Origin of the sequence: Gilliamella sp. BG2 (assembly GCF_046635645.1) — a bacterium.
Lineage (GTDB): Bacteria > Pseudomonadota > Gammaproteobacteria > Enterobacterales > Orbaceae > Gilliamella > Gilliamella bombi.
In genome coordinates this window covers 1-57671 of record NZ_JBIDFF010000014.1, presented here as the reverse complement: position 1 = coordinate 57671, position 57671 = coordinate 1, and the positions used below count along the sequence as shown (strand labels likewise).

Genomic DNA, 57671 nt, shown 5'->3' with positions numbered 1-57671 from the left:
AATAATCTCGGTTCTAATTCAGAAATACTGTAACCACAAATAGGACAAGCAAAATTAGCCGAAAACAAATATTCTTCAGCTTGTGGATCATCCAAATTGGCCACTTTAACAATACCATTAGTGATCGAAAGAACCGTTTCAATCGACTCTGCTAAACGAAGTTTTAAGTCGTCACGAATACGAAAACGATCAACAACAACTTCAATGGTATGTTTTTTTTGCAATTCAAGAATTGGCGGATCAGAAAGATCATATACATCACCATCCACTCGTACCCGAATATAACCACTAGCAGCAAGTTGCTCGAACAGTTTAACAAACTCCCCTTTACGCTCAGTAACCACAGGGGCAAGTAGCATATAACGATTATCAGTCGGTAACGCCATGATGCTATCGACCATCTGTGATATCGTTTGTGCAGCTAACGGTAAATGATGATTTGGACAACGAGGTTCTCCAATTCGAGCAAAAAGCAAACGTAAGTAATCATAAATTTCAGTGATAGTCCCTACTGTCGAACGAGGGTTATGCGAAGTTGATTTTTGCTCGATCGAAATTGCAGGTGATAATCCTTCAATATGATCTACATCAGGTTTTTCCATCAATGATAAAAACTGACGAGCATACGCCGACAACGATTCAACATAGCGTCGTTGCCCTTCGGCATATAAAGTATCAAATGCTAACGAAGATTTACCTGATCCAGAAAGACCTGTAATAACAACTAATTTATCTCTTGGAATGGTTACATTAATGTTTTTTAGATTGTGCGTTCTCGCACCACGAATATCGATATCTTTGATTGACATAGATCTCTTCTTTGTTGTGTTTTTTAAACAAAATGGATAGAAAATTAACTGTATATTATACCAGTAACATTTGATTAAATATACAACTATATAGCTGAATATACTACTTGGCTAATTTTATACTAAAACACAGTGTTACCTGAAACTTTTTGACAAAAAATAAACTAAAATTTTTATTTCTACCGCAGAGAAAAACGGTCATTAATAACCGTCATTTGTTGATTTAACTTAGTATATCAATTTTGGAGTCGCATCAACAGGAATAATTGCGCCGCGATATTGTATAACCGTGCCAGCCACCAAATGCCCCTGTAATGCTGACTGAGAAGGGTTCCTTCCACTTAAACGAGCCCCAAGATAACCAGCACTAAATGAATCACCAGCGGCCGTAGTATCAATCACTTTATCTTTAGTGATTTTATTAGCAGGAACTTCAAAACGACCATCAGCAGAATCAATAATACAGTTATCACTGCCACGTTTAATAACAATTTCAGTTACACCAAATTGTTTTGTACGCTCAATAATTTGCTCATAAGGTAGCTTACCCCATAATAAATCTTCGTCATCTAATGTTAAAAATGCAATATCTGTAAAGCTAAGAATATCAGCATAAACACTACGAGCCAAATCAAGGCTACTCCATAAACATGGACGAAAATTATTATCAAAAATAACTTTACCACCATTAGCTTTAACACGTTTTAAAAGATCTAATAACTTAAGGATACTTTCAGCATCTAAAATAGCAATACTAATACCGCTCAAATATACATAATCATAATGTTCAATTTGCTGAATTATTCTATCTGTTTCAGTTGTTTTCAACCAAAATTTAGCAGCAGCATCATTACGCCAATAATAAAAAGACCGTTCACCATGTTCATCAGTAACAATAGAATAAAGCCCCGGCATTTTATCAGACATTCTTTGTACTAAATCTGTTTGAATGTTTTCTGTTTGCCAACAATCTAACATTTCTTGACTGAAGGGATCGGTACCAAGCCCGGTTACATAATGTATTGAAAAATCATTATCTTTTAGTAAACGAGACAAATAAATCGATGTATTAAGCGTATCACCACCAAAACCACGCGTAGTCGAATCCTGATTCATCGACAATTCAATCATACATTCGCCAATAACAGCTATTTTTGTAGCCATATTATACTTATCATCTTTAACCTTTTTATAAATAATCTAACGCGATTTTTACCACAACTTTGCGAACTGTTTCGATATTATTATCAATTGCACAAAGCGGTTTATGCACTTCATTAGGTAAAAACACGATAAAATCATTTGGGTGTAATATCAACAAGGTCTCTTCTTTTGGTGTTTCGATAAAGGCAATATCATTTTCTACTAATTTATTATCTAACACTTTGGTATACGGAGGTAACGTACTTACTGCCATACCCTCTTGCCCAACTAAAACAATCTGAACGTCAATATATTTTTCATGATATTCTGGATCAGCATCGTGGATATATCGCGATGCACTATCTGACACCATAAAAAACATATTATCACCATCAATATCGTAACGCCCCACAGGCGTGTTATTATTGACATTATCTTTAATATATTCAATTGATTGCTTAATTTTTTCGGGTAAATAAGGAACTAACCCTAAATGATTAATATTACCTAAAATCATACCAAATTATCCTTAAAAATATTGATGAAAATTAATACAAATAACCAAATTAGTTGTAACTAACTTATACTATGATAAATTTAATTAGATTGATAAAGAGTATATACATAAGTCACTTATTTTCGTAGATTATTTGACATATTTCTTCACATTCGTTTGTTTTCATCACGTTGATAATATGTGATAACTGTGATTTAAATATAGGTTGTTGAGTTATTAATTGTTCGGCCTTTTCAATGATTGCGGTCTTTTTCGATTCTGGGATAAATTTTGCGTAATTTTCAGCTGACTGTTCTAATGTGGTGATAATATCCAATTTAGATTGTTCAGTTAAACAGTCTGGTAAAGCAATCCACTTAAATCCACCGTAGTAATATTTTAACATTTCTGATTGCATCATTTTCACACTATACTGTATGACTCCACCTCTTTCATTATCGGGAAGTTCTTTATAAAACTGATTAATATGGGGAGATATTGCCGCAAAATATTTTATATTAAAAGTACTTAATAAAATAATTTCTTGTTGAAATCGTTTTAGGTTATTCGTTAGATCTTGGCTGGTTATTTCGTTTGATTTATTTGATGAAAAGGTTAAATAAATCTCAACTATATGGTTGATATAATTGGTTATATCTAATTTCTCATCTATTTTATCTTTTGAAAAATTCTCAAGAAGTTTGGGATCAGTAAATTGGCTAAGAATTTCTTTACCTTCTTTTGTATATAACCTAGGTAATGTTTTTTGCGCTTCAAATTTTTTGGTTAATTGATAGAGCCTCGTGCGTTCTGAGTGATAATTTAAACCTGTAGCATTCGCAAAGCAACTAGTTAAAATTAATATGACACTTATTATTAACTTCATCATTTGTTATTCCTTATTTTATAATTGTCAAAATTTGGTTACTTAGCCTTGGCAATTTGCGCTTTTAGCATGGCTAGCCTACTTTGCCCTTGTTGCATTTTTTTTTCAGGTGATAATTCGTTACGCTGATCTTGCCACTCTAAGTCGTCTTGTGGCAGTTCTAATAAAAATCGACTCGGTTCAACTTGAAGTGTCTCGCCAAATTGTTTACGTTGCCGGCTAAAAGAGAAAGTCAGTTCTCGTTGCGCCCGAGTAATACCAACATAAGCTAAACGGCGCTCTTCTTCAATGTTATCTTCATCAATGCTAGTTTGATGAGGTAATAAACCTTCGGACATGCCAATCAAGTAGACATAAGGAAACTCTAATCCTTTAGATGCATGTAGTGTCATAAGTTGTACTTGGTCGAGTTCTTCTTCGGACTCGTTACGTTCTAACATATCACGCAAAGTAAATCTCGCGACAGCTTGTTCAAGTGTCATTGCTTCATCAATATCATCACCTTGCAACATATCATTTAACCAACTGACCAATTGTTCTACATTCCGCATACGCATTTGCCCTGATGTTGGGGATGATGAGGTTTCATAAATCCAGCTCTCATAATGAATCCCGTGTAGAAGTTCATAAATAGCTTCCATGGGTTCAGTATGAGATTTTTGAATAAGGGCATCAAACCATTGTATGAATTCTTGTAATGACTCCATACGTTTACCTGAAAGCAATTGGGTCAACCCCATATCATGGCTTGCTTGATATAAACTAACACCTCGATGATTAGCCCATTCGCCAAGTTTTTGAATAGTTGCTGGACCAATTTCTCGTTTTGGTGTGTTGATAATACGAATAAACGCATTATCATCATCTGGATTAGTTAATAATCGCAAATATGCCATTAAATCTTTAATTTCAATTCGAGCAAAAAATGATGTACCGCCAGAGATTCGATACGGTATCCGATATTGCATGAGTATCTTTTCAATTAGTCGTGCCTGATGATTGCCACGATATAAGATAGCGTATTGACCATATTGACTGTTATGCGCAAAACGATGGCCAATAAGGTGATTAATAACTTTTTCGGCTTCATGCTCTTCGCTATCGGCTGAAATAACTTTTAATGTTTCACCATAACCCAGTTCTGAGAAAAGTTTTTTTTCAAAGATATGTGGATTATTTTCGATTAAGATATTCGCCACTTTTAAAATTCGACCCGATGATCGGTAATTTTGTTCTAATTTGATCACTTCTAAATTAGGAAAATCTTGTTTAAGTAATACTAAATTTTGTGGTCGTGCACCACGCCAAGAGTAAATAGACTGATCATCATCACCAACAACAGTAAATTTAGCTCGGTTACCAACTAGTAATTTGATAAATTCGTACTGACTTGTGTTTGTGTCTTGATATTCATCAACCAACAAATAACGAACTTTGTTTTGCCATTTTTCGCGAACTTCTTCGTTGGTTTTTAATAAGAGTGTGGGCAATAATATAAGATCATCAAAATCTAATATACTGCAAGCTTTTAATTGTTTTTCATACAATTGATAACAGTGAGCAAATAGTTTCTCTTTATTCGTCTGCGCTCTTGCCATCGCAATAGTTGAATCAACAAGATCATTTTTCCAATTTGAGATTGTTGAGCGTAATTGATTAATTAGATCCTTATCATCTTCTAACCATTGATGAGTTAGTTCCTTGAGTAGCGCTGTTTGATCATGATCATCAAATAATGAGAAATTAGATTTAATTCCCAGATGAGTATACTCTCGGCGAATAACATCCAATCCTAGCGTATGGAATGTTGATATTTTAAGCCCTCTTGCTTCTTGTTTACTAAGTGCTTGGGCTATACGTTCTTTCATTTCGCGTGCGGCTTTATTCGTAAAGGTAACCGCAACAATATGGCGTGGTAAATATTCTTTAACACGAATTAAATAGGAAATTTTGTTAATGATAACCCGAGTTTTGCCAGAACCTGCCCCAGCTAAAACAAGGCAAGGTCCTGAAACATATTCAACGGCTTTTTGTTGACTTGAATTTAAACGCACAGAATAAAACCATTAGGAAAAATGTGAGCTAGTATATAACGATATACTAGCAACGCGCAATTAGCGTCATTATTGAGCAAATATAATTGCTATTTTTTAAATATTATTTGATGAATGTTAAAGCCTGTTCAACAACCTCGATCCCTGCCCCTTTTTTATGCGTATTTTCGCTAAGATAGCGCCGCCATTGCCTTGCTCCTTTACGTCCATTAAATATACCTAAAGTATGCCGCATAATATGGTTAAGTTGCGCACCTTGCATTAGCTGTTGTTCGATATAAGGGTAAAGTGCTTGAATAGCAGATAGAGGATCAATGACGGGAGCATTTGTGCCAAAAATTTGCGTATCAATTTCAGTAAGTAACACTGGATTTTGATATGCCTCTCGCCCAACCATTACACCATCAACATGCTGTAAATGGCATTTTATTTCATCAATTGTTTTTATGCCACCATTGATGGCTATAGTTAAATTGGGATAATCTTGTTTCAATTTATAAACACGTTCATAGTCAAGTGGCGGAACCTCACGATTTTCCTTTGGGCTTAATCCTGATAACCATGCTTTGCGCGCATGTACAATAAATGTTTTGGTGTAAGGCATTACCTTCTCAATAAATTGACACAAAAAAGTATAGCTATCGCAATCATCAATACCAATTCTTGTTTTTACCGTGACGGGAATATCAACCTGATCTTGCATCTGAGCGATACAATCGGCAACCAAATTTGGATTTCCCATTAAACAAGCACCAAACATACCATTTTGTACGCGATCTGATGGACATCCTACATTTAAGTTGATTTCGTCATAACCACGTTCTTGCGCTAATTTTGCACATTGTGCTAATGCGTTAGGATCGCTACCGCCTAGTTGCAAGCTAAGTGGATGCTCTTCATTGTTGAAAGCTAAATAATCACCTTTTCCAAATAAAATTGCGCCTGTAGTCACCATTTCGGTATATAGCAATGCTTTTTTTGTTAAAATTCGATGAAAATAACGGCAATGTTTATCTGTCCAATCTAACATTGGGGCAATAGAAAAACGATTTAAACTTGAACTATTATGCAAAAAATTACCTCGACATTAATTTAAAAAATGCTATTTTATTCGCCACGTTCAAATAGAGCAATAATATAAGGAATAAAAATGAATACAAATCAAACAAATACAATTTCTTTTCAAATAACTGAATTATTAATAAAACATATGCGTTTTATCGCTACTATGCAACAAGTTTTTGGTGTTATTTTTATAATTGCTGGCGCTTTTACATGTCTAGGAATAATTACTGCTATTGTTGGCATCCCACAAATTTTTGCTGGAGCCAAACTTTTCAAATCGGGAAGTGCATTTAGCTTAGCTGCAAGTCTTCGAAAAGGAGACGATATCGTTGATGCTATAGAAAATATTTATGGCTATTGGAAATATTTTCTAATTACATTTATCGCTTCGATTGTATTTATTGTTTTATACATTGTAATTATTATTTCTATTCTTGTTACATACAGTAATGGTTATTACTAACAATTATTACTTTAATCTAAAGACTACTGATCTTCTAATTTTGGCACCTTTTCAAGTAAGTATCTAGTAGCATTGTTCTAGGCATAACGAGTTGCTATTGTTAATTTTTGGCGAGATTAAAATATGGCAACATCTTTATGCCTTTTGATTGAGAAATCAACAGTCTTAGTATTGTTAACAAAATTAAGGCGCACAATGTGCCTTAATAAATATGTTAACTATAAATATGGCTATTTAACTGTTTTTTCACTACGTGATAAGCCAATAATTCCTGAACGGACGGTTTCGATAATATTGCATGTTTCACGAATTGAGGATAAAAATGAATCTAGTTTTTCACTAGTACCCGATAGTTGTACAATATAATGTGTTGCAGTAACATCTACGATCGATCCTCTAAAAATATCGGCACAACGTTTAACTTCATCACGTGCTTGTGAACCTTTTGCTTCTACTTTTACTAGCATGATTTCACGCTCTACATGCGGGCCTTCGGTTAAATCATGAACACGGTAAACATTAACAAGTTTATGCAATTGCTTTTGGATCTGTTCAATCACATGCTCATCACCCGAGGTCTGAATTGTCATGCGGTGCATGGTTGGATCTTCAGTCTGCGCAGTGGTGATAGTTTCGATATTAAAACCACGTTGCGAAAACAAGCCGATAATTCGTGATAATGCGCCTGGTTCGTTTTCGGTTAAGATTGATAATATATAACGCATTAGGTTCTCTCCGTTTTACTAAGCCACATTTCGTTCATTGCACCACCTCGAACCTGCATTGGATATACATGTTCAGTCGCATCAGTCATAACATCAACAAAAACTAAACGGTTTTTGATTGCCAGTGCTTGTTTCAGTTTAGATTCTAGTTCCTCACGCTTTGTTATTACCATACCAACATGACCATAGGCTTCTGCAATTTTAGCAAAATCAGGTAGAGATTCCATATAAGAACTTGAATGGCGTCCAGAATAAATCATATCTTGCCACTGTTTAACCATGCCTAAGAAGCGGTTGTTCAAATTTAAAACCAGTACTGGTAAGCCATATTGCAATGCGGTTGATAATTCTTGAATATTCATTTGGATACTACCATCGCCTGTTACACATACAACGGTTTTTTTAGGATATGCCAATTTGACTCCCAGCGCTGCTGGCAAACCAAATCCCATCGTGCCTAGCCCACCAGATGTGATAAAGTGACGAGGTTTATCAAATGGGTAATAAAGCGCAGTAAACATTTGATGTTGACCGACATCGGTCGTCACAAATGCATCACCTTTGGTTAATTTATATAACACTTGTATCGCTTCTTGTGGTTTAATGCTTTGCCCTTCATGGTTATAAGCTAAGCAGTTACGTGATCGCCAGTGTTCTATCTGTTTCCACCAATCAATTAATGCGTCAAGATCACGTTCTGTATTTAACTCATCTAACATAGACAGCAACGTTTCAAGAACAACTTTTGCATCACCAACTACAGGAATTGAAGCAGATATAGTTTTTGAAATAGAAGTCGGATCGATATCAACATGAATAATTTTGGCTTTTGGACAATATTTTTCAACATTATTGGTTGTTCGATCATCAAAACGTGCACCGATTGCAAAAATTACATCGGCATTATGCATGGCCATATTAGCTTCATAAACACCGTGCATGCCTATCATGCCAAGATAATGTTTATCGGTTCCCGGAAAAGCACTAATACCCATTAACGTTGAAGCGACAGGTAAGTTTAATTTTTCTGCAAGTGTTTTAATTTCGCCACTAGCATCGGCGGCAATAACCCCGCCACCAATAAATAACACCGGTTTTTTAGCCGATAACAACGTGGTTAATGCTTTTTTGATCTGTTTTTTATGACCTTGAATCGTTGGATTGTAAGATCGCATTAAAACTGATTTTGGATAATGATAATTATATTTGTTAGCTGGATTAACAATATCTTTTGGTAGATCGATAACGACTGGACCTGGCCTACCTGTCGAAGCAATATAAAATGCTTTTTTGATGGTTTCTGGAATATCTTTACTATCTTTGACTAAAAAACTGTGTTTAACAATCGGACGAGAAATTCCGATCATGTCACATTCTTGAAATGCATCATTACCAATTAGGTTACTGGCAACTTGTCCAGACAATATAACCAGTGGAACCGAATCCATGTAAGCTGTTGCAATACCAGTAATAGTGTTTGTTGCCCCAGGGCCTGATGTAACTAAAACAACGCCAACATTCCCTGTTGCTCTAGCATAACCATCGGCCATATGTACCGCAGCTTGTTCATGGCGAACTAATATATGTTCAATACCACCTAACGTGTGAATGGCATCATAAATATCAAGAACACTACCACCGGGATAGCCAAATATCTGTTTTACTCCTTGGTCAATCAAAGATTGAATAACCATCTCTGCGCCTGACAGTTTTGCCATGGTTGTTGTCTCCAATGTAACTGATTAGTCATTTAGTGGTTTATTTTGCATCAACTTATAAACAAAATCAATTAAAGTCAATTAACTAAGTGTTTTACTGAAAAAATTATCCACAAATAAAATTATTTTTTAAAATATTATGAATAATATCCGTAATCTATCTATTTTATTTAAATATTGCTAATTGATTTTATTGTTATTTTTTTATTTTTTATATAAACTCAGGAGATGAGTATTTCTAGCCATAACGGTACTAGGATTCTTCTTCACCCAAAGGTACAAATATGAGCAATATTTCTTCTAAACCAACCTCTCTTGCTGACTGGCAATTAGTTAAAGTTACAGGTGAGGATAACCGAGCTTTCTTGCAAGGTCAAATAACTAACGATATTAACCGACTTTCAGAAAAATCTACGCTTTATGCTGCTCATTGCGACAGTAAAGGCAGAATGTGGAGTACTTTATTGTTATTTCAACGAGGTAATGATATTTACTATATTGAGCGTAAAAGTGTTGTTAAAAAACAGATTGCCGAACTAACAAAATACGCTGTTTTTTCTAAAGTAACTATCGAACCAGTCGAAGATCTAAATATGGTCGGCTTGGTTGGAGATGCGATCCCCCCTGGAATCACAGAAAAATTAAGCGATAAAAACTGTTTTACTGAAAATAATATCACCTATATCAAACTACCTTTACCGCAAATGCGTGTTATTATGGTAACGCCGGAGCCTATTTCTGAAGACTTACATCCATGTAGCGACTGGCTAAAACTTGATCTGCAAGCTGGTTACCCTATCATTGATAATGACAATATGGCAATATTATTACCACAAGCCTGTAATTTGCAATCTTATGACGCAATCAGCTTTGAAAAAGGTTGTTACTGTGGTCAGGAAATGGTAGCTAGAGCGCAGTTCCGTGGAGCAAATACTCGTGGTATGTATGTTATAAAGGGCACGAGTGATGTTCTACCTAAAATTGGTAGTACACTTGAATATAAACTTGCCGGTGGTTGGCGAGAAGGGGGACTTGTGTTAGCTGCGGCAAAACTAGACGAAAAAGACGGTGTTTGTGTCCAAGTGGTACTTAATAATGGAATTGATTTAAATACGCCATTTAGAGTATATGGAAATGACAATAGCCGAATGACATTTTAATTGTTTTCGACTAATAAGCTGGAATAACACAACGTTTATTCCAGCTGTCGTTGGAATCTCGTTTTAACTTAGTTAGTAAGTTCTTGATTAACTATTTCAACAAAATAGCTTACACCAGTTGTTAACACTTCATCATTAAAGTTAAAAGCTGGATTATGCAAATTAGCCCCTTTACCAGCGCCCAACCATACATAAACACCAGGGATTTTTTGTAGCATAAAAGCAAAATCTTCTGAACCCATTGAAGGGAGAGGATCAATAATTAAGTTATCTTGTCCCACAACTTGTTTAGCAGCTGCAATAGCAATATCAGCTTGTTTAGCGTAATTGATGGTAGCTGGGTAACGGCGTTGATAATCTACTTCCGCCTTGGCTCCAAATGTTGTGGCAATACCTGTTGCTATTTGTTTAATACGATTTTCAGCCATATCTTGTACTTGTGCACTAAATGTTCTAACAGTACCGCGAATAACCGCTTCCTGTGGTGACACATTCCAAGTATCGCCACTATGAATTTGCGTTACGCTAACTACCAATGAACTTAAAGGATCAGCATTACGACTCACAATACTTTGTAATCCATTTACGATTTGCGTAGCTGTCAAAATTGTATCTTTTCCTAGATGAGGCGCAGCGGCATGAGCACCAACACCTGTTATTTTGATCTCAAATACATCATACGATGCCATCATTGGGCCATGATTAATATAAAAGTGATTTAACTCCATATTAGGTTGATTATGCATGCCATATACTGCTTCAATCGGAAATTGTTCAAATAAACCATTTTCAACCATGACTCTGGCTCCGCCTTCGTTTTCTTCAGCTGGTTGAAAAATAAGAACAACAGTACCAGCAAAATCACGGTGTTCACTAAGATATTTAGCCGTTCCTAGTAACATTGCAGTATGCCCATCATGACCACACCCATGCATTTTGCCAGAAATGGTTGAGCAATAATTAATATTATTTTCTTCAATAATATCTAATGCATCTATATCAGCTCGCAGAGCAATCCATCGTCCATCACGATTACCTTTAATAATACCAACAACTCCTGTTGGAGCAAAATCAGTATATAACTCGGTAATACCAAAGGATTGTAACTTTTCGATAATAAATTGCGTGGTTTTAACCTCTTCAAAGGCTGTTTCTGGATGGGCGTGAATATGATGGCGCCATGTTATCATTTCGGTTTTTAATTGATTAATACTATTAGATATCATAAGTAATTCCTTAGTAGGTGAATAACCTGCGGTTCAACAAACCTAGCTAACACTATAACGCGATTTTCACTTTTATAAAAATAACTATTTTTACTATGGATATCAATTTTAGTTATATATTGCATTTAATGAAAAAATAATACATTTATGCACTTTTAACACTTATTGATTAACAATAAATTGATTAAAACACCTATTTTCCTGAAACTTTTTAACAGAAATAATAAATCACATAACCAGAAATTAATAAGAAAGGACCAAATGGAATAACTTTTGATTTTGGTTCATTGATCACATATCGCAAAAAAAGAGAATATATAATCCCCAATAGGGAAGCAAAAAATAATAACATTGGTAATGATGTATAAGGCAACCAAGCACCAAGAGCGGCAAGCAATTTGATATCACCTCCCCCTAATCCCTGTTTTTTAAATACCAAATAAAATAAAGTAGCAGGTATTTTTAATAATAGATATCCCCAAAAGATACCTAGCAAAGCATCGGTTAAAACGATGTTTGCCAAATCAAAATAGGCAAGCATTACACCTGTCCACATTAATGGTTGGGTAAACAAATCTGGCAATAAATAGTATTTAAAATCGATTAAAGCTAAAAGTAAAAAATAACAACCAAGAATCATTAAAATACCGCTTTGATAATTGATGCTTTTATCAATATAGATAAAAGTAAATAAAACAGCGACAAATAATTCAACAATAAGATATTGGCATGAAATATTGGTATTGCAGTAATAACAACGTCGTTTTAATATTAACCAAGAAATAATCGGTATCAATTGCCAAGCTTTAAGCTTACTATGACAATGTGGGCAAGCAGATCGATGAAAACTAATTCGACATAAATATTGGTATGGTGTCAGTGTTGGCAAATAACGATAATAAGCAACATAAACAAAGCTACCGATACAAAGACCTAAATAGATAATAATAAATACTAACATTAGTGAATTACATCGCCCATTTGGAATATCGGTAAATACATAGCCATAATTAAACTGCCAATAATTAAAGACAAAACAAGCATTAATAATGGCTCGAATGCTTGCGATAAATTATCGGTTAAGGTTTGATTTTGTTCTTGATAATAAATTGCTAATTTATCGAGCATTAAATCTAGTGTGCCTGATTCCTCCCCCACATGAATTAACTGTGAACATAAATTAGGAAAGTATCGTTGCCCATGCAATACATGGCTAAATGGAAGCCCTTGCTCAATGCCTACAATAATTTGCGAAATACTATCACGATAAAGACAATAGCAAGTAGTATTAGCCGCCGCAGTTAAACCAGCTAATAATGGTATGCCAGCTTTTTGAGTGATGCCAATTGTTTGAAAAATCTGAGTTAAGCAAGTGGTTTGAATAATTTTTCCAATAAAGGGAAATTTTATTACTATCATTTCGATTTTACGTCGATAACGCACTTTTAAATAGCGTTGATAACAAAAATAACTAATAAAAAAGACGATACACCAAATTAACCAGCTTTGTTGCAAATAACTCGAAAAATCAATAACTCCTTGTGTAAAAGCTGGTAGTTCAGCATCGAAATTTTGATAAATATCGGAAAATTTTGGTAAAACGAATAATAACATTACCAAACTTGCCATCATTGCAATCAATAATAAAAATAACGGATAACGCATTGCCTTTTTTAGGCTTTTTTGCAGTTTAATTGATTTTTCAAGCAATAACGATAATTGTTCAAAACTTTCATCGAGCTGCCCAGTTAGTTCACCTGTTGCAATAATCTCACAATACAAAGAGGAAAACACCGATTGATGTTGCTGCAATACTTGAGATAAAAATTCGCCTTTAGCGACTTGTTGTTTAATATCAAGTAACAAATATTGCCAATGCGGTTTAGCTTGTTCTTGAGCAAGCAATTGTAATGTATCAATAATAGACAAACCTGCTTTTAACATAGTCGCTAATTGTTTGGTAATCATCAGTAGATCTGTACGATTAAAACTATGTGCAGTAATAATTTTACCAGCTTTAATCTTAATGGCAATTTTACCTTGCAATAATAACAGTCTTTTAGCTGCCTGTGATGATTCGGCAATAATTTTGTGTTGATTAAAATCGACATCATACCAATAATAGAGCCGTTTCACGCTGTATCACCCAAGACTCGATTTAATTCAGCTAACGTTGTCATACCCTGCTTCACTAATTTTTGCCCAGCTTTTTTTAATGAAATCATATTTGAGGATAAAATAGCTTGATTTGCTAAGATTTGTTGTTGAATTTCGGGGGTGATGACTAACAACTCGTATAGTCCAATTCTTCCTTTATAGCCACCAATACAATTAAAGCACCCTGAAGACAAATAATGTGGTACATGTTCATTACCAAACATAACCAGATCATTCGCTACTACCTTACAGTGTGGACACAATTTTCGAACTAACCGCTGAGCAATGATTAATTTTAAACTTGATGATAATAGATAATTTTCTATACCCATTTGCTTTAATCGTGTTATTGCCTCGACACTTGAATTAGTATGCAATGTAGATAATACTAGATGCCCTGTTTGCGCAGCTTGAATTGCAATTTCGGCGGTTTCATGATCGCGAATTTCGCCGATCATCATTACATCAGGATCTTGCCGTAGTAAAGCACGCAATACAATAGCAAATGTTAAGCCAGACTTGAGATTAATCGCAGTTTGATTAATACCCTCTAGAGGAATTTCAATGGGATCTTCGACACTACAGATGTTACGTTCGGTTTTATTTAACCGCTTTAATCCACTATATAACGTCACCGTTTTACCGCTTCCTGTTGGACCTGTAACTAAAATCAATCCTTGTGGGTAGTCTAAAATTTGTTTGAATGTTAACAGATCTGCATCCGTTAACCCTAAATCATTAATGGTTAATTCAGATTCATGATTATCCATTACTCTTAAAACAATTTTTTCGCCATTCATTACAGGCAAAGTGGAAATACGCATGGTATAACGATCAATAATGAGTTGACCATCTTGCGGTAATCGATGTTCAGCTATATTTAATTGAGACATGATTTTTAATCTTGCTGTTATCTGTTTCGCTAATGCAAGTGGGGGGGATAACATATCGTGCAAAACACCATCAATGCGCATACGAATACGATAGCTATGTTGGTAAGGCTCAAAATGAATATCCGAAGCACGCTTATCTAATGCTTCAAGTAACAATTTATCGATACTTTCAATTAACTGTTCTTCTTGCATAAAGGTGGTTCCTTATTCGTCAATTATTAAATACAAACATTAGAATTTAAAAATATCTTCACAAGCACTGGTTAAACTGGTATCACTTGGCGATGTAGTACAAACTCGGCTCCAATCTAAATTGCCATTTGTAGCATTGATTGTTGGTGTTAGTGTAGTAGTTAACCCTGTTAAGGCGCTGGTTCCAACCAAGGTAATAACTCCGTTATTAACCGTAATAGAGGTAACATAATTTGATGTTCGACTCGCTGGTACTCCATTATTACCATTACTACAATTGATTAAGCTACCTTGCTCTACAGCACAAATTTCTACAGCGGTTTTATACGATGTCATTGTTTGCAACATATCAGTCATTGCGGCTTTTTTTACATATCCCTGATAAGCAGGAACACCGATAGCGGCTAAGATAGCGATAACAATAATGGCAATCATAAGTTCAAATAACGTAAAGCCCGATTGATTAGACATAAATACCTCTATTTTTTAGTCAATGATTTAATCTAAGAGCCTTTATAGCAAAACAAAAAAATGGAATAATAATGAAAAAGTAAGATTAGAAAGTAAAATCCTTAATGTAGTTAATTATTACGTTGTATGTTCAATTTTTGCGAAGCAAATCGCAAAATAGACAAATCCATACATCGGTTTATCAAATAAGTGGAGTCACTATGTCCCTAAAAATTGTTAATGGCTGGTTACAAGGTATAAAGCAAGTTGTTTCGCCTTTTTATAATGAACGACCTATTAATAAACCGATATCACTACTTGTTATTCATAATATAAGCTTACCGCCCAATGAATATGGAGGTCCTTATGTTGAGCAATTATTTACTGGTCGGCTCGATCCCAACCAGCACCCGTACTTTGCTTCGATTTATCAACTTGAAGTATCAAGCCATCTGTTTATTCGACGTGATGGTGAAATTATTCAATTTGTTCCATTTGATAAACGTGCCTGGCATGCAGGAAAATCAGCATTTGAAGGGCAAGAAAATTGTAATGATTTTTCGATCGGCATCGAAATGGAAGGATGTGATAGCGATAATTTTACCGAACAACAATATCAGCAATTAGTAAACGTTACGTTATTATTACAACAAACTTATGCCATCAAAGATATTGCTGGGCATAGCGATATTGCTCCAAATCGAAAAACAGATCCTGGCCCTTGTTTTGATTGGCTACATTATCAGAATTTATTAACACAAAAATCGCAAGGGCAAAAGCTACTAAATCAACTTGAACAAATTATAGAGGAATTACAAAAAATCAATTTATGGCAAACTATACCGCCAAATCCCAATGCATTTTTAAGCCAAGAACCTTTTGCTATCGATACCATGCAAGCACACGAATGGTTACAATGGATTTTTATTCCACGTATACAAGCAATGATTGACGCCAAAACAAATTTGCCCAAATTTGCCTTACACCCTTATTTTGAAGAAGCACTAAAAGAGCAAGAACAAGATGTTAATCATCTACTTTACCTAATTAAGCAACTTGATGATTTGTCGCAACTTAATTATGAAAAATTACCGCATTAATATGCGGTAATAATTAAAGTTAACAAACCTGAAAAAATACTCAGGTAGAGCATTGATTTTATTGAATTTTTATTTAATTCCCACTGCTATTCATTCGACGATACTCATTAACTGCTTGCTGATGGTTACTGTAAGTACTTGAGAATGTATGTCCACCTGTTCCATTCGCCACAAAAAACAGATAATTGGTTTTAGCTGGGTGTGCTGCAGCTTCGAGCGAGGCAATGCTTGGCATTGCAATTGGAGTTGGTGGTAATCCTTCAATAACATAAGTATTATAAGGATTTTCAGTATCGGTCAAATCAACGCGCCTAATAGTACCTTTATAGTTATCGCCTAAACCATAAATAATAGTTGGATCTGTTTGTAACTTCATTTTAGCTCTTAAACGATTAACAAATACCGATGCCACATTAGCACGCTCTGAACTAATACCTGTTTCCTTCTCAATAATTGATGCAATAATCAGTAATTCATAAGGGGATTGATAAGGAAGATTACTATCCCGATTATCCCAAATTTTTTGCAAATTACTTTTCATCGTCATATGCGCACGTTTTAGGATATTAATATCTAAAGTGTCTGCGGTATAAAGGTAAGTATCAGGCGATAACCAACCTTCAATTGATCCTTCAATGCCTAATAACTTAGCAATTTCTTCATCTGTTTTTCCAACTAATGTTTGTTCAATGTATGGCGTACTTTGAATAATATTTAACCAATCTTTGGCTCGTTTACCTTCCACAAATTGAATTGAAAAATTGCTTTCTTTACCCGACACTAATAATTGCAAAAACTCTTCAACGGTCATATGTGGGTGTAATTGATAAGTTCCTGCTTTAATTGATCTCAATGAAGGATTCAATTTACACAAATAAGGCAATAAATAAGCACTATGCATTAATTTACTTTCTTTAACTTGTGCAACCAATTGGTGCATGGATGTGCCTTTTTTCAAAACAAACATCTGGTTTTCGTTGGTTACTTGCATTTGTTGTTTAGAAAACTGCTGTAAAAAGTAATAACCAATACTGATCGAGCCGCCAATAATTAATATAAAAGAAAGTAAAGTGTATAAAAATATTTTTTTAATCATAATTTAATTTATCTATATAATGAATTTTTGCGCGTGAAGTTAAGCGCGTTATTAATTCGTAAGCACTAATTCCAGTATGCTTTGCGATTTCCTCAACAGGAAGTCCTGCTCCCCAAAATATGACTTCATCACCTGGTTTTTCAAGACAATTTATACCTAAATCAACTACAATCATATCCATTGATACTCGACCAACGATTGGTACTTTTCGACCATTAATCAAAACAGGAGTATTTTCTGGAATATTGCGTGGATAACCATCACCATACCCCATTGCAACCACACCTAGTTTAGTATCTTGCTGGCTACACCAAATTTGACCATAACCAACTGATTCACCTTTTTTGTGTTTTCGTACCGCAATTAATTCAGATTTAAACGTCATTGCAGGTTGTAGCTCAGCAATAGATTCATCAAAAGGTGAAACGCCATATAAAGCAATACCTTGACGCACAACATCTCGCTGAGCTTTTGGCCAGGCTAATATACCGCCCGATGCAGCAATCGAGCATTTGCCAATAAGTGATTTGTCATCAATTGAATTAATAAACTCATCAAATAGTTCTATTTGCTTTAACGTTTTCTCTGAAGAGAGATCATCAGCCGAACTAAAATGACTCATAATATTAATTGGTTTGCAAACCACTGAACAACTAGCCAAACGATAAAATTCTTCTTTTGCTTCATCAGGACAAAAACCTAAACGATGCATTCCTGTATCAAGCTTAAACCATGTGGTAATTTGATCTTTACGGAGGGATGTTTGCAATATGTCAATTTGCCATTTGCTATGAATAGCTGGTTGAATGTTAAAATCAATAAAATAATCCAAATCATCATGCGGGAAGAAACCTTCCAAAGCCAGAATCGGTGTGTTAATACCATTGTTTCGCAATTGCATAGCTTCGGTAAGGCGCGATACACCAAAATAATTCACTTTATCATGTAATAATTGAGCAATCTCCTCACTACCGTGTGAATAAGCATTGGCTTTTATAATCGCAACTAGTTGACTATTTGGAGCCATTTTTTTGAGATACTCAACATTATGAATAACTGCTTGACGATTAACTTCAACAACTGCAATAGACATTTCTTTGATCCAGACTCTTATCGAACCATTATTTTAAATTCTGTTTCTAATAATAACAAATTTTTTACAGTATACAAATCGGTGGAAATTTTAGGCTATTACGGAAATTAGTATTTTTAATCAATAGAATATACTAAACCATAATTTTAACTTTATGACGAGTTAATATTTGTTTTGTCATAGTAAACGTTAATAATGGTAATAACTTACCTACTCACCAAGTTTTTATAAAGATGCCTTAATGCCATTGTAGGATAATAAATTAACATTCTTGGACCAGAAAACCGCATTACCTGTTTAATTTTTAATTTATAATCTTTACGATAACAATGTTTAGGGCAACGTTCACATGTCGTTTTTTCTTCACCAAAACGGCACATTGTTAAGCGTTGCATAGCATATTGCAATAGGTCGTTGCATTCCTCACATAACTGATGATGTTGGCTATGATGTTGTTTAAAGCAATATAAATAGATCATTGCTCTTACTGTTGCTTTTTCTTGCTGTATTTTAGGACCGTTATTGTTTGCAACCATAATTACATACACGTTAATTAAGAAAGTGGTAAAATAAAATCATCTAATATGATCACAAGGATTTGTTGTAATGGCAAGAATTATCAATAAAGACACAACTGTTTGCATGTCCCTTTCAGCAAGACCAAGCAATTTTGGTACTCGCTTTCATAACTATTTGTACGAAAAACTCCATCTTAATTACTTATATAAAGCCTTTACTACCAATAATTTGAAAGATGCGATTTATGGCATTAAGGCCTTAGGTATTAGAGGTTGCGCCATTTCAATGCCTTATAAAGAAGCTTGCATTGAGTTTATTGATGAATTAGATGACTCGGTAAAATCTATTCAATCGATAAATACCATTGTTAACACCAACCATCATTTAAAAGCTTATAACACTGATTATATTGCCGTTGCTAAACTCATTGTAGAAAATAAGATTGATAATACAACACCATTTGTATTAAAAGGCAGCGGAGGCATGGCTAATGCGGTGATCGGAGCTTTTTATGATGCGGGATTTAAAAATGGTATTATTGCCGCACGTAACCAACAAAAAGGCGAAGCATTAGCCAAACGATATGGCTATAAATGGGTAAAGGATGAGCAAGAAATATTGCCACATCAAGCCAAATTGATTATCAATGTTACCCCAATTGGTATGCTTGGTGCTATTGAGTCTGAGGCGCTTGCATTTCCCACAACTATGATAAAAAATGCCGATATTGTGTTTGATGTAGTTGCCCTTCCCGTTGATACTCCCATGATAAAATATGCCCAAAAGATAAATAAAATCATTATTTCAGGTGCTGATGTTGCTGTTTTACAAGCGCTTGAACAGTTTGTGTTATATACTGGTGTAACCCCGAGCGATGAGTTAGTAAGGCAAGCAGGAGAATTTGCAAGGCAAGGTTAAATAAAGTTATTCATTCCACCGTGTTCACCGGTGGAATTTAAATAAAATTTAAGTTAATAATTTATAACATTGTCTGATGCAATTTATTATATACAGCTAATAATTTTTGGTGCATATCAAACTGTTCTAGATTGTTATTGGTCTGTTTCTCGATTTTCGTATAATTAGCTAAACCAAAAAATGTTTTGTCACCATTAGCGTATTGCCACATATCATCAACACAGGTTTTACCATACATTTTATTAAATGCGACTTGATAGTTATTAAACTGTTTTTTGTCTCGTTCTAAAATAAAATTAACTAATGTCTGTAAACAACGATAAGCATGATTGCGCGATGGCGTGAATATAGACTCGTTCATTTCAATCGTCCAATCAATCCACTGTTGTGCTTGTATTAAGTCTTTGCCTGCCAATGCCAGCATTGCTTTTAACTCGCCAACGCGAAGAGTTAACCAAGCATTATCGTTACCTGTTGCTATGCCTAGCAGTTCGCGAATTCGAGCATAATCATCAAGCCCTTCATCATCAAGCTGTTCAATAATTGCTAGGTACTGTTTAGCTGTACGTTTTTGGTAAGGTAATGACAAAATAAGCTCTCGTAATCCAATAGCCATATTGCTATTGGCAATTATAAGATCTTCAGGAGGATAAATTTCAGACATACCAACGGCCAGAATTCGGCAAGCATATACACCAAGGTGTTCGTAGTCCATAATTAACACTTCAGTATTATGGCGGGTAAAAATATCCATCAAATTAGCAAATTCTTGCTCAGTTGAACCGGAAAAGTCCCAATCGACAAATTCGTAATCTGCTTGCTCATTAAATAGATCCCATGAAATCAAACCGCTCGAATCAATAAAATGCGTTTCTAAATTACTAAGGTCGGCAATATCATCATTATCAAAACTTGGAGGTGAAAACACATCAAGATCTTTTAAACTGCGTCCTTGTAGTAATTCTGTTACTGTTCTTTCAAGCGCAACGCCAAAATTTGGATGCGCACCAAATGAGGCGTAACACGTTCCATTTTGTGGATTAAATAACACTACACAAATAACCGGAAACTCTCCACCCAATGAGGCATCAAAACAGTAAAGCGGAAAGCCTTCGCTTTCAAGCGCATCAATTGCAGCTAAAACGGTGGAGTAACGGTTAATCACTTCAGTTGGGATAATTGGTAAACTAATGCCTTCGGCTATAATCTTATTTTTAGTATAACGCTCAAAAATTTCAGATAACCCTTGTACTCGAGCCTCATTACGAGTATTACCGGCTGACATTCCATTAGAGGCATATAAATTAGCAATTAAATTAACTGGCACACAAATAGTTTTTTTGTCAGACTGCTGTTCAAATGGTAAAGCGCAGATACCTCGATCACCATTACTTGATTGTAAATCAATTAAATCTGTTGCACTCAATTCCTGATTAGGATCATAAAACTTAAGTAGTTCTTTGGATAATAGTCCTTTAGGTAGGGAATTATCTTCAGGAATAGTGAACCATTTTTCACTTGGATAATGCACAAAATCGGCATTCGCTATTTGCTCTCCTAAGTAAAAATCTGAAAAAAAGTAATTGGTTGATAACCGTTCAAAATACTCTCCTAAAGCCGATGCTAATGCCGCCTTTTTGCTTGCGCCTTTACCATTAGCAAAGCACAGTGGACATTTAGTATTTTGAATATGCACTGACCACACATTAGGTACCGGATTTAGCCAAGAAGTTTCTTTTACTTCTAAATCATATTTTGCTAATTGCTGCTGAAAATAGTTGATCGAATCTTCAAGAGCAGCATCTTTACCGGGGATATAAGTTTTCATAAGTTAATCTCAAAATAATTTTATGTTATAATTGTTGCGCTTTTCAAAAATTATCACTTTATACGCAAATATAAAAAAATAGAAGCAATAAAATCAATCCAACTAAAAAGGAAATAAAATGAACAAAAAAATAGACTTTAAAGGCTTTACCATTAAAGACTTATTCTTTTTTGATAAAATGTTAACACCTTCTTTTATCACAATCGTGTATTGGATCGCATTATTACTTATTGGAATTAGTGCGTTCTCTATGATATTAGGTAGTTTTGCTGCATTTACTTATAGCTTTACTATGGGTTTAGTTGCTTTTTTCACTGGCATTGTTACCTTAGTTGTGGGCTTTATTTCAACTCGCATTGGTTTTGAATTAATTTGTGTACTATTTAATATTAATCAAAATATTCAAAAATTAGCTAATGAAAAGACCAATTCAGAAAAACAAGAAGAATGTTCTGATACAGATCCTATTAATTAATATCGTTTATTTAACTATATAGCTTAAAAATGTGGGAACAAATTCCCGCATTTTTATTTTTCATGTAATTTTAATTTACATGTTGTCAAATCAAAATAATCAGTTAACCAACATTAAGATCGCTAAGAGGCCATCTTGGTTTAACACTAATAACTAAATCTGAATACTGCCTCTCTTTTAAATGAATCATACCAGCATAAGCAATCATGGCACCATTATCGGTACAAAATTCGAGCCTTGGATAAAAAACTTTTCCTTTTCGTTGGTGCATCAACTCAGTCAATTTAGTACGCAGTGTTTTGTTAGCACTTACCCCACCAGCAACTACTAAATTTTTAAATTTAGTTTGTTCAAGTGCTCGTCTTACTTTAATCACCAATGTATCAACCAAAGCATCCTCAAATGCTCTAGCAATATCTGCTTTAGTTTGTGGATCAATAATATTATTATCACTATGCTGATGAATCATATTAGCTGCTGCTGTTTTAAGGCCTGAAAAACTAAAATCAAGCCCAGGACGATCAGTCATTGGCCTAGGAAAATGGAATCGCGCTCCACTACTCTGTTCAGCCAATTTTGATAATTTTGCGCCACCGGGATAATCTAAACCAAGCAATTTGGCTGTTTTATCAAAAGCTTCTCCTGCAGCATCATCAATTGACTCTCCAATAAGTTCATATTTACCAATACCAGTCACACTAATAAGCTGTGTATGTCCCCCCGAAACTAATAATGCAACAAAGGGAAATTCAGGTGGATTATCTTCAAGCATCGGCGCAAGTAAATGGCCTTCCATGTGATGAACTGCAACAGCTGGTACGTTCCAAGCATAAGCAAGCGATCGTCCAATCGATGCGCCTACCATCAACGCTCCAATCAATCCCGGACCAGCAGTATAGGCAACCCCATCAATATCGTGTGCGGTTAAATTAGCTTGTTTTAAAGCTGCTTGAATTAATGGCACGGTTTTACGAATATGATCGCGCGATGCCAGTTCTGGCACCACACCACCATAATCAGCATGTAATTTAATTTGAGAATAAAGCTGATTTGCAATTAAACCATTAACATCATCATAAATGGCTATACCAGTTTCATCACATGAAGTTTCAATACCAAGGATCTTCATTAATGTCTACCTATAAAATCAGCAAGGTCTTGTTCACTCCAAATATCTTGTTCTGTCATATCTTTATCAGCAATGCGATGTTCTTCAGTTGCCCAATCACCTAAATCGATAAGCTGGCAACGCTTACTGCAAAATGGACGATAAAGACTAGTTTGACTCCATTCAACTTCTTTTTGACAAGTTGGGCACTTAACAAATGTAGTATTTTTATTCATTTCAACTCTTTTTTAATAACAGTATTCAATCAACAACAGGCTAATTCAAATTCAATTTCATCAGTATTGACGTTATCGTAATTCTCAAGTGCTAAAAAGCGAATACTATAACGCGACAAATGACCAGATACTTGAGGATATACATTTTTATCTAAAGAAATTCGAATACGAATCAAATTAACATCACCATTTGTCTCTTGAAAAAAATTATTGGTATAAACAAACGGTCTAAATTCCCCTAACCGTCGAATTAATTGCATATAACATGTTAGAGATTTATCAAGTATTGATAAGTGTTGTAACCAATTTTTTATTTGATTATAACGCCTTTCTTGTGAAATTCTGAGCCATAAATGAAACGAAGGCAAGTCAAAACTACAACATCCCCCCGGAATCATTAAACGTTGACGAATGGCTGTAATAAATCGATCATCTTTTAATGGTTGTCCTAAACGTCCAATTGTATTAAATTGGACGATAAAATCATCAAATTGCTGAATCAGGTCATTGAGTAAATCATGATCCACACCTTCGACATTTAACCACAAAATTAACTTTTGTTTTTGCGATTCAAGCTCTTTAACCAAATCACCTTTAATATCATTACGCTCAATAATCTCTAACAACTCAGACAATGCATGAAAAAAAATCAACGCACTATTGTCATTAAAATGACAATGTACATTTAATTGATTTAATAAAAATTCAACTCTAAGCCAAGTACGCATTTTTTCATTTAATGGATGTTCAAAAATAATATTATTCATCTATTCTAAATCTTACTTTTAAAGCTATTTAAATATTGTTGATGCAGTAGATTAACTTGTGTTGTTAGCGACAACAAATTGCCGTCATTAACTATAATATCATCAGCATAAGATAAACGTTTCTTTAAAGATACTTGTGACTGTATCATCTTTTTAGCTAATGATTCACTAATATTATCCCTTTTTACTAATCGTTCCAATTGTAGTGAAAATGAGGTATCAATTATCAGCACACGATCAGCCCAAGTATGCAAATTGTTTTCAATCAATAACGGCACAACCCAAATTAGATAGATTTTACTTTGCATAGCAATTTGTGTTTGAGTTTCTTGTTGAATGATGGGGTGCAACAAATTATTAAGCCAGAGCCGTTCATGCTCATTATTAAAAATAATTTCGCGGAGTTGACTACGATCAAGTTCTCCATTAGCGAGTAAAATTTCTTGGCTGAAATGCTTAACAATTTGGTTAAACGCATAACTACCAGGTTGCACAACTTGCCTTGCAATAATATCTGCATCAATAATAGGCACGCCTAATTTGGCAAACAAATCAGCAATAGTGCTTTTACCGCTGGCAATACCACCACTGAGCGCAACAACATAAGGCATAAAGCAAATTCCAATCCAACAAAAAATTGCTTTATTATAACATATATATAAGTTGATTAAATAATACTAATAAGGAGAAAGATTCAGTTGTTAATTAACTATTGCATTTCCAGAATAATTCACAAAATTAGCGCATAATAACAACAATCCCCCCAAAATTTACCACCAATTGAAAAATAAATTAAATAAAACAGTTGTTTTATATTATTAGCTGTATATAATTACATGTATCTGTATATAAAAACAGGAATATGTAATGAGACCGTTAACTGAGCGCCAACAACAGATTTATGATTTAATAAAAGATAACATTCAAAATACTGGTATGCCACCTACACGTGCTGAAATTGCCCAGAAATTGGGGTTTCGATCTGCCAACGCCGCCGAAGAACATCTGAAAGCCTTAGCTAAAAAAGGCGCAATTGAAATGATCGCCGGCTCATCACGCGGAATTCGCCTTTTACTTGAAACACCTATTGAGCCAAACGAACAGGATGGTTTGCCCCTTATTGGACAAGTCGCGGCTGGTTCGCCAATATTAGCGCAAGAGCATATTGAAAGCCATTACCAAGTTGATCCTTCACTATTTAAACCTCGCGCAGACTTTTTATTAAGAGTGCAAGGTATGTCAATGAAAGATATTGGTATATTTGACGGTGACTTGTTGGCTGTACATAAAACCCAAGACGTTAAAAATGGACAAGTTGTTGTAGCTCGTATTGATGATGAAGTTACAGTTAAACGCTTGTCGCGTAAAGGCAAGCATGTACATCTTCTTGCCGAAAATGCCGAGTTTTCGCCAATCAAAGTTGATTTAGAACAGCAAAATTTTGCTATTGAAGGATTAGCGGTTGGTATTATTCGTAACGGATCTTGGATGTAAGCAAACTCATAGACGCAAGTATATAGAAGTATAGCCAAAGTTAGTATAAAATAGCACTTAACTAACGTGTGGGAGATTACTATGTGGCTATTTTGGTTATACGAATTTTTAGGGTTTATTGCAGTTTTATTACTCGTTTTTGGGTACTGCCGTTTTAGAGGGATCGGTTTTTGGCTTTTTATTTGGAAACATCTAAAATGGGTTGCTTTAGCTGTATTAATTACTTGGTTAGGTATTGCATTACTTTGTCGCGTTGATTTATATAATGCAACTCACTGTTATTTTAGAGGCGAAAGCATGCGAGCTAACACAAAATATTCTATCTTTTTAGGCGAATGCCAAGTAGAAACTCCTAGCGGCAGTTATGTTCCTATTGAACGAGCTAGAGCATTACCTGGTTCAAGTCACCATGATGATGATGCTGACTCTACAAACGATTTTTATCCTATAAATTAACATGTTGTCAAATCGACAAACAACCAAAATCCGGCAAATGTCATTACAATTGTCGGATTTTTATTTTGATAGATCAATAAACTTATAAACGAATTGAGAAAATTATCCGATAGTCTAAATCAATTTATTAACTGATTTGTATATTAGCCTGCTGAAAAGCCAAATAACGTTGCTCTAACTTTTTGAAACTAAAAATCAATGTAAAGCTCACACAAAGATAAATCACTGCTGCAATACCAAAAGCATGAAAAGGTTGATAGGTTTCGGCATAAATATCGCGCGCAATCTTCATCACATCAGGCACAGTAACAGTAAAAGCCAGTGCAGTTGAATGCAACATAAAAATAACCTCGTTACTATAAGCTGGCAATGCAATACGAAATGCTCTTGGAAAAATGATATAACGATAAATTTGAAAACGATTAAAACCAAGTGCTGTTGCAGCTTGAATTTCGCCATTTGGCACATTCCGCATAGCTCCAGCAAAAACTTCAGTAGTATAGGCGCAGGTATTTAGGGTAAAAGCTAACACCGTACAATTTAAACCACTTTGAAAAAAATCGCCTAACCAAGCATTATTTTTAACCACACTTAAGGTATATATACCAGTGTAAATAATCAATAACTGCACATATAAAGGCGTACCTCGAAAAATATAAGTAAATAGCCAAATAGGTAGTTTAATCAGTTTATTTTGTGCATTTCGCCCTACCGCTAACGCTAGCGACAAAATTCCCCCCATTAAAACCGATAAAATAAAAATCCACAGCGTCATCGCAAGACCAGTGATATTATAACCATCGGTCCATAATAGTGATTGCCAATATTGTTGAATAATTTCTAACATGAGTTCTTATAATTTAGTTTTAGTAATGCCAATAGAATAATGCCGTTCAAGCCACCATAAAATGATATTAGATATTGATGTAAAAAACAGATAAAAAGCCCCAGCAATCAAAGCAAATAACAAAGGTTGGTACACAGCTTCACCTGCATTTTTAGTAGCTTTGACTAAATCCGATAACCCCAATAACGACACTAATGCTGTCGCTTTTAACACCACTAACCAATTATTAGCAATACCTGGTAGGGCAAAGCGCATCATTAAAGGAAACATTACATACCCAAATACTTGCACTTTACTTAAACCAAGCGCTGTTGCTGCCGCTAAGGTGTTTCTAGAAACCGCAAGATAAGCTCCTCTAAAAGTTTCGGTAAAATATGCCCCATAAATAAAGCCTAACGTAATAATACCAGCGATTAAAGGATCAACTTCAATAAAAGGAGCGTTAAAATAATCAGTTATATTATTAACCAAAAACTGCAAGCCAAAAAAGATTAGCATCATCAACACTAAATCGGGTACACCTCGAATTAACGATGTATAAGCCTGACAAAGCACATTACATACTTTTGAATGACTCAGTTTACCTAATGCACAAACAATACCAAGTATCATGGCCAGTAGTAGCGATGTCAATGCTAAAATAATAGTCAACCATGCACCTTGACAAATTAAAGAAATATACCCCTGCATGGTTTATTTTTTATTACCGTACACATTAAAATCAAAATACTTATTGTTGATTTTTTGGTAGGTGCCATCAGCTAAGAGGTCTTTTAAAGCTAGGTTAAAGGCTTCGCGCAACTCATTATCATTTTTACGAAAACCAATTCCTACTCCAACATCAAAGTAGTTCGCATCGGTTAGAGCATCCCCAGCAAAAATAAAACCTTTACCTTGTGGCTGTTTTAAAAAGGCATAACTGCCAGTGACTTCATCTTGCAATGCCGCATCTAAACGACCTGCCACTAGATCAGAAAATACTTGTAACTGATTTTGATAAGGCACTATAACTACACCGTTCGGACGCCACATTTCGTTGGCAAAATGTTCTTGCGATGTACCTTGCTCAACACCAACACGCTTACCTTTCAATGACTCAGCATTAGGCATTAAATTAGTACCCTCTTTAACAATCAAACGTGAATAAGTCATAAAGATTTCGTCAGAAAAAGCAATCTGTTTTTTACGTTTTTCGGTCATCATTAGCGAAGACGAGATAATATCAATCTTTCTTGATAATAACGACGGGATCAAAGCATCGAAGTCGGTCGATTGAAAAGTACATTTAATATTGATCTTTTCACACAATGCTTTCGTGAGTTCAATGTTGAATCCAGTAACTTCACCATTAGCATCAATAAAATCAAAAGGCGCATAGGACGTATCCGAACCAACTTTAATCGATTCAGGTAAGGCAGCATAACTTGCCATTGGCAAGCTTAAACAACCAAAAATAACTAATTTTTTTAATAAATTCTTCATGTTTAATCTTTCCTTTTTTATTTAAGGCAATAATATAACGTGTTCTAAGGTAATTTTATAATAAAAAAAAGTTATTATTGTGGTGTATAAAATTAGAATTACTTAATGGCAAAAACGCTAGACAAAATAGTTAAAGTTGTTACTTTTAACAACTAACAAAAAGCTAGTTTGATTAAGCTTTGGTTGCAAAACCTTGAAAACGGTTTTAAAAAAATTTTGTCAAAAAGTTTCAGGTAACTATATGTTAAAGTATAAAATGAGTTGTTTTGTTGGGTTCAGGTTTGTGTTGTTGTTATTTTATTCATCAGACATCCATTTTGCGAAAATAATGTTTGTCTGATTAAATTCTAAGTATTATAGGTAAACTAAATTGTATCAAGTATAAAAAACCGACCATAGAGGTCGGTTTGTCTTTTGAAGTTTTATTACTGTTGGGCTTCAATGTTGCCGCCAACTAAATCTAGATGAATAGTTTTACCTGGGACTAATTTACCTGACAGTATTTGTTGTGCCAATGGGTTTTCGATCTCTTGTTGGATCGATCGTTTTAACGGTCTTGCGCCATAAATTGGGTCAAAGCCAACCTTAGCTAACTGTTCAAGTGCAGCATCCGAAATATCCAATTGGTAACCGCGTTCTTCTAAACGTTTTTCAACGTGTGCTAACTGAATTTTTGCGATCGCTTTAATGTTTTCTTGACCTAATGGGTGGAATACCACTGTTTCGTCAATACGATTGATAAATTCTGGTCTAAAGTGTTTGGTTACAACCGTCATCACTAGAGATTTCATTTCGTCATAACTTAGTTCAACTTGACCTTGAATTAGGTCAGAACCTAAGTTTGATGTCATAATTATGACAGTGTTACGAAAATCAACTGTGCGACCTTGACCATCTGTTAAGCGCCCATCATCCAATACTTGCAGTAAGATATTAAAGACATCTGGGTGTGCTTTTTCGACTTCATCAAGTAAAATTACTGAGTATGGTCGTCGTCTAACTGCTTCGGTTAAATACCCCCCTTCTTCATACCCAACATAACCTGGAGGCGCACCAATTAAGCGAGCAACGGAGTGTTTTTCCATAAACTCTGACATATCTATACGCACCATCGCATCTTCGCTGTCAAACATAAAGTTAGCCAATGATTTGCAAAGCTCGGTTTTACCGACACCCGTTGGTCCTAAGAATAGGAATGATCCAATCGGTTTATTTGGATCTGAAAGCCCTGCTCGGCTACGTCGAATCGCATTTGCAACCGCTAATACTGCTTCATTTTGACCAATTACACGTTTATGTAAGGCATCTTCCATGTGCAATAGTTTATCTTTTTCGCTCTCAAGCATTCTAGAGACTGGAATACCTGTCGCTTTAGATAATACTTCTGCAATTTCGTTATCGGTCACTTTGTTACGCAATAACTTCATGGTTTTGCCTTCTAACTGCGTTGCTGAAGCAAGTTTCTTTTCGAGCTCTGGAATTTTGCCATATTGTAATTCTGACATTTTGTTCAAGTCGCCAGCTCGACGAGCTTGCTCTATTTCAGTACGTGCCTTTTCTAGTTCTGCTTTGATGTTTTGAGTCCCCGAAACAGCTGCCTTTTCTGACTTCCATTCTTCTTCAAGTGAAGCATATTCCTTTTCTTTTTCAGAAAGTTCATCATTTAACATTTGTAGTCGCTTTTTACTCGCATCATCAGATTCTTTTTTAAGCGCTTGTTGTTCAAGTTTAAGTTGAATTATGCGCCTTTCAAGTCGATCTAAAGATTCTGGTTTTGAATCCATTTGCATACGAATACTTGATGCGGCTTCGTCAATTAAATCAATCGCTTTGTCAGGTAACATGCGATCAGAAATATAACGATGCGATAATGTAGCCGCAGCTACGATTGCAGGATCGGTTATTTGCACATGGTGATGCAGTTCATAACGTTCTTTTAAACCACGCAAAATAGCGATCGTATCTTCAACTGTTGGTTCGGCAACATAGACTTTTTGGAAACGACGCTCTAACGCAGGATCTTTTTCAATATATTGACGGTATTCATCAAGCGTTGTTGCTCCCACGCAGTGTAATTCACCACGAGCTAATGCGGGTTTTAACATATTACCAGCATCCATTGCTCCATCGCTTTTTCCTGCGCCAACCATGGTATGGATTTCGTCAATAAATAATATAATGCGACCTTCTTCTTTTGCTAAGTCTTTAAGCACGGCTTTTAGGCGTTCTTCAAATTCCCCTCGATATTTGGCACCAGCAATTAATGCCCCCATGTCTAATGATAAAACGCGTTTATGTCGTAATCCTTCAGGGACTTCACGATTAACAATGCGTTGTGCTAATCCTTCTACAATAGCAGTTTTTCCTACACCTGGTTCCCCAATTAATACTGGATTATTTTTAGTACGGCGTTGTAATACCTGAATAGTTCGACGAATTTCTTCATCACGACCAATAACAGGATCAAGTTTACCTTGTTCTGCTCGTTGAGTTAAATCAATGGTGTATTTTTTAAGTGCACCGCGTTGATCTTCTGCATTAGGATCGTTCACGTTATCGCTACCTCTTACTTGATTAACTGCTTGGCTAAATTTATCTTTATTAACACCTGATCTTTTAAGAAGATCGCCTAAACTGCCCTTATCTTCTAAAGCGGCTAATATAAAGAGTTCTGATGAAATATAGCTATCACCGTTCTTTTGGGATAATTTATCGCAAAGATTTAATACTCGAACAAAATCTTGCGATGGAATAACATCTCCACCCACACCTTGAACTTGGGGTAATCGGTCAATAGCTTGAGCTAATTCTTGTTGTAAATTAACAATATTTGCACCTGCTGCAATCAATAAAGGCATTACACTACTCCCTTCTTGATTAAGCATGGCTGATAGGACATGCACAGGCTCTATATATTGATTGTCTTTACCTAATGCCATTGACTGCGCATCAGCTAAAGCTTGTTGAAACTTATTTGTTAGTTTATCTAACCTCATAGTGTTTATCTCCTGAGCAATAAATTTGGATTAAACGCTTAACACATTTAATCCATTTGCATGTGATCTAAATGAGTGTTGCAACCTAAATTTCAAGAGCAAAGTTAAAATATTTTTTACAAAATTTATACAACAAAATTATCAAGTATGTAAGAATTAATTGACATAAAAATAAAGCTGTTTGCAATTCAAGCAATTACATCTAAATTTCGTTTTAAGATATACTGGTAAGATGACAAATTCACTTTTATCCCTTATATTGTTACCTTTATTTTGTTAGGTTCGCTAACCGTGGTTCGTAACCCATCCCACGAAAAAAAACTAGGAATATAAAATGTTCAAAATAGCCAAAGAGTTTCAATTTGATGCTTGTCACATGTTAGATGGGCACAATAAAAAGTGTCATAATCTGCACGGCCACACTTATCGCCTATTAGTTGAAATTAGCGGAGAGCTTATTGATAACGGCTCAAGCCAAGATATGGTCATGGATTATGCCGATTTAAAGCTAATAGTTAAACAACATATTGTCGATCCGTTAGATCACTCCTATCTTTACAATCAACATAACCTTAATGAGTGCCGTATCGCGTCGTTACTACAAGAAATGGATCGTAAAATTTTTGCCTTTCCATGTAGAACCACCGCAGAAGGAATGAGCAAATTTATTTTTGATTGCTTATCGCAATATTTGCCTGTTTCGATGATCAAACTATGGGAAACGCCAACTTCATATTGTGAATATCATCGGAGTTAATGATGATTGAATTTCGTATTGTTGAAATCTTCGAATCCTTACAAGGCGAAGGTTATAATACTGGCATGCCTGCCGTTTTTATTCGTTTTGCAGGATGCAATTTAAATTGCGCCTGGTGTGACACTAATTTTCGCAAATTTACTCGATTCACGTTAGATGCTTTAATGACTAAAGTGAGCGAATATAAAAGCAAAAATATTATTATTACAGGTGGCGAACCGACAATGGTTAAAGCGTTACCTGAATTGCTTTTGCCACTCAAAAAAGCGGGTTATTTCATCGCCATTGAAAGCAACGGTCTTGGTAAAGTCGATCCGCTTATTGATTATATTGCGCTAAGCCCTAAATTTTGTTATCAGTCACGCTATCAAAAAATAGTACAACCAATAGCAAATGAAGTACGCATAGTAGCCGAAAATCACTGCGATTTTATTCCTTTTTGCCAATATATCGAAACCCATATTCAAGCCAAACGCTATTATCTATCTCCTTGTGAAAAAGATGGTGCATTTAATATGTTTGAAACGATAGAGTTGTTAGGAAAAATCAACCAAAATCGACTGAATAATAAATGGCTTTTGAGTGTGCAAAGCCACAAGTTTGCCAATATAGAATGATAAATTAGTACTAAAGAGAACTAATTAAATATTCATAAAATCAAGAAGTTTTATTAATTTTAATTGAATAATTGTTTAATCTATAATAACCTCATATAAATTATTTATATGGAATTAACTGTCATGCGTTTTTGCTATTGTTTATTGCTAACTTTGTTTACAACTCCAGTTATAGCTTGGGATATAGTTTGTGATAATACTTTAACTTGTCGTGTTATAGAATATAGTGATATATCTGATACAGGAGTGATAAAATCGTCAATTTTATTCCAGCGAAAAGCGGGGGCCAATCAGCCAGTTGAAATTTATGTTAGAACAAAAAATAACAAAGAAGAAGATAAAGAAGGTATTGAAATTAAAAACACTCAACAATTAGATAATTCATTGGCTGCATTCATTAATCAAGAGTATTTAGGCGAATTAAAAGAAATACAAAATAATATTTATCAGTTGTCACAATTCCAAGCTACAAAAATTATTCAAGCATTTACAAAAAATGAGAAAGTTATATTCCGTAACAGTAGAAGTCAATCATTTTATACCAATGGCGGATTTTATGATGTCATGTTAACAATGGACAAAAAACAAGGACGGGTTGGTACAACTGGCGCAGTTATAGCACATGGTAATAAAAATGAATCAAACGTTTATGCACCAATACCTGTACCAACTATAAAAAAAGGTAAAGTAATTGCTCCAGAACAAAGTCAAGAACTTAATACCAATGAAGTAATTAAAATATTCCCTCAATTCAAAAAACGCTATATACATGAAGCTAAATGTGATGCTTATGATTTAGAAGATCCTTATTATGATGAAACACAAGGATATGATAAAAGATTTCGGTTAATTAAATTAGATAATAACCACGATTTACTTGAAACTAGGTGTTGGTTTAGCGCATATAACTCAGGTAACGCCTATTGGATAATTTCCAACACTGCTAAACTAAGTAATAAAAATATAAAATTTATAAATAATGAGGGCAATACATACAAAAATGGAACAATATCCAGTATAGCTAAGCTAAGAGGTGAGGGAGATTGTTTAGAAAAATCTAGCTGGACTTGGAATGGACATAAATTTATGCTTTCCTCTAATATAAGTACAGGTGAATGCTTAGGTTTTGACGGTGGGGCTTGGGAATTACCTTCTTTTGTTAGCGAAATAAAATAACAATTGAACAATAGAAAGCCTTCAGATCTTATGGCGGTTTAAATATTATAATTTTATATATTAACATTTACCGCAGATCTTTATACTATAAATATTTTACAAAGCAGCTAAAAATTGAAGGTTTTTAGCTTAAAAAAACTCTTTTATTCAAACCAGATCATTGATGCCATTCTACCAGTTCTATTTTCACGTCGATAAGAGAAGAATTCATCTTGTTCAGTATAAGTACAATAATCACCACCAAAAATTTGCGTTACTCCTACTGCTTGTAAACGTTGTTTGGCAATTAGATATAGGTCTGCTAGGTATTTTTGTTCAGTTGGGTTGATCAATTTAAACGCTTCTTGTGCTTTTGGATCGACTTTTTCAAATTGTTGTTTGACTTCAATACCTACCTCAAATTTTTTGACACTAATGGCTGGTCCCATCCAAGCAATGATGTTTGATGGCGAGCTTGAAAATTTTTTGATTGTTTCTTCTAATATACCATTACATAATCCTCGCCAACCAGCATGGACAGCTGCAACTTCGTCACCTTTTGTTGTACAAAAAAGGACAGGCATGCAATCTGCGGTTAACACCACACTAACTTGCTTAGGTTGATTGGTATATGATCCATCAGCTTCAAAAGTTTGATAAGAATCGATGTTACCTGTTGGAGGCTGTAAAGCAATTTGTGATATATCAAGCACTGTTGTGCTGTGAGTTTGCGTTAACCAATACGGTTCGCTTGGTATTTGTTCGGCTTGAATAATTCTTCGGCGGTTTTCAGCAATATGTTCTGAATTATCACCAGTTCGATTTCCCATATTTAAACTTGCAAATGGCGCTAAACTAACACCACCAGTTCGTGTTGAAGTAAAAGCATGAATTTTTTTTGGGGCTGTCCAATATGGGTAAATCGATTTAATCATATTCATCACCAATCTAGTTCATCTTTATGCTGTTCGGTATCTTCTTGTAAAGCTTGTATTAACTTTTGCATATCTTCAGGAATAGGAGCATGCCATTCCATTTGTTCACCTGTTATAGGATGATATAATCGCAACATGGTAGCGTGTAATGCTTGGCGATTAAAATCGCGTAAAGTTTGAATAAAAGATTCACTAGCCCCCTTAGGCGGCCTTGGTCTTCCACCGTAGAGTGGGTCACCAATTAGTGGGTGAGCAATATGTGCCATGTGCACGCGGATTTGGTGAGTTCGCCCTGTTTCTAAGCGCAATCGCAAACGTGTATGTAGGCGATATTTTTCCATCACTCTATAATGGGTAACCGCTGGTTTACCCGTTGGGAATACAGCCATATGTGTACGTTTGGTTGGATGACGGGTGATAGGCTGATCAACGGTTCCTCCTGCAGTAATAATCCCCATGACCACAGCTTCATATTCGCGTGTAATTTCGCGTAGTTGAAGTGATTCGACCAAATGTGTTTGTGCCATAATAGTTTTAGCTACAACCATTAGCCCTGTTGTATCTTTATCTAGACGATGCACAATACCTGCGCGGGGTACGCGTGCTATCTCAGGATAATAATGCAATAAGGCATTTAATACTGTACCATCAGAATTACCTGCTCCAGGATGCACAACTAAATCACGAGGTTTATTAATCACCAAAATGTCATCATCCTCGTAAACAATATCAAGCTTTATATCTTCCGGTTGATGATAAGTTTCTTGTTCAATTTCAGCATTAATAGTTATTATTTCGCCACCGAGCACTTTTTCTTTTGGTTTATTAACGATAACATCGTTGACAGTGACTTTATTATTAATAATCCAATCTTTTATTCTTGAGCGTGAATAATCAGGAAAAAGCTCGGATAATGCTTGATCTAAACGCATTCCTAGTTGACTTTGTTCGATTTTAGTTGATAATTTTAACTCATGCATGTGTAATTTATCTATTTTAAGCTGTTATGTTTTAGAGTATTATATACTAATCATCGCCTTTAATGTTTAATTATATTTGGATCAAAAACTGAATGAAATTGCGTTTACACTCTTTGCTAGCTATCGCTTTAAGTGGCATGCTAATTGGCTGTACTTCTTCCAAGCCCGATGTTGAAAATGTACCCGAGATTGAACTACATAACAAAGCGAAGTCAGAGCTTGAAAATGGTAATATTAAATCCAGTATTACTATATTAGAGTCCTTGGACAAAAATTATCCTTTTGGTCCTTATTCTCAACAAGTTCAACTTGATTTGATTTACGCTTACTATAAATCAGCTGACTTACCGTTAGCAATTGCGTCAATTGACCGTTTTTTGAAATTGAATCCAACGCATCCAAATATTGATTGGATTATTTATATGCGTGGCATTTCAAATATGGCACAAGACGACAATATGATCCAAGGTTGGTTTAATGTTGATCGTTCAGATCGCGATCCCGATTATGCTTCAGCTGCATTTAAGGACTTTTCTTATCTACTGTCTAGTTTTCCAAACAGTCAATATGCAGCCGATGCGCAAAAACGCCTTGTATTTTTGAAAAATAGATTGGCTCGCTATCAGTTAAAAGTCGCACAATTCTATACAAAACGCGGTGCTTATGTAGCTGTGATTAATCGCGTGACTGAAATGTTAATTATGTTTCCAGATACCGATTCAACTAAAGAAGCATTGCTTTTAATGCGTAATGCTTATAATGAATTAGGCTTAGTTGATGAAACCCAAAAACTTGATCAACTGATTCAAGCAAATCTTAAAAACATGCCTAAAGAAGAACAAAGATCATTCTTGTCACGTTTTACTAGCGTCTTTAATGGTGGTTAGGCTTTTTTAATTAAGATACCTACCTTTAATTGCTATTTAATCACACTTAAATAGCAATTAATTTAACTTTTTGTATCCCTGTCACCTTAACCTATTAAAGGTTTGTTATTTATTAAATATCAGTAATAAAATATGCTCAATAACTTAGAATTTATCATAACAAGAAATCAATGTCTTACTTCATATATCGTTTGTAAAACGAATCAATAACCAATACAATTAGCAGCATATTTTTATTAGTAATAATAGATAGGACATTAACTCGTCATGCAAGAACAATATCGCCCAGATGAAATAGAAGCCATTGTACAAAAACATTGGCAAGAAAATAAAACCTTTCACGTTACTGAAGATTCATCAAAAGAAAAATATTACTGCTTATCGATGCTACCTTACCCTTCTGGGCGTTTGCATCTTGGTCATGTTCGTAACTACACCATTGGTGATACCATTTCTCGTTACCAACGTTTAAATGGTAAAAATGTACTACAGCCAATCGGTTGGGATGCGTTTGGTTTGCCTGCTGAAGGTGCTGCAGTTAAAAACAATACTGCACCTGCAAAATGGACCTATGAAAATATTGCTTATATGAAAAAGCAATTACAACTTTTAGGATTTGGTTATGATTGGGATCGTGAAATTACTACTTGCCGTCCTGAATATTATAAATGGGAACAATGGTTTTTTACTAAGTTATACGAAAAAGGCTTAGTTTATAAAAAAACATCGGCAGTTAACTGGTGCCCAAATGATCAGACCGTACTTGCTAATGAGCAAGTGGTTGAAGGTTGTTGTTGGCGTTGTAATACCCCTGTTGAGCGCAAAGAAATTCCACAATGGTTTATTAAAATTACCGAATATGCCGAAGAATTACTTAATGATTTGGATATGCTTGAAAGTTGGCCAGAGCAAGTTAAAACCATGCAACGTAACTGGATTGGTCGTTCTGAAGGAGTTGAGTTTGATTTTGCTGTTGAAAATTATTCTGATAAGTTACGCGTTTATACCACTCGTCCTGATACATTAATGGGCGTTAGCTTTGTCTCTGTTGCCGCAGAGCACCCTCTTGCACAATTAGCAGCTCAAAACGATCCTAAAATTGCTGAATTTATTGCTGAATGCAAAAATACCAAAACTGCCGAAGCTGATATGGCAACCATGGAAAAGAAAGGTATTGCCACAGGCTTTTATGCTATTCACCCTTTAACAGGTAAAAAAGTCCCTGTTTGGATTGCTAATTTTGTGTTAATTGAATATGGTACAGGTGCAGTAATGGCTGTACCAGGTCACGATGAACGCGATTATGAATTTGCTTCTAAATATCACTTACCAATCAATCCTGTTATTTTAACTCAAGACGGTAACGCACCAGATCTTTCTGAAAAAGCATATACTGAGCATGGCAAGTTATTTAATTCAGGCGAATTTGATGGTCTTGATTTTGATCAAGCATTTAATGCTGTTGCTGATAAGTTAATTGCATTAGGTATTGGTAAACGTAAAGTTAATTACCGTTTGCGTGATTGGGGTGTTTCACGTCAACGTTATTGGGGTGCACCAATCCCAATGGTGACGCTTGAAGATGGTACAACCATACCAACACCAGAAGACCAATTACCAGTTATTTTACCTGAAAATGTTGAAATGAATGGTATTACCAGTCCAATTAAGGCAGATCCTAACTGGGCTAAGACAACCGTTAACGGTCAACCTGCACTACGTGAAACCGATACGTTTGATACCTTTATGGAATCTTCTTGGTATTATGCTCGTTACACTTGTCCAAACTACGACAAAGGTATGTTAGACGAAAAAGCAGCAAACTATTGGTTACCTGTTGACCAGTATGTTGGTGGTATTGAACATGCCATTATGCATTTACTTTATTTTAGATTTTTCCATAAATTAATGCGTGATTTTGGTTTAGTATCGTCAGATGAACCAGCAAAACGTCTACTTTGCCAAGGTATGGTATTAGCTGATGCATTTTATTATACCAGTCCAACAAATGAACGTATTTGGGTTTCGCCAACTGAAGTCACTATTGAACGTGATGATAAGGGTCGCATTGCTAAAGCTGTCGATAGTCATGGCAATGAGCTAGTTCATGCCGGTATGACCAAAATGTCAAAATCAAAAAATAATGGTATCGATCCGCAAGAAATGGTTGAAAAATATGGTGCTGATACCGTTCGATTGTTTATGATGTTTGCATCACCTGCTGATATGACACTAGAATGGCAAGAATCTGGCGTTGAAGGTGCAAACCGATTTATTAAACGTGTATGGCGTTTAGTTTATGAACATACCCAAAAAGGTGTAGCTGCAAAACTAGACGTTACAGCTCTAGATAGTGAACAAAAATCATTGCGTCGTGAATTACATAAAACCATAGCGAAAGTGAGTGATGATATTGGCCGCCGCCAAACATTTAATACTGCTATTGCCGCTGTGATGGAATTTATGAATCGCTTACAAAAAGCACCGCAAGAAACTGGGCAAGATCGCGCTCTAATGAATGAAGCTTTAAATGCGATTGTTCGACTACTTTACCCTATGATGCCTCACGCTTGTTTTGTTATGTGGCAAGCTTTAGGTAACAACGAATCGATTGATAATACAATTTGGCCTGTTGCTGATCAATCGGCAATGGTTGAGGACGAAAAACTCATTGTTGTACAAATCAATGGCAAAGTCCGTGGTAAATTTGTTGTACCTGCCGATGCCGATCAAGATTTTGTTTTGTCACAAGCAAAACAAGAACCTAACATCCAAAAATATTTGAGTGATGTTGCTATCCGTAAAGTGATTTATGTACCAGGTAAATTATTAAATCTTGTTGTTGATTAATATTGTTTGATAACTAAATTTAGGCGGTTATTAATATGAAAAAATATTTAGCATTAATTATGTTATTAACAATATCCTTAACAGGATGTGGATTTCACTTACAACATGAGACAGAAGTGCCAGAAAGTTTTAAAACGATGTCTTACATAAGTTATGACCCTTATGGCAGATTGTCTCGCAATATTAAAGAGTTATTACACGATAATGATGTGATAATAACGAATAATAATGCTTCAGGTCAGGTACCATTGTTAAAAATGGTAAGTGAAAATCTAAGTCGCAATACCATCTCGATTTATCAAGATGGTAAGGCAGCCGAATACCAATTAGTGTTAACGATTGAAGCACAAATTGTTATTGCTGGTCAACAGACTTATCCAATAAGCGTACGCGTGTTTAGAACGTTTTTTGATAATCCAGCTGAAGCTTTGGCTAAGACGGTTGAACAAGACTTAATTGAAAACGAAATGTTTAAACAAGCGGCTAAACAAGTCATCCGTAAACTAAAATCGATTCATGCAGTAAATTAACGTTGACATGATTAAAATTAGTGCCGATCAAATTAACAATAATGTGGGGGCTCCCTATTATTTAATTTTAGGTAGTGATCCCTATTTACAGCATTATGTGCAAACTGAGTTACGCAAATCCTTTTTACAAAAAGGATTTGATGAGCAACTTACTTTTGTAATTGATAATCAAACCGATTGGACAGCTATTTATGATAGCTGTCAGGCTATGAATCTATTTTCTGCAAATACTCTGATTTTTCTTGATTTTGGTGAGGGTTCATTAAACGCAGCTATCACTACCAAACTCAATACACTAAGTGAGGTTTTAACCCCTGGTATTGCGCTGGTTATTACACTTAACAAAATTACGAAATCGCAAGAAAACGCTACTTGGTATAAAGCTTTATCGGATAAATTGGTGGTTATCAATTGCACTACACCCGATACTTTACAGTTGCCACAATGGATCAAAAATCATTTGCAACAACAACAAATGACCATTGAACCAAAGGCAATTGAACTGCTTTGCTATTATTATGAAGGCAATTTACTGGCATTAACACAAATTATTGCACAACTTAAGTTGTTGTATCCTAATCAGAGCATTTCTTATGATGAAGTCGAAAATAATATAAATGATTCGGCAATATTTACACCATATCATTGGACTGATGCGATGATTGCCAATAAAACAAAACGAGCCATTCATATTTTACAACAGCTAAAAATAAATGAATTTGAGCCGTTAATTTTATTGCGGATTGTTCAACGTGAATTGATATTGATGATCAATTTAAAAAAAGGATTGCAACAAAAATCATTAAAACAAGTTTTCGATGAATATAAGGTTTGGCAAAATAAAAGAACGATATATACCAGTTATCTAAACCGTTGCGATATTAATGACCTATTTAATTTATTAGCCAAATTGACAGAGATCGAAATCAGTTTAAAGCATGATAACCAAGCACGAATATGGGACGCAATGTTTAATTTATCGATGCAATTTATGGGATTAGATAAATGTTAACTGCATTATTAGGAGGAACTTTTGATCCGATCCATTATGGACACCTTCGCCCTGCTATTTCGTTAGCAAATGAAGTCGGATTAAAGCAAATTGGTTTATTGCCTAATCATATCCCTCCTCATAAACCACAACCCGAAGCGAGTACTGAACAACGCTTGGCAATGTTAAAATTGGCTATCGAAGGTTTACCATTATTTGCGTTGAATGTAAGAGAGATCTTACCTGAAACTTCAACACGTCCTTCTTATACTATCGAAACGCTTCAAGCCTGGCGACAAGAAAATGGGAATAGTGAAGGATTGGCATTTATTATGGGACAAGATTCATTATTGAGTTTACCGACTTGGAGTAAATGGAAAACGCTGCTTGATTATTGCCATTTACTAATTTGCCGTAGACCAGGTTATGCCCAAAAAACTGATAACATTGAGTTACAACAATGGATTGATGTGCATAATACCACAAACGTTAAAGATCTACACAATTCACCACATGGTTATATCTTTTTTGCACATACGCCACTTGAAGATATTTCAGCTACTGAGATCAGGCAAAATATTAACAACCAGGCCAGTTGTGAAAATTTGTTACCACCCAAAGTGTGGCATTATATTCATCAGCAAGGCCTTTATACTGCAAAGAAATAGTAGAAAGGGCTTTACATCTGACAGTTTTTTCGGCATTATTTCGCCGCAGTGTTTATTTATTTTAAACTCAGCTTTTTGTGTTTATACTTAACTTTACTTTGTCATCGAATAAAATACTTTATAGATGTCATAAAAGCGCAACGCGATACCTTTGCACTATATGTGCTTAGACGAGGAAAGTTAGTTGAGTATATTTAATTTGTACTTATTATTAAGAGGCCCCAATGGCAAAAGAAGATAACATTGAAATGCAAGGAACCATACTTGATACTCTTCCAAATACGATGTTTCGTGTGGAACTTGAAAATGGTCATGTCGTTACTGCACATATTTCTGGTAAGATGCGTAAGAACTATATTCGTATTTTAACTGGTGATAAAGTTACTGTTGAAATGACACCTTACGATCTATCTAAAGCACGCATCATCTTCCGAAGTCGCTAATATCGTTATCAGAATAAACTTTTATCGCTATATAACTGTTTATTTCTCTCTTTTTTAATAAAAAAACCGTCGACAAAAGTCGACGGAGAAGTGAGGTATTTAAACTAAACTAGTGAGTTAATCATCTTTAGAAAAGTTCATTTGATCGTATTTAACCCATTTTGTTTTTTTAACTATTTTATAGCCAAAGTAAATCATTAAAAATAATGGTAAACCGATATAGGTTGCAATTACACTATTCCAATCAATAGAATCTTGTAGGAAGGCTTCGTAATTTTGACCAAGTGTTATAATTAAACATAATACGAAAGCAAAAACAGGGCCAAATGGGAAGCAGCTTGATTTATATGGTAATTGATTAACATCATGACCTTGCATAAGGTAACCCTTTCTAAAACGATAATGACTAATTGCAATTCCTAACCAAGCAATAAAACCAGTCATACCTGACATATTGAGCAACCACAAATAAACAACCTGATCTTTATACATCGACGTTAAGAAGCAAAGCATGGCTACAAACGTCGTTGCTAATAACGCTGCACGGGGTACACCTGATGATGATAATTTTGCAAAGATTTTAGGTGCTTTACCTTCTTTAGCAAGAGCATAAAGCATACGAGTTGAAGCATAAAGTCCTGAGTTACCCGCAGATAAAACTGAAGTCAGTATAACAGCATTCATTAATGCTGCAGCTGATAATAATCCTGCATGTTCAAATACTAGGGTAAATGGACTAACACTTATATCGGTCTCATCGTTACGTAGTAAATTAGGATCAGTATAGGGAATAATTAAACTGATGACTAAAATCGCAAAGATATAAAATAACAGTATTCGCCAAAAGACTTGCCGCATAGCTTTAGGAATATTTTTTTCTGGATCTTTTGATTCACCAGCTGCAATACCAATTAATTCTGTACCTTGAAATGAAAATCCAACTACCATTGCTACACCAATCATTGATGAAAATCCACCAGCAAAAGGCGCTTCTTTGATAGTCCAATTTTGCCAACCTGCACCTTCTGCACCATGGAAAATACCAATAATCATTAATAAACCAACAATAATAAAAACAATAACGGTGACAACTTTAATTAATGAAAACCAAAATTCAGCTTCACCAAAACCTTTAACTGAAATATAGTTTAAACAAAAGATGATACTTAAAAACAATAAACTCCATAACCAGCTATAAGGACCGGCATCAAACCAATAAGAAATAACTAGCTGAGCGGCAACTAGGTCAACCGCAACTGTAATTGCCCAGTTATACCAATAGTTCCAACCAATGGCAAAACCAAACGCTTCATCTACATAACGTGAACCATAAGTTGCAAAGGTGCCTGAAACAGGTAAATATGCAGCAAGTTCCCCTAAGCTAGTCATTAAAAAGTACACCATTACACCTATAATGGCATACGAAAGCAAAGCACCACCGGGACCTGCCTGAGCAACAGTTGCTCCTGAGGCAACAAATAGCCCTGTGCCAATTGAACCACCAATGGCGATCATAGCTAAGTGACGCGCCTTTAAATCTCGTTTTAATTTGTTTTTCATATCAATATTCTTCTTTGTTAAGGAGAGCCCATCTTATGGAGCATAAATTTTTATATTCCACATTATTTAACAACCAAATAGGCAGCTAAAAATTTATATTAATCATTACTGATAAATAAAATAGGTAAAAGTGTATCAAAAAAAAATGATGGCGAGATAAATAATTCTAATAATCGAACTGTTTTGTTAAATATATACAATACTTAACCTTTAGTTAGCTGTTCTAATTGAGTTAAATAATTCAGTGCTTGCGAACGGCTATTACCACACATTTCGATACAAGGTTTTAATCGACCACAAACTTTCGGTCTCGATGGGTGCAAGAACAATTTACATTGATAATTGTTATCTAAATGAATACAAGCAATACCAGCTGGTTTACCCTTAGGCATACATGGGATGGCTGATGAAATTGAAGGAGCAATACAACAGGCACCGCAGTTTTTTCGACATTGGAATGAATCTGTCATAGTGTTTTCTTTATTTTACACGCCTATTCAATAAATTTTGATGGTGACAATAGCAAGTTAGCGGTAAAATAGCGAGCTAATTTTTTAACTTTTTTTAATCGTGAAGAATAAATATTATGGCTAAAGCAAATGAAATAAAACGTGGTGATGCAGTCACCTATAATGGTAAATTATTACTTGTTAAAGATATTGATGTTCAAAGTCCAAGTGCACGGGGTGCCAGTACACTTTATAAAATGCGTTTTACCGATGTAAAAAATGGTGGAAAAGTTGAAGAACGTTTTAAAGGTGATGATATCCTCGAAACAATTGAACTATCCCGTCGACCTGTTAGTTTTTCGTATATTGATGGTGATGAATATGTATTTATGGATAATGAGGATTATACCCCTTATATCTTCAAAAAAGAGCAAATTGAAGATGAATTATTGTTTATCCCTGAAGGCGGTATGAATGGTATTCAAGTGCTAATGGCTGATGGTGAAGTTCTTGCCTTGGAATTGCCACAGACTGTTGAACTTGATATTGTTGAAACCTCGCCAAGTATTAAAGGAGCTTCAGCTAGTGCGCGAACTAAACCAGCTACTTTATCGACTGGGCTTGTAATTCAGGTTCCAGAATATATTGATAACCATGAAAGAGTTAAAATTCATATTGCTGAACGCCGTTACATGAGCCGTGCCGAATAACCAATAAAATCGTAATGAATATATATAATCAAAATAAACTACATAAACGATTGCGTCGCTTAACTGGCGAAGCAATCGCTGACTTTAATATGATCGAAGAAGGCGATCGTATTATGGTTTGCTTATCAGGCGGTAAAGATAGTTATACTTTGCTTGATATTCTTATCAACTTAAAAATCAGTGCACCAGTACATTTTGATCTAATAGCAGTTAACTTAGATCAAAAACAACCAGGATTTCCTGAACATGTATTGCCTGAATATTTAAATTCGTTAGGCATTGAATATAAAATCGTGCAAGAAAACACCTACGGTATTGTCAAGGATAAAATCCCTGAAGGTAAAACAACTTGCTCGCTTTGTTCACGGCTACGTCGTGGCATTTTATATCGCACAGCAACCGAACTTGGTGCAACAAAAATTGCCCTTGGCCATCATCGAGATGATATTTTAGAAACGCTATTTTTAAATATGTTTTATGGTGGCAAACTCAAAGCAATGCCGCCAAAGCTAATGAATGATTCAGGTGAACATATCATTATCCGACCACTAGCTTATTGCAAAGAAAAAGATATCGCCAGATACGCTGAAATTAAACAATTTCCGATTATTCCTTGTAATCTTTGTGGCTCACAACCCAACTTACAAAGGCAAGTAATTAAAGAAATGCTCAATGAATGGGATAAAAAGTTCCCCGGACGCATTGAAACCATGTTCCGAGCAACACAAAACATCACCCTATCCCATCTGTGTGATACCAATTTGTTTGATTTTAAAGGGATTAAAAAAGGTGATCTTTCTGTTAATGGTGGCGATATTGCTTTTGACCGCGAAGATATGGCAACAACCATCGGTTTTGATGCTTCAGAACTTGAAAAACAAGATATGATTTTATGGAAGGAAGCAAAATAGTGGCTTAATATACATATACTTTAACTTTTTCATCAATGCCATTAATGTGGCATTGATTTTTACATTTCCTAGAAATTTTAAATCCACAATAAAGTTAAACCAAACATTAAAATAAAAAGCCAATTTATTATGTTAACCATTTTAGCCAGCATTGGTTGACTATTTGTTTTTCTTGCACAAATTGCGAACTATTAACCGTGCTAGATTGTAATTGCAATGCTAATCTATGAATTTTGTTGCGCATATCGATATAGGCTTGTGTTAGCTGCTCTGCTTCTTGGCTATCCATTATTTGATAATTTGTCGCAAGTTCTAAAATCCGAACATTATCGCTCCACTTTGTCATTTTAGGATATTTATTAGCATAATTAAGCACAAGATATTGCGATATAAACTCAATATCTCCTATTCCTCCTTCATCAATTTTTAAGTTAAATAAATTGTTTTGAGTGCTACCTAGATGTACTCTCATTTTTTCACGCATTTCACGCACTTCTTTTTTTAATACAACTTCATCACGCTTTTTACAAAGTACATTATGACGAATTTGGTTAAAACGTTTTATTAATTCACCTTCTCCATATATAGCTCTTGCTCTGACTAATGCTTGATGCTCCCAAGTCCAAGCTTCATTCATTTGGTAATCTTCGAACGAATCTAAACTACAAGCAAGCAATCCTGCATCACCCTGAGGGCGAAGCCTTACATCGACTTCATATAAAATCCCAAAACTAGTACGAACATTAAATAGATGAATAATTCGCTGAACTAAACGCAAATAGAATTGACGACTATCTATCTGCTTATTGCCGTTAGTTATACTATTAACTGGACAATCATGTAAAAAAACCAAATCGAGATCCGAACCATAACCCAGTTCCCAACCGCCTAATTTACCATAGCCGATTACCACCAAGCCTTTATGATTATCAGCCAAATGCTCAGGCTTGCCATAGCGAGTAACCATTTGATTCCAAGCCATTTGTATGACAAAATCTAATAATGATTCAGCCACATAAGTTAGGTGATCACTGACCTTCATGGTAGTTAATACATGCTCAACATCGCAAGCAGCTATATGCAACAATTGCATCTGTTTAAATTGACGTAAAGCTTCAAGTTGTTGTTCTTCGTCATCAACTTCAATACGTAATAAATATTGATAAAGCTGGCTTTTATATTCATTTGGAGCAACAGTCTGATAAAGCGAATTGATATCAATAAGCTCATCTAATAATATAGGGTAATGAGCCAGCTGATCGCTAATCATTGGTGAAGCACTACATAAGCGAATCAATTGCTTCAAAGCAGTTGGATATTCAAGTAACAGTTCTAAATAAGTGGTACGACTAACAATATTAACAAGTAACGGCAAAATCCTTGATAGCACCATTGTTGCTTGCTTTTCGCTACAGACAGCTTCTAACAAACGTGGCATTAACTGATCGAGGATTTCACGCCCCCGTACGCCAATGGTACGTTTACCTATATCATCACGAAATTGCACTAGCATTTGGTAGATCTGCGTAACTTCTGTTTCTGAATAGGTAGGTAATATTGCACTAACATCGCTTATTTGAAGATCAGGCACCCAAAGATCGTCAAATTGATCGTTATAAGGCTTAGTCATTGAGGTAGATTCTGATTCGTTTTCGCCAATAAGTTCATTAAAAATTTGGCGGTTATGTTGCATCCGCACTAATAACGCTTGTTCAAAATCATGCCAATGATTAAAGCCCATGCTTATCGCTAAACGAGCTTGATCCAGTGCATTATTTGGCAAGGTTTGGGTCTGTTCGTCAGCAATAGCTTGTAGAAGATTTTCACAACGGCGTAAAAATAGGTAATTTTCTCGTAATAACGATACTTCATTCGATGCAAGTAGCGATTCTTGTTCAATCACATCAAGCGCATTTAATAGCGAACGAGTTTGCAACCCCACTACTCTTCCACCACGAATAAGCTGAAAAACTTGTACAATAAACTCTATTTCACGAATCCCACCAGCACCAAGCTTAATGTTATTTTTTAAACCACGACGACGCACTTCACGTTCAATCATGCTTTTCATATTACGCAATGATTGTAAAACACTAAAATCAATATAGCGACGATAAACAAATGGTTTTAACATTTGATAAAGCTCACTGACATAAGGAGATTGTTGATCACCAAGCACTTTAGCTTTAACCATTGCATAACGTTCCCAATCGCGCCCTTGTTCTTGATAGTAATCTTCCATAGCAGAAAAACTCAGCACCAAAGGTCCACCATCACCAAGTGGCCGCAAGCGCATATCAACGCGATAAACAAATCCATCTTCTGTAATTTGGTCTAACGCTTTGATCAAACGTTGTCCCAAACGTGTAAAGAATACAGCATTATCTAACTCTCTCCGCCCTCCTTGTGTTTGTCCATGTTCGGGATAGGTAAAAATCAAATCAATATCGGACGAGAAATTAAGTTCTCCACCACCTAATTTTCCCATACCTAAAATCAGCAGTGGCTGCGTCTGACCTTGAGCATTGTAAGGTGTCCCCCACTCTTTGCAACTAAGCTCATAAAGCCAATTACGAGCTGTAACAATTATCACCTCAGCTAGTTCACTTAATTGTAATAAAATCTGCTCATCATTACTGATATGAACTAGTTGAGACCATGCTAACCGGACTAAAATATAACGACGAAATTGCCTTAAAATCTTCATGAATTCAGTTTCATCTGAAACTGCTATTAATTTTTCATTTAACCAAGTTTGGTAATACTGTCTTTCATCTGCCTGTGGGGGATTTTGGCTGATTTCTGTTAGCCAGTTAGGAAATCGATAAAATGCATCTACCAAAAAATTACTTCGCACTAAAATATCTAGATTAGCTTGTATTTCGTTTGATTGACATTGTTTAAGTTGAGAGGCAACTTTTTGCTTTTGTTGTTCAAACAAAGAAGAAACTGGAAGGTTAAATTCTGACATAAGCAAGCTCTCTTAGAAATTTCTTCACAAAATAATATCAGCAAAATAAGAATATATTATAAGTAACTTTTGTAAGTTATATAGTATTTTATATACAAAATAAAAAAGTGTCGAAAATGATGAGATGATTTTTAATTGAGTATTGTTTTTAGGAATGATTCATAAAGAATATACAACTTCTTTAAACCCTTTATTTTATATTACCATAGGTGCAAAGTCTTTTTGGAGTAAAAAGACCTTTACTGGAGCTATATATAACCATATATCCTAATAAAAACCGTCATTATATTGTTGTATAGATAAAAAAATATCATACCGAAAAAAATAAAAATTTCAGGCAACAATTCTTGCAATTAATATAAGGCAACCTTGTCTATTATAGAACAATGCCTATTATAATTAATGTAAAAATGTTACCAATAAACTAATTTGTACAAATTTTATTCTGACTTTGACTCAACAAAACTGGATAAATTAACTTCTTTTCCAAAAAATGCTTTTGCTGTTTTACCAACAACTACCGAACCTATTGCACATAAAATAAGAAGAAATAATATAATATCTGTTATAACAATAACCATTATTTCGCTATCTGTTAATGAATCTGCAACCTCATCAAACCATTTCAGACAATATATATTGAAAAATAAAACAATTATTGCTGCCAACGATGTTAACACAAAAGCAATGACAGAACTTGAAATTAATGACTTCACCTGTAAATTATCATAAACAGTTTTAAATTGTTTTCGCAAAACAAAATAACCAATCGTATTTACAATCAATAAAAAAACTGAATAAAAAATAATAGTTCTAATATGGTATTCAAGGGGACCTATAGAATCCAGAGGATCTTTAGGAACAAAAAAGAAATTTAAGCAAAATAAGACAATAGATAGATAATAGAAATTAAATAATAGAATAAATAAAGATAAATGAGTTTTTTGACTATTGTCCGAGGATAATACAATCATATCTGACTCTGTTACGAAAGCTGTTCGCAGTAGTTTTATCCCTAAATAAATCGCCATTATTATCCAAATATAACAAGCTAATCTAAATATGCCTATATAGAGGCTTTCTATATAAGTAAAATAATATGGCACTATAGCATAATATAAAAATCCAAGAACCTGTCGCTCAAATATCACCTGATAACCATTGATACCTATTATTATAAAAAAAACAATTAAAAACACACAAAGCAGATTCTTTTTATTGACTCGATAGACCGAATTCTTGTGCAAGATTATGGCTGAAGTAATAAAAATTAAAACCAGATTTGCTAACTGATTAAAAGTATTAGGCAAAACTATATGAATAATTAATGATAAGAAAGAATCGTCCCAAATATATGGGTTAACCTTTGCATAGCTAAAAACCATATTCTCAACAAGAAGTTCTCGTCCAACTAAAAAAGCGCTATCTAGCACCCCATAAAACAGCAAAAACAAGAACGGTAATTTAAAAAAAGAAAGCTTCATTATTTTACTTTTTATTTCATTGATTAATAGTCATATTTGCGATCAACATAAGCCTGAACTTTGTATTAATCTCACTAAAAGCAAATTCTTTTACAGAGTTAATAGTCAATAATGCCATTTGCCATTGTGTAAATTCAGGCTCAAAAGGAAGATTTTTATCTATTAGAATATAATTTATTTGGTTTAGTGTTTGTTTATATAACTCTAAATCATTAACTTCTAATGCATATTCTTCATTTTGTTGCCAAAATCTTAACAGGCTTGCTAGATCTTGATGGGCTTGAAAATCAAATTGACAAGTTTTAAGTGATGTATTTTTCAGTAAACAATAGCCCCTAGCAGCTTTACTTTGTGAAAAAAGATGCAAATGGAAACGGCTTAATTCAAGAGCAAAATTAAACAGGTCTTGTTTATTACCTTGTTTGAGTTCTAATTCGACTTCTTGAATGATTTTAACTTTTTTGTTTGACTTAATTTCCCCTTGGTCTAGTGCTACCTCAATTTCGCTACTCGCAAAAGAAATTAACCAAGTTTGCCTTTTGAAATCAGTACTGAACAATGGTAATAAATCTCGTTGTAACCGCTCAATATCGCAATTATAGGGTAATGCCATATGTGGTAATACAGCTAAATTGGGTTCTGAATTAGGTAAGTCAACATTAAATTCAGCACGCTCATGTAATCCAGACACAGACTTGCTATCTCGCTTTAAGGTGATTTCAAACTCTTTTTCGTGATCACTTTCGCATTCCCTTACTCGCAATCCACACTGATTATTACGTAGGTAATAATCGCTTGTGTCATAATAGGTACTAGTCAAATTGAGTTTTGTAGAACTGTTTTTTGCTGGTGATATCGTTAAAAATTCAACTTCGTCGCTATCAGCCCATTGATCTAGAAAATATCTTAAATTAGCAATATCACTAGTATTAATTTCAAACTTTAATTCGATTTCATTACTCATTCATCTACTATTTTTTCGCTATTTTTAACATAATCAACGATAAATCTACTTCATACATCATAGCGAATCACCGTTAATCAACAATATGACAAATTATTTTACAACACGAAATGGATTAGGTTTTGATTTAGATTGTTTAGGTTGTGAGGGCAAAGATTCGCTCTGTATACGATATTGTGGCTCATCTTCAAATCCCATACCAACACCGTTTTCACGAGCATAAATCGCCTCAATCGCTGCCATTGGTACAACAATATGTTGTGGCACACCAGAAAAGCGAGCATTAAATTCAATTTGTTCGTTAGTAGCCAAATATTGGCCAACGGATTGTGGGGCTATATTGAGTATAATTTGATTGTTTTGGATAAATTCTTGTGGCACTAACACACCATATACTGATGTATTAACCACAATATAAGGCGTCAATTCATTATCCAAAATCCAGTCATAAAAAGCCCTAAATAGATAAGGGCGACGTGGCGTCATTTGTTCAAGTTCCATCAAGGCTACCTTGGCTAAAATTATCGTAAATAAAGATAAATTTAATTGTTTATGATCTTATCTTTTTTTCTGCTTCAGTTAATGAATTAATAAAAGCAGGGCGTTCAAAAATTCTCGCCATATAGGCTAAATAATTCTTTTCGGCTACTTTTGGTAATTCAATACCAAGCAATGGCAAACGCCAAAGTAACGGCGCAAAGTAACAATCACATAATGTAAAATCATCACTCATAAAATAATCTTTTTCTTTAAACATAACCGAAACTGAAACAAGATCATCAAGAAGGTTTTTTCGTGCTGTTTTAGCCGCATCACTATTAGGATCAGTAATAATTGTTTCGTATGCACTATACCACTCTTTTTTAATACGGTACATTGTTAATCGTGAATTAGCGCGAACGATAGGATAAACAGGCATTAATGGTGGGTGCGGAAAGCGTTCATCCAAATATTCTAACGCAATATGTGGTTCATATAACGTAAGGTCACGATCAATTAAAGTTGGAATTGAACTATATGGATTAAGATCCAATAATTCCTGAGGTAAATTATCTGCCGTTACAAACTCTATTTCCGCAGTTACCCCTTTTTCTGCCAGAACAAAACGAATCTGATGCCCGTAAATATCTGTTGTATCACAAAATAATGTCATTACAGAACGTTTATTAACAGCAACAACCATATCCACTCCAAATTTATAAAATTAAAATAAGTCTAGTTGCCGTCTATTCTAACAAATTGGATAACAAAATTGTTAAAAAAAAATAAATTTTCTTTAATTCTTTTCCTCAAGCCCTAATTTTGACAAGCAGTTTCATAAAACATGTGCTTAAGTATAGGATTTATTAAATTAGTTAACCTAATAATATTAAATAATATTTATTTCCTAAATAATCTTAATTCTTAAAAATATTTAACCTACGTAGTTTAACTTTTTAATTAACCAAATCAGCATAAAAAAACCCAGCATTTGCTGGGTTTTGAAACAAAATTGTAACGTTTTTGTAATATTGCTGCTAACGTTTGCTGAATTGAGGACGACGACGAGCTTTGCGTAGACCCACTTTTTTACGTTCAACTTGACGTGCATCACGAGTAACAAAACCTGCTTGACGTAACGCAGAACGTAAAGTTTCATCATATTCCATTAACGCACGAGTAATACCGTGACGAATCGCACCAGCCTGACCTGAAATACCACCACCTTTAACAGTGATATAAAGATCAAGTTTGTCAGTCATCTCAACTAACTCTAACGGTTGCATAACAACCATACGAGCTGTATCACGACCAAAGTATTGCTCTAAAGAACGCTTGTTAATAACGATGTTACCACTACCTGGTTTGATAAATACACGAGCAGCAGAACTTTTGCGGCGACCTGTACCGTAATATTGATTATCAGCCATCTTTTATCCCCTTAAATATCTAGTACTTGCGGTTGTTGTGCCGCATGATTGTGCTCACTACCAGCATAAACTTTTAGTTTACGGTACATTGCACGACCAAGAGGACCTTTCGGTAACATGCCTTTTACAGCAATTTCGATGACTTGTTCAGGATGACGTTCAATCATCTCTTTAAAAGTCGCTTCTTTAAGTCCACCGATGTAGCCAGTATGACGATAATAGATCTTATCAGTGCGTTTTTTGCCTGTTACAGCAACTTTTTCTGCATTGATAACGATAATATAATCACCTGTATCAACATGTGGTGTGTATTCTGCTTTGTGTTTACCACGCAAACGGCTTGCGATTTCAGTAGCTAAACGACCTAACGTTTTACCAGCTGCATCAACAACATACCAGTCGCGTTTAACTGTTTCTGGTTTAGCTGAAAAAGTACTCATTCGTAATTATCCAATTTTTAATTAATCTCACGTTAATAAATTATTTGATTTATTTACACTTTTTGATTGTTACCATTAATTAACTCACCCCTTCGAGCGGTTATACTAATATTGACAACCGAAAACAACGTTGGGAAGAACGTTGTCGTAACGTGGGTGGCAATATTATACAGAAATTTTATAAAAGCGCTAGAGTAAAAATAAAAAATCATAGCGAGAAGGAATGCTTACTGATAAACTAAAATCAACATTAAATAACAAAATATTTAAATAAATGAACAATACAATTCAACTTTCAATAGAAGATTATATTAGCAAAGGTTTGCACCGAAAATGTTATCGTCATCCAAATGATCCCAATAAGTGTATCAAAGTGAATTATAATGTTGGTGCTGAAGATGAGACTAATCGAGAAATTTCTTATTATAAACATCTAATTAGACGTAATGTTTCATTCGATGCAATAGCAAAATATTACGGTCCAGTTTCAACCAATTATGGCAAAGGCCATGTTTTCCAACTCATCCGAGATTATACCGGTGAAATAGCTATACCACTTGAAAAATACCTCGCTGATACAAAATTAACTAAGCAATATTATGATGATTTAGTTACTTCATTAAGAAATTTGAAATCAACCCTATTAAAAGATCGTATTATTACAATGACAATAAAAAGCAAAAATATTTTGTTTCAGCACTTAAGTGCAGATAACAGTCGCTTAATTATTATCGATAATATCGGTAATTCAACTCTTATTCCTATTGCCAATTACATTCCTTTTTTTGCTAAAGCCAAAATTGAACGAACTTGGCAACGTTTTTTAACATCCATTATTAAAGAAAATAGCAACAACAAATTAATCACTCGTTTAGTTGACGAAGTGAATCAGTAATCCTCAATTGTGCAATAGCACCTTTTACATTATTAGGTCTATTTTTTAAGGTAAATAGACCTTGATGTAATTTAGCAATACGGTTGACTATACTTAAACCAAGCCCAATACCATTATGCTTGCGATCCATACGAAAAAAGGCTTGAGTCAGTTTTTCGCTTTTAGACTCATCAATGCCATTACCTTCATCTTCTACAGTAATAATGATATCTTTTTTAATTTTGTAACAGCTTACCACAATTTTAGTGTTCTCAGGACTGTAGCGATAACTATTTTCAACTAAATTACGTACTAATAGTCTTATTAAGGTTGCATCACCATTAAAAATAAGATCTTTATCAGTCAAATACCATTCGAGCTGTTGCTGTTTTTGTGAAGTCAATTCTGTTAGTTCATCAGACAGCGGAATCATAATATCATTATAAAAATTAATATGTTGATACTGTCCTACAGTAAACTTTTGACTAGCTCGAGCAAGCATTAATAGCTGTTCTACAGTACTGACTAATCGATCTATACGATCAATTAACTCTGTGCAATCAATGTTATTGTTATTTTCTAACAATTCTAGATGTAAACGAATGCCTGCTAAAGGTGTCCTCATTTCATGCGCTACGTCGGAGGTAAAAAGACGTTCTTGAGATAATGTTGTACTCAGCCTAATAAAAAGATTATTCAATACAGATGTAATCGATTTAATTTCACGCATATTGCTAATTGGCGCAATGGGTTTTAGGTTCTCTTCAGTACGTTGATTAAGATCTTTCTCTAAAATTTCCAACGGTTTTGTGATCCACCTGATCGCTTTATACGCTAAAAATAGTGTTACTGCCATCATAGAAAAGGCTGAACAAAACAAAACAAAAATCGCTTCTAATTCTTCTTCTTCAACAACCTCATCAATTTTATTTTGACTTAGAGTCAAATTAACCAATACATCTATTTGTTCTTTACTTTCATGCCATAACCAAAGGACAGTAATAATCTGACAAACCAACATGATAGAACCCAAAGTAAAAAATAGGTTCCAACGAATACTGTGGCGTATATTACTAAGTGATTCTGAAATCATAATTTAATTATCTAATTTAAATTAATCGAGTTATCAACATCCATCATTAAGTTGATAACCATAACCTCGTACTGTACGAATAAAATTTTTACCCAATTTATTACGTAATCCGTGAATATACACTTCCAAAACATTTGAGCTAGGGTCACTCTGCCAATCATAAAGATCATTTTGCAATAAATCACGGTGGACCTTTTCGCCAGCTTTTAGCATTAATCGAGATAATACAATAAACTCTTTTGGTGTTAACACTACTTCTTGGTTATTAACAGTCACTTTTTGTTGTTTTATATCAATATTAATAGGACCATAACTGATAAAATTATCTGCGGTACCTTGATCTCGACGAATTAACGCTCTTACTCTAGCTAATAATTCAGTTAAAGCAAAAGGTTTAATCAAATAATCATCGGCACCATTATCTAAACCATCGACTCTATCTTCTATGGTATCGCGTGCAGTTAAAATCAAAACTGGCGTTGAAATATGATTTTTTCGCCAGCGAATCAGTAAGTCAAGTCCATCACAATCAGGTAATCCTAAATCGAGTATAATTAAACTAAACTGCCCAAATTGAATATAATCTTCAGCTTGTTTACCATTTGTAGCAACTTCACAAACATAACCATTTGACGTTATACCATCGTATAAACCTTTCTGTAGCAAGCTATCATCTTCAACAATTAATATTTTCATTGATGATTTACCTTAATATAAATGTTGGAATCACTAAGAATTCTCAATCGTATAATTATCAGTAATTATATACTTCACGTTACATATCTAAAGCTATTAATTGCGCTCAATAAGAACATACTTATTAAGAAACTTGTTAATACTTATCCAATTTTTATTAATTAAATACGCCGATAATATACTTAAAATAAATCCGACAATAATATCTAATGGCCAATGAATCCCTAGATATATACGACTCCAACATACAAGTACAGCAATTAAAGCCAATAAATATAGATCTGTTCTAAAGCGATATGCATTATCAAAAAAACAGCAAAAAACATCGTCCACACAAATACCGCATGTTGGCTCGGTAAAGAACTTGTTTTGTCATGAAAAAGATAATTAGTACCAACTTCAACCACAAAAGGGCGTGGAGAATAAAAACAATAACGAATAACAAAAGTAACTAATAATGCTAACCCTAAACTAAATACTATTTTTAAAATTAATTGCCTATAAATAGGCCGAATACACCAACCGATTACCATAATAATAACAGGTAGGTAAACCAAATAGTTAGCACAAAAATAGCAAAAAAGACAAATGATTTAGATGCATGATCTGAAGCGTTTATTAATAAAAAAATTTGCGTATTAAAATCATGCCACATAAGCTATCTCTCTAGATTCACCCAAATTATTAATAATTTAACGTATAAACCTTAAGAGAACCTTAATATAAACTTATTCAGTAATCAGATAAATGTAAAATTTGATGTACTTTTAGATTTAAATTCGTCATTTAAATAAAGTGTAGGAAAACGCAGAGTTTTTTACACTTCATGGTTAAAATAATCCTCTAAAAACTCATAAGGCGTTTTTGGAATGGCAACACATTTTCAAACAAAAAAATTAAGGGGTAAGTGTTTTTTAAATTCAACGGGAGGCAAGTAGCCTAAC

At 34.6% G+C, this 57671-nt stretch carries 57 protein-coding genes, 3 pseudogenes and 1 riboswitch (1 of these 61 running past the window's edge); of the genes and pseudogenes, 20 read left to right on the top strand and 40 right to left on the bottom strand.

Annotated features, from left to right (window positions below; all coding sequences use genetic code 11):
* The 6 genes from uvrA to dusA all read right to left on the bottom strand — a co-directional run.
* Positions 1-803, bottom strand: partial view of an excinuclease ABC subunit UvrA gene (gene uvrA / locus ACGH6Q_RS07545; RefSeq protein WP_366941246.1) — the 5' end (the start) only. It extends 2038 nt beyond the left edge of the window; the window shows 803 of its 2841 coding nt (coding positions 1-803); the start codon lies at positions 801-803; its stop codon lies beyond the left edge, outside the window.
* A 234-nt stretch (positions 804-1037) separates the two neighbouring features.
* Entirely contained in the window at positions 1038-1973 is a 936-nt protein-coding gene (locus ACGH6Q_RS07540; RefSeq protein WP_174798467.1) for a sugar kinase, read from the bottom strand.
* 25 nt (positions 1974-1998) lie between these two features.
* The gene (locus tag ACGH6Q_RS07535; protein WP_174798468.1) at positions 1999-2469 is read right to left on the bottom strand and encodes a YhcH/YjgK/YiaL family protein; all 471 of its coding nucleotides are present in this window, start codon (positions 2467-2469) and stop codon (positions 1999-2001) included.
* A 112-nt stretch (positions 2470-2581) separates the two neighbouring features.
* Positions 2582-3337 (bottom strand): hypothetical protein, encoded by a 756-nt coding sequence (locus ACGH6Q_RS07530; protein ID WP_296302413.1) that lies wholly within the window; start codon positions 3335-3337, stop codon positions 2582-2584.
* A gap of 35 nt (positions 3338-3372) precedes the next feature.
* Positions 3373-5388 (bottom strand): DNA helicase Rep, encoded by a 2016-nt coding sequence (rep, locus tag ACGH6Q_RS07525; protein ID WP_174798470.1) that lies wholly within the window; start codon positions 5386-5388, stop codon positions 3373-3375.
* Between the two features lie 103 nt (positions 5389-5491).
* A complete protein-coding gene (gene dusA, locus ACGH6Q_RS07520) occupies positions 5492-6418 on the bottom strand; it encodes a tRNA dihydrouridine(20/20a) synthase DusA (RefSeq protein WP_174798576.1) in 927 nt (308 codons plus the stop codon).
* Between the two features lie 120 nt (positions 6419-6538).
* Here dusA and ACGH6Q_RS07515 point away from each other — a divergent pair, with 120 nt between their 5' ends.
* Positions 6539-6916: a DUF5362 family protein gene (locus ACGH6Q_RS07515; protein WP_296301075.1), complete on the top strand. Its 378-nt coding sequence runs from the start codon at positions 6539-6541 to the stop codon at positions 6914-6916.
* 230 nt (positions 6917-7146) lie between these two features.
* Here the strand turns inward: ACGH6Q_RS07515 and ilvN are convergent, their stop codons facing one another.
* The gene (gene ilvN / locus ACGH6Q_RS07510; RefSeq protein WP_065591025.1) at positions 7147-7641 is read right to left on the bottom strand and encodes an acetolactate synthase small subunit; all 495 of its coding nucleotides are present in this window, start codon (positions 7639-7641) and stop codon (positions 7147-7149) included.
* On the bottom strand, positions 7641-9359 hold the full coding sequence (ilvI, locus tag ACGH6Q_RS07505) for an acetolactate synthase 3 large subunit (RefSeq protein WP_296301076.1): 1719 nt from the start codon (positions 9357-9359) through the stop codon (positions 7641-7643). Before ilvI ends, ilvN begins: the two co-directional genes overlap by 1 nt.
* Positions 9360-9643: 284 nt before the next feature.
* Between ilvI and ygfZ the strand changes: the two genes are divergently transcribed.
* Positions 9644-10519 (top strand): tRNA-modifying protein YgfZ, encoded by an 876-nt coding sequence (gene ygfZ, locus ACGH6Q_RS07500; protein WP_065611291.1) that lies wholly within the window; start codon positions 9644-9646, stop codon positions 10517-10519.
* Between the two features lie 68 nt (positions 10520-10587).
* On the opposite strand, the gene ACGH6Q_RS07495 is transcribed toward ygfZ, so the two are convergent.
* The 5 genes from ACGH6Q_RS07495 to ppdD form a co-directional block, all read right to left on the bottom strand.
* Entirely contained in the window at positions 10588-11745 is a 1158-nt protein-coding gene (locus tag ACGH6Q_RS07495) for a M20 aminoacylase family protein (RefSeq protein WP_296301077.1), read from the bottom strand.
* 211 nt (positions 11746-11956) lie between these two features.
* Positions 11957-12706 (bottom strand): prepilin peptidase, encoded by a 750-nt coding sequence (locus ACGH6Q_RS07490; protein ID WP_091122733.1) that lies wholly within the window; start codon positions 12704-12706, stop codon positions 11957-11959.
* Entirely contained in the window at positions 12706-13881 is a 1176-nt protein-coding gene (locus ACGH6Q_RS07485; RefSeq protein ID WP_174798473.1) for a type II secretion system F family protein, read from the bottom strand. The genes ACGH6Q_RS07490 and ACGH6Q_RS07485 overlap by 1 nt, the downstream gene beginning before the upstream one ends.
* A complete protein-coding gene (locus ACGH6Q_RS07480) occupies positions 13878-14987 on the bottom strand; it encodes an ATPase, T2SS/T4P/T4SS family (RefSeq protein WP_411592512.1) in 1110 nt (369 codons plus the stop codon). The genes ACGH6Q_RS07485 and ACGH6Q_RS07480 overlap by 4 nt, the downstream gene beginning before the upstream one ends.
* 39 nt (positions 14988-15026) lie before the next feature.
* Positions 15027-15458, bottom strand: a complete 432-nt coding sequence (ppdD, locus tag ACGH6Q_RS07475; RefSeq protein ID WP_296301080.1) for a prepilin peptidase-dependent pilin — start codon at positions 15456-15458, stop codon at positions 15027-15029.
* A 200-nt stretch (positions 15459-15658) separates the two neighbouring features.
* Between ppdD and ampD the strand changes: the two are divergent.
* Positions 15659-16207 (top strand): annotated as a pseudogene (ampD, locus tag ACGH6Q_RS07470) (1,6-anhydro-N-acetylmuramyl-L-alanine amidase AmpD); the annotation flags it as partial.
* Positions 16208-16228: 21 nt separating this feature from the next.
* Positions 16229-16537 (top strand): annotated as a pseudogene (locus ACGH6Q_RS07465) (YqcC family protein); the annotation flags it as partial.
* A gap of 73 nt (positions 16538-16610) precedes the next feature.
* Here the strand turns inward: ACGH6Q_RS07465 and mltG are convergent.
* The 3 genes from mltG to ACGH6Q_RS07450 all read right to left on the bottom strand — a co-directional run bounded on the left by mltG (position 16611) and on the right by ACGH6Q_RS07450 (position 19262).
* A complete protein-coding gene (gene mltG, locus ACGH6Q_RS07460; protein ID WP_085165467.1) occupies positions 16611-17633 on the bottom strand; it encodes an endolytic transglycosylase MltG in 1023 nt (340 codons plus the stop codon).
* Positions 17626-18726 (bottom strand): alanine racemase, encoded by a 1101-nt coding sequence (gene alr / locus ACGH6Q_RS07455; RefSeq protein WP_411592510.1) that lies wholly within the window; start codon positions 18724-18726, stop codon positions 17626-17628. The genes mltG and alr overlap by 8 nt, the downstream gene beginning before the upstream one ends.
* Before the next feature lie 206 nt (positions 18727-18932).
* Entirely contained in the window at positions 18933-19262 is a 330-nt protein-coding gene (locus ACGH6Q_RS07450; protein ID WP_034911385.1) for a nitrous oxide-stimulated promoter family protein, read from the bottom strand.
* A 70-nt stretch (positions 19263-19332) separates the two neighbouring features.
* Here ACGH6Q_RS07450 and ACGH6Q_RS07445 point away from each other — a divergent pair, with 70 nt between their 5' ends.
* Positions 19333-20163, top strand: a complete 831-nt coding sequence (locus tag ACGH6Q_RS07445; RefSeq protein WP_065591014.1) for a shikimate 5-dehydrogenase — start codon at positions 19333-19335, stop codon at positions 20161-20163.
* A gap of 61 nt (positions 20164-20224) precedes the next feature.
* Here ACGH6Q_RS07445 and ycaO read toward each other — a convergent pair whose 3' ends face one another.
* Positions 20225-21991: a 30S ribosomal protein S12 methylthiotransferase accessory factor YcaO gene (gene ycaO / locus ACGH6Q_RS07440; protein ID WP_411592507.1), complete on the bottom strand. Its 1767-nt coding sequence runs from the start codon at positions 21989-21991 to the stop codon at positions 20225-20227.
* Between the two features lie 118 nt (positions 21992-22109).
* Here ycaO and ACGH6Q_RS07435 point away from each other — a divergent pair, with 118 nt between their 5' ends.
* On the top strand, positions 22110-22466 hold the full coding sequence (locus ACGH6Q_RS07435) for a DUF4282 domain-containing protein (protein ID WP_194240423.1): 357 nt from the start codon (positions 22110-22112) through the stop codon (positions 22464-22466).
* 103 nt (positions 22467-22569) lie between these two features.
* Here the strand turns inward: ACGH6Q_RS07435 and tsaD are convergent, their stop codons facing one another.
* From tsaD to coaE, 4 genes are read right to left on the bottom strand one after another with little or no spacing between them, the layout of a single operon-like run.
* A complete protein-coding gene (gene tsaD, locus ACGH6Q_RS07430; protein WP_411592506.1) occupies positions 22570-23595 on the bottom strand; it encodes a tRNA (adenosine(37)-N6)-threonylcarbamoyltransferase complex transferase subunit TsaD in 1026 nt (341 codons plus the stop codon).
* Positions 23595-23810, bottom strand: coding sequence for a DNA gyrase inhibitor YacG (yacG, locus tag ACGH6Q_RS07425; protein ID WP_174798481.1), 216 nt, complete (start codon positions 23808-23810; stop codon positions 23595-23597). The genes tsaD and yacG overlap by 1 nt, the downstream gene beginning before the upstream one ends.
* Before the next feature lie 29 nt (positions 23811-23839).
* A complete protein-coding gene (zapD, locus tag ACGH6Q_RS07420; protein ID WP_034911364.1) occupies positions 23840-24577 on the bottom strand; it encodes a cell division protein ZapD in 738 nt (245 codons plus the stop codon).
* A gap of 5 nt (positions 24578-24582) precedes the next feature.
* Positions 24583-25188, bottom strand: coding sequence for a dephospho-CoA kinase (gene coaE, locus ACGH6Q_RS07415; RefSeq protein WP_085165478.1), 606 nt, complete (start codon positions 25186-25188; stop codon positions 24583-24585).
* Between the two features lie 256 nt (positions 25189-25444).
* Between coaE and lexA the strand changes: the two genes are divergently transcribed.
* Both lexA and ACGH6Q_RS07405 read left to right on the top strand, forming a co-directional pair.
* Positions 25445-26071, top strand: a complete 627-nt coding sequence (gene lexA, locus ACGH6Q_RS07410) for a transcriptional repressor LexA (protein ID WP_065591009.1) — start codon at positions 25445-25447, stop codon at positions 26069-26071.
* Positions 26072-26152: 81 nt separating this feature from the next.
* Complete coding sequence (locus ACGH6Q_RS07405; protein WP_065591008.1) at positions 26153-26527, top strand: hypothetical protein; 375 nt, start codon at positions 26153-26155, stop codon at positions 26525-26527.
* Between the two features lie 127 nt (positions 26528-26654).
* Here the strand turns inward: ACGH6Q_RS07405 and hisM are convergent, their stop codons facing one another.
* The 4 genes from hisM to clpB form a co-directional block, all read right to left on the bottom strand.
* Positions 26655-27374, bottom strand: coding sequence for a histidine ABC transporter permease HisM (gene hisM / locus ACGH6Q_RS07400; RefSeq protein WP_296318012.1), 720 nt, complete (start codon positions 27372-27374; stop codon positions 26655-26657).
* A gap of 6 nt (positions 27375-27380) precedes the next feature.
* Positions 27381-28064 carry an ABC transporter permease gene (locus ACGH6Q_RS07395; RefSeq protein WP_065591006.1) on the bottom strand — a complete coding sequence of 228 codons (684 nt, stop codon included), beginning with the start codon at positions 28062-28064 and terminating at the stop codon, positions 27381-27383.
* A gap of 3 nt (positions 28065-28067) precedes the next feature.
* Positions 28068-28856: a lysine/arginine/ornithine ABC transporter substrate-binding protein gene (locus tag ACGH6Q_RS07390; protein ID WP_085165485.1), complete on the bottom strand. Its 789-nt coding sequence runs from the start codon at positions 28854-28856 to the stop codon at positions 28068-28070.
* 425 nt (positions 28857-29281) lie between these two features.
* The gene (gene clpB, locus ACGH6Q_RS07385) at positions 29282-31852 is read right to left on the bottom strand and encodes an ATP-dependent chaperone ClpB (protein ID WP_411592504.1); all 2571 of its coding nucleotides are present in this window, start codon (positions 31850-31852) and stop codon (positions 29282-29284) included.
* 285 nt (positions 31853-32137) lie between these two features.
* Positions 32138-32183, top strand: a riboswitch (PreQ1 riboswitch).
* A 3-nt stretch (positions 32184-32186) separates the two neighbouring features.
* Here clpB and queD point away from each other — a divergent pair.
* The 3 genes from queD to ACGH6Q_RS07370 all read left to right on the top strand — a co-directional run bounded on the left by queD (position 32187) and on the right by ACGH6Q_RS07370 (position 34402).
* Positions 32187-32609: a 6-carboxytetrahydropterin synthase QueD gene (gene queD, locus ACGH6Q_RS07380; RefSeq protein WP_411592503.1), complete on the top strand. Its 423-nt coding sequence runs from the start codon at positions 32187-32189 to the stop codon at positions 32607-32609.
* 2 nt (positions 32610-32611) lie between these two features.
* A complete protein-coding gene (locus ACGH6Q_RS07375; RefSeq protein WP_141672793.1) occupies positions 32612-33226 on the top strand; it encodes a 7-carboxy-7-deazaguanine synthase QueE in 615 nt (204 codons plus the stop codon).
* A gap of 123 nt (positions 33227-33349) precedes the next feature.
* A complete protein-coding gene (locus ACGH6Q_RS07370) occupies positions 33350-34402 on the top strand; it encodes a DUF1176 domain-containing protein (protein WP_411592501.1) in 1053 nt (350 codons plus the stop codon).
* Between the two features lie 143 nt (positions 34403-34545).
* On the opposite strand, the gene pgeF is transcribed toward ACGH6Q_RS07370, so the two are convergent.
* Together pgeF and rluD are read right to left on the bottom strand one after the other, a co-directional pair.
* Positions 34546-35316: a peptidoglycan editing factor PgeF gene (gene pgeF / locus ACGH6Q_RS07365; RefSeq protein WP_085165363.1), complete on the bottom strand. Its 771-nt coding sequence runs from the start codon at positions 35314-35316 to the stop codon at positions 34546-34548.
* A gap of 5 nt (positions 35317-35321) precedes the next feature.
* Positions 35322-36296, bottom strand: coding sequence for a 23S rRNA pseudouridine(1911/1915/1917) synthase RluD (gene rluD, locus ACGH6Q_RS07360; protein WP_411592500.1), 975 nt, complete (start codon positions 36294-36296; stop codon positions 35322-35324).
* A 92-nt stretch (positions 36297-36388) separates the two neighbouring features.
* Here rluD and bamD point away from each other — a divergent pair.
* From bamD to infA, 6 genes and pseudogenes are all read left to right on the top strand, one after another.
* Positions 36389-37111, top strand: a pseudogene (gene bamD / locus ACGH6Q_RS07355) (outer membrane protein assembly factor BamD); the annotation flags it as partial.
* A gap of 339 nt (positions 37112-37450) precedes the next feature.
* Positions 37451-40033, top strand: coding sequence for a leucine--tRNA ligase (gene leuS / locus ACGH6Q_RS07350; RefSeq protein ID WP_411592498.1), 2583 nt, complete (start codon positions 37451-37453; stop codon positions 40031-40033).
* A gap of 35 nt (positions 40034-40068) precedes the next feature.
* Positions 40069-40563, top strand: a complete 495-nt coding sequence (gene lptE / locus ACGH6Q_RS07345) for an LPS assembly lipoprotein LptE (protein WP_085165355.1) — start codon at positions 40069-40071, stop codon at positions 40561-40563.
* Between the two features lie 7 nt (positions 40564-40570).
* On the top strand, positions 40571-41575 hold the full coding sequence (holA, locus tag ACGH6Q_RS07340) for a DNA polymerase III subunit delta (RefSeq protein ID WP_296318006.1): 1005 nt from the start codon (positions 40571-40573) through the stop codon (positions 41573-41575).
* Complete coding sequence (gene nadD / locus ACGH6Q_RS07335) at positions 41569-42222, top strand: nicotinate-nucleotide adenylyltransferase (protein ID WP_085165351.1); 654 nt, start codon at positions 41569-41571, stop codon at positions 42220-42222. The genes holA and nadD overlap by 7 nt, the downstream gene beginning before the upstream one ends.
* Before the next feature lie 224 nt (positions 42223-42446).
* Complete coding sequence (infA, locus tag ACGH6Q_RS07330; protein ID WP_025315083.1) at positions 42447-42665, top strand: translation initiation factor IF-1; 219 nt, start codon at positions 42447-42449, stop codon at positions 42663-42665.
* A 117-nt stretch (positions 42666-42782) separates the two neighbouring features.
* Here infA and ACGH6Q_RS07325 read toward each other — a convergent pair whose 3' ends face one another.
* Both ACGH6Q_RS07325 and ACGH6Q_RS07320 read right to left on the bottom strand, forming a co-directional pair.
* A complete protein-coding gene (locus tag ACGH6Q_RS07325) occupies positions 42783-44225 on the bottom strand; it encodes an amino acid permease (RefSeq protein WP_065590993.1) in 1443 nt (480 codons plus the stop codon).
* 203 nt (positions 44226-44428) lie between these two features.
* Positions 44429-44695: a hypothetical protein gene (locus tag ACGH6Q_RS07320; RefSeq protein ID WP_296300813.1), complete on the bottom strand. Its 267-nt coding sequence runs from the start codon at positions 44693-44695 to the stop codon at positions 44429-44431.
* 116 nt (positions 44696-44811) lie between these two features.
* Between ACGH6Q_RS07320 and yeiP the strand changes: the two genes are divergently transcribed.
* A complete protein-coding gene (gene yeiP, locus ACGH6Q_RS07315) occupies positions 44812-45384 on the top strand; it encodes an elongation factor P-like protein YeiP (RefSeq protein ID WP_065574609.1) in 573 nt (190 codons plus the stop codon).
* Between the two features lie 14 nt (positions 45385-45398).
* Positions 45399-46295, top strand: coding sequence for a tRNA 2-thiocytidine(32) synthetase TtcA (ttcA, locus tag ACGH6Q_RS07310; RefSeq protein WP_174798495.1), 897 nt, complete (start codon positions 45399-45401; stop codon positions 46293-46295).
* 127 nt (positions 46296-46422) lie between these two features.
* Here the strand turns inward: ttcA and glnE are convergent, their stop codons facing one another.
* The 7 genes from glnE to rplM all read right to left on the bottom strand — a co-directional run bounded on the left by glnE (position 46423) and on the right by rplM (position 54064).
* Complete coding sequence (gene glnE / locus ACGH6Q_RS07305) at positions 46423-49266, bottom strand: bifunctional [glutamate--ammonia ligase]-adenylyl-L-tyrosine phosphorylase/[glutamate--ammonia-ligase] adenylyltransferase (RefSeq protein WP_411592495.1); 2844 nt, start codon at positions 49264-49266, stop codon at positions 46423-46425.
* Between the two features lie 440 nt (positions 49267-49706).
* On the bottom strand, positions 49707-50750 hold the full coding sequence (locus ACGH6Q_RS07300; RefSeq protein ID WP_411592494.1) for a hypothetical protein: 1044 nt from the start codon (positions 50748-50750) through the stop codon (positions 49707-49709).
* A gap of 16 nt (positions 50751-50766) precedes the next feature.
* Positions 50767-51714 carry an inorganic triphosphatase gene (locus ACGH6Q_RS07295; RefSeq protein WP_174798526.1) on the bottom strand — a complete coding sequence of 316 codons (948 nt, stop codon included), beginning with the start codon at positions 51712-51714 and terminating at the stop codon, positions 50767-50769.
* Positions 51715-51807: 93 nt separating this feature from the next.
* On the bottom strand, positions 51808-52215 hold the full coding sequence (locus ACGH6Q_RS07290) for a ClpXP protease specificity-enhancing factor (RefSeq protein ID WP_411592492.1): 408 nt from the start codon (positions 52213-52215) through the stop codon (positions 51808-51810).
* 49 nt (positions 52216-52264) lie between these two features.
* Positions 52265-52897 (bottom strand): glutathione S-transferase N-terminal domain-containing protein, encoded by a 633-nt coding sequence (locus ACGH6Q_RS07285; RefSeq protein WP_297225167.1) that lies wholly within the window; start codon positions 52895-52897, stop codon positions 52265-52267.
* 334 nt (positions 52898-53231) lie between these two features.
* On the bottom strand, positions 53232-53624 hold the full coding sequence (rpsI, locus tag ACGH6Q_RS07280) for a 30S ribosomal protein S9 (RefSeq protein ID WP_034915459.1): 393 nt from the start codon (positions 53622-53624) through the stop codon (positions 53232-53234).
* An 11-nt stretch (positions 53625-53635) separates the two neighbouring features.
* Positions 53636-54064, bottom strand: a complete 429-nt coding sequence (gene rplM, locus ACGH6Q_RS07275; protein WP_034901369.1) for a 50S ribosomal protein L13 — start codon at positions 54062-54064, stop codon at positions 53636-53638.
* 274 nt (positions 54065-54338) lie between these two features.
* On the opposite strand from rplM, the gene ACGH6Q_RS07270 reads away from it, so the two are divergent.
* Positions 54339-54959 carry a YrbL family protein gene (locus ACGH6Q_RS07270; RefSeq protein WP_085165835.1) on the top strand — a complete coding sequence of 207 codons (621 nt, stop codon included), beginning with the start codon at positions 54339-54341 and terminating at the stop codon, positions 54957-54959.
* On the opposite strand, the gene pmrB is transcribed toward ACGH6Q_RS07270, so the two are convergent.
* The 4 genes from pmrB to ACGH6Q_RS07250 form a co-directional block, all read right to left on the bottom strand.
* On the bottom strand, positions 54928-56031 hold the full coding sequence (gene pmrB, locus ACGH6Q_RS07265) for a two-component system sensor histidine kinase PmrB (RefSeq protein WP_174798530.1): 1104 nt from the start codon (positions 56029-56031) through the stop codon (positions 54928-54930). The two genes, ACGH6Q_RS07270 and pmrB, sit on opposite strands and share 32 nt — an antisense overlap.
* Before the next feature lie 33 nt (positions 56032-56064).
* The gene (gene pmrA / locus ACGH6Q_RS07260; RefSeq protein ID WP_174798531.1) at positions 56065-56727 is read right to left on the bottom strand and encodes a two-component system response regulator PmrA; all 663 of its coding nucleotides are present in this window, start codon (positions 56725-56727) and stop codon (positions 56065-56067) included.
* A 96-nt stretch (positions 56728-56823) separates the two neighbouring features.
* A complete protein-coding gene (locus ACGH6Q_RS07255; RefSeq protein WP_363319033.1) occupies positions 56824-57060 on the bottom strand; it encodes a phosphatase PAP2 family protein in 237 nt (78 codons plus the stop codon).
* Entirely contained in the window at positions 56988-57260 is a 273-nt protein-coding gene (locus tag ACGH6Q_RS07250) for a phosphatase PAP2 family protein (RefSeq protein WP_238786395.1), read from the bottom strand. Before ACGH6Q_RS07250 ends, ACGH6Q_RS07255 begins: the two co-directional genes overlap by 73 nt.
* Between the last annotated feature and the right edge of the window lie 411 nt (positions 57261-57671).

Excerpts from the sequence above, each read along its gene's own strand:
- rluD (WP_411592500.1), bottom strand. The coding sequence starts at position 36,296 with ATGCATGAGTTAAAATTATCAACTAAAATCGAACAAAGTCAACTAGGA.
- ACGH6Q_RS07300 (WP_411592494.1), bottom strand. The coding sequence starts at position 50,750 with ATGAAGCTTTCTTTTTTTAAATTACCGTTCTTGTTTTTGCTGTTTTAT.
- queD (WP_411592503.1), top strand. The coding sequence starts at position 32,187 with ATGTTCAAAATAGCCAAAGAGTTTCAATTTGATGCTTGTCACATGTTA.
- ycaO (WP_411592507.1), bottom strand. The coding sequence starts at position 21,991 with ATGAAAACTTATATCCCCGGTAAAGATGCTGCTCTTGAAGATTCGATC.
- ACGH6Q_RS07375 (WP_141672793.1), top strand. The coding sequence starts at position 32,612 with ATGATTGAATTTCGTATTGTTGAAATCTTCGAATCCTTACAAGGCGAA.
- lexA (WP_065591009.1), top strand. The coding sequence starts at position 25,445 with ATGAGACCGTTAACTGAGCGCCAACAACAGATTTATGATTTAATAAAA.
- ACGH6Q_RS07450 (WP_034911385.1), bottom strand. The coding sequence starts at position 19,262 with ATGGTTGCAAACAATAACGGTCCTAAAATACAGCAAGAAAAAGCAACA.
- ACGH6Q_RS07535 (WP_174798468.1), bottom strand. The coding sequence starts at position 2,469 with ATGATTTTAGGTAATATTAATCATTTAGGGTTAGTTCCTTATTTACCC.
- holA (WP_296318006.1), top strand. The coding sequence starts at position 40,571 with ATGATTAAAATTAGTGCCGATCAAATTAACAATAATGTGGGGGCTCCC.
- pmrB (WP_174798530.1), bottom strand. The coding sequence starts at position 56,031 with ATGATTTCAGAATCACTTAGTAATATACGCCACAGTATTCGTTGGAAC.
- zapD (WP_034911364.1), bottom strand. The coding sequence starts at position 24,577 with ATGAATAATATTATTTTTGAACATCCATTAAATGAAAAAATGCGTACT.
- yeiP (WP_065574609.1), top strand. The coding sequence starts at position 44,812 with ATGGCTAAAGCAAATGAAATAAAACGTGGTGATGCAGTCACCTATAAT.
- pmrA (WP_174798531.1), bottom strand. The coding sequence starts at position 56,727 with ATGAAAATATTAATTGTTGAAGATGATAGCTTGCTACAGAAAGGTTTA.
- clpB (WP_411592504.1), bottom strand. The coding sequence starts at position 31,852 with ATGAGGTTAGATAAACTAACAAATAAGTTTCAACAAGCTTTAGCTGAT.
- ttcA (WP_174798495.1), top strand. The coding sequence starts at position 45,399 with ATGAATATATATAATCAAAATAAACTACATAAACGATTGCGTCGCTTA.
- dusA (WP_174798576.1), bottom strand. The coding sequence starts at position 6,418 with ATGTTAGATTGGACAGATAAACATTGCCGTTATTTTCATCGAATTTTA.
- ACGH6Q_RS07435 (WP_194240423.1), top strand. The coding sequence starts at position 22,110 with ATGAACAAAAAAATAGACTTTAAAGGCTTTACCATTAAAGACTTATTC.
- ygfZ (WP_065611291.1), top strand. The coding sequence starts at position 9,644 with ATGAGCAATATTTCTTCTAAACCAACCTCTCTTGCTGACTGGCAATTA.
- coaE (WP_085165478.1), bottom strand. The coding sequence starts at position 25,188 with ATGCCTTATGTTGTTGCGCTCAGTGGTGGTATTGCCAGCGGTAAAAGC.
- ACGH6Q_RS07320 (WP_296300813.1), bottom strand. The coding sequence starts at position 44,695 with ATGACAGATTCATTCCAATGTCGAAAAAACTGCGGTGCCTGTTGTATT.
- ACGH6Q_RS07480 (WP_411592512.1), bottom strand. The coding sequence starts at position 14,987 with ATGCAAGAAGAACAGTTAATTGAAAGTATCGATAAATTGTTACTTGAA.
- yacG (WP_174798481.1), bottom strand. The coding sequence starts at position 23,810 with ATGAATAAAAATACTACATTTGTTAAGTGCCCAACTTGTCAAAAAGAA.
- ACGH6Q_RS07295 (WP_174798526.1), bottom strand. The coding sequence starts at position 51,714 with ATGAGTAATGAAATCGAATTAAAGTTTGAAATTAATACTAGTGATATT.
- nadD (WP_085165351.1), top strand. The coding sequence starts at position 41,569 with ATGTTAACTGCATTATTAGGAGGAACTTTTGATCCGATCCATTATGGA.
- ACGH6Q_RS07290 (WP_411592492.1), bottom strand. The coding sequence starts at position 52,215 with ATGGAACTTGAACAAATGACGCCACGTCGCCCTTATCTATTTAGGGCT.
- ACGH6Q_RS07370 (WP_411592501.1), top strand. The coding sequence starts at position 33,350 with ATGCGTTTTTGCTATTGTTTATTGCTAACTTTGTTTACAACTCCAGTT.
- ACGH6Q_RS07395 (WP_065591006.1), bottom strand. The coding sequence starts at position 28,064 with ATGCAGGGGTATATTTCTTTAATTTGTCAAGGTGCATGGTTGACTATT.
- ACGH6Q_RS07540 (WP_174798467.1), bottom strand. The coding sequence starts at position 1,973 with ATGGCTACAAAAATAGCTGTTATTGGCGAATGTATGATTGAATTGTCG.
- lptE (WP_085165355.1), top strand. The coding sequence starts at position 40,069 with ATGAAAAAATATTTAGCATTAATTATGTTATTAACAATATCCTTAACA.
- hisM (WP_296318012.1), bottom strand. The coding sequence starts at position 27,374 with ATGTTAGAAATTATTCAACAATATTGGCAATCACTATTATGGACCGAT.
- rplM (WP_034901369.1), bottom strand. The coding sequence starts at position 54,064 with ATGAGTACTTTTTCAGCTAAACCAGAAACAGTTAAACGCGACTGGTAT.
- ACGH6Q_RS07405 (WP_065591008.1), top strand. The coding sequence starts at position 26,153 with ATGTGGCTATTTTGGTTATACGAATTTTTAGGGTTTATTGCAGTTTTA.
- ACGH6Q_RS07250 (WP_238786395.1), bottom strand. The coding sequence starts at position 57,260 with ATGGTAATCGGTTGGTGTATTCGGCCTATTTATAGGCAATTAATTTTA.
- ACGH6Q_RS07285 (WP_297225167.1), bottom strand. The coding sequence starts at position 52,897 with ATGGTTGTTGCTGTTAATAAACGTTCTGTAATGACATTATTTTGTGAT.
- alr (WP_411592510.1), bottom strand. The coding sequence starts at position 18,726 with ATGTCTATTGCAGTTGTTGAAGTTAATCGTCAAGCAGTTATTCATAAT.
- tsaD (WP_411592506.1), bottom strand. The coding sequence starts at position 23,595 with ATGAAGATCCTTGGTATTGAAACTTCATGTGATGAAACTGGTATAGCC.
- rpsI (WP_034915459.1), bottom strand. The coding sequence starts at position 53,624 with ATGGCTGATAATCAATATTACGGTACAGGTCGCCGCAAAAGTTCTGCT.
- ACGH6Q_RS07495 (WP_296301077.1), bottom strand. The coding sequence starts at position 11,745 with ATGATATCTAATAGTATTAATCAATTAAAAACCGAAATGATAACATGG.
- ACGH6Q_RS07515 (WP_296301075.1), top strand. The coding sequence starts at position 6,539 with ATGAATACAAATCAAACAAATACAATTTCTTTTCAAATAACTGAATTA.
- infA (WP_025315083.1), top strand. The coding sequence starts at position 42,447 with ATGGCAAAAGAAGATAACATTGAAATGCAAGGAACCATACTTGATACT.
- glnE (WP_411592495.1), bottom strand. The coding sequence starts at position 49,266 with ATGTCAGAATTTAACCTTCCAGTTTCTTCTTTGTTTGAACAACAAAAG.
- ACGH6Q_RS07530 (WP_296302413.1), bottom strand. The coding sequence starts at position 3,337 with ATGATGAAGTTAATAATAAGTGTCATATTAATTTTAACTAGTTGCTTT.
- ilvN (WP_065591025.1), bottom strand. The coding sequence starts at position 7,641 with ATGCGTTATATATTATCAATCTTAACCGAAAACGAACCAGGCGCATTA.
- leuS (WP_411592498.1), top strand. The coding sequence starts at position 37,451 with ATGCAAGAACAATATCGCCCAGATGAAATAGAAGCCATTGTACAAAAA.
- ilvI (WP_296301076.1), bottom strand. The coding sequence starts at position 9,359 with ATGGCAAAACTGTCAGGCGCAGAGATGGTTATTCAATCTTTGATTGAC.
- ACGH6Q_RS07390 (WP_085165485.1), bottom strand. The coding sequence starts at position 28,856 with ATGAAGAATTTATTAAAAAAATTAGTTATTTTTGGTTGTTTAAGCTTG.
- ACGH6Q_RS07325 (WP_065590993.1), bottom strand. The coding sequence starts at position 44,225 with ATGAAAAACAAATTAAAACGAGATTTAAAGGCGCGTCACTTAGCTATG.
- ACGH6Q_RS07445 (WP_065591014.1), top strand. The coding sequence starts at position 19,333 with ATGGCAAGAATTATCAATAAAGACACAACTGTTTGCATGTCCCTTTCA.
- pgeF (WP_085165363.1), bottom strand. The coding sequence starts at position 35,316 with ATGATTAAATCGATTTACCCATATTGGACAGCCCCAAAAAAAATTCAT.
- ACGH6Q_RS07490 (WP_091122733.1), bottom strand. The coding sequence starts at position 12,706 with ATGTTAGTATTTATTATTATCTATTTAGGTCTTTGTATCGGTAGCTTT.
- ACGH6Q_RS07270 (WP_085165835.1), top strand. The coding sequence starts at position 54,339 with ATGAACAATACAATTCAACTTTCAATAGAAGATTATATTAGCAAAGGT.
- mltG (WP_085165467.1), bottom strand. The coding sequence starts at position 17,633 with ATGATTAAAAAAATATTTTTATACACTTTACTTTCTTTTATATTAATT.
- ppdD (WP_296301080.1), bottom strand. The coding sequence starts at position 15,458 with ATGTCTAATCAATCGGGCTTTACGTTATTTGAACTTATGATTGCCATT.